Source organism: Streptomyces sp. NPDC058000 (assembly GCF_042886435.1).
Taxonomy (GTDB): domain Bacteria; phylum Actinomycetota; class Actinomycetes; order Streptomycetales; family Streptomycetaceae; genus Streptomyces.
The window spans coordinates 47,416-102,121 of sequence record NZ_JBHVQS010000011.1; the positions used below are offsets into that span (position 1 = coordinate 47,416).

Consider the following 54,706-nt stretch of genomic DNA (forward strand, 5'->3'; position numbering starts at 1 on the left):
GGCCCGGCGGCCGCCGGGCCCCGCCACGGACCGGGTCAGTCGGGCAACGGGACGCACCACACGATGCGGGTGCCGCCGTCCTCAGGTGTCTCGACGGCCAGTTGACCGCCGTGCATCTCCGCCCGGGCCCGCATGTTCGCCAGGCCCCCGGTGTGCGGTGCGGCCCCGACACCCACCCCGTCGTCCGTCACCGCCAGCGTCACCGCGACCGCGGTCACCGACAGTGCCACGTCCAGATGGCGGGCGCGGGCGTGCCGGGCGGCGTTGCTGAGGGCCTCGGCGGTCACCGCCACGAGGTGCTGCGCCAGATCGTCGGGCACCGCCGCGTCCACCGGGCCGTCGATCCGCAGCGCCGGGGTGAAGCCGAGGGGACCGCCCGCCCGCCGCACGGTCTCGGTGAGGTCCCGGCGCAGACCGCGGCCGTCCTTGCCGTCCCCGGTGGTGCGCAGGCCGAAGATGGTGGACCGGATGATCTTGATGGTGGTGTCCAGGTCGTTGACCGCGCGGCCGACCCGTTCGGCGGCCTCCGGCCGTTCGATCAACCGGGTCGCGCTCTGCAACGTGATGCCGGTGGCGAACAGCCGCTGGATGGCGAGGTCGTGCAGGTCGCGGGCGATCCGGTCGCGGTCGTGGAGGACCGTCAGCTCCTCCGACTCGGCCCGCCGGCGGGCGAGTTCCAGGGCGATCACGGCCTGGTCGGCGAAGCCCGATATCAGCCTGACCTCGGCGTCGTCGAAGGCGGGCCGCCCGGCCAGGCGGCTCAGCCGCAGCGCACCGCAGCCGGTGTCCACCTGGAGCGGGACGGCGACCGCCGGCCCGTACACCTCACCGGGCTCCCCGGGCTCCCCGGACTCCCCGTGCAGAGCCGCCCCGTTCAACGCTTCCGCGGTCCCGGACCCGGTCCCGCTGCCCGGCCCGAGCGGGTACGCCCGCGGGTCGGCCCGCAGATCGGCGCTGACCACCGGACGGCCGCTGCGGACGGCCATCCCGGGCAGCGAACCGTCGGCCGGCACCCGCAACCCGGTGATCCGGCTCGCGCCCGTACCGCACGCCACCGCCACCGTCAGCTGGTCCGCGGACGGGGCCGCCGGCAGCAGGACCGCCGCACAGTCCGCGCCGGCGACCTCCCGCGCCCGCTCGGCGATCAGCCGCAGCACCTCGTCCGCGTCCGTACCGGACAACAGACTGCGGGTGATCTCGCCCAGCGCCTCCAGCCACCGCTCCCGGCGGCGGCTCTCGTGGTACATGCGGGCGTTGTCGATCGCCACTCCCGCCGCGATGGACAGCGTGGTCAGCACCGCCTCGTCGTCCGCGTCGAACGAGCCGCCGCCCCGTTTCTCGGTGAGGTAGAGATTGCCGAACACCTCGTCGCGGACCCGGACCGGCACCCCGAGGAAGGTCCGCATCGGGGGGTGGTTGGCCGGAAAGCCGTGGCTGTGCGGATGGCTCGTCAGGTCGGTGAGCCGCAGCGGTGCGGGGTTGCGGATCAGTTCCCCGAGGATGCCGTGGCCGCACGGCGTCCGGCCGATCAGCCCGATGAGCTCGTCGGACATCCCGACGGGCAGGAACTGCGACAACTGCCCGTCGCCGACCACGCCCAGCGCCCCGTATTCCGCGTCGGTGAGGGTGACCGCCGCCTCCACGATGCCCCTGAGCACCTGCGGGAGTTCGAGCCCCCGCCCCAGGCTCATCACCGCGTCGAGCAGGCCGCGCACCCGGTCCGGCTCATGGAGCTGGGGCCCGTGCGGACCGCTCGCGGCCGGTACGTACTGCTGCGATTCGGACATGACCGTGCTGCTCCCAAAGATCCCGTACGTCTGCTCGGCAGCGTACGTGATCATCACGGGGGCGCCGACGGACACCGGTGCCGACCGGCCATCCGGAGGGGCGTGCCACGGGGCCGGCCGTCCCCGTACGGAAGGCCGGTCGCGGTCGGGGGGAGGGCTGTTCGGCCCTGGGGGCCGTGGTTGCCGCCGGCTGACGATGTGTCTGCCGGGAAGGGCCGGTCTCCCCCGTGCCGATGGCTCTTCCCGGTCCTGGCCGCTTCCCGGCCCGATTCACGTTTCCGAGGTGGAGGACACAGCACCGTGGATGGTTGGGAAGTACGGACAACGGCGGTCAGGGAACCGGTGCGCGGCCGGGCCACGGCCCGGCCGCCACGCCGGCACAAGGTGGTGCAGTGGCTGACGACCACCGACCACAAGCAGATCGGGACGCTCTACCTCGTCTCGGCGTTCGTCTTCTTCCTCATCGGCGGCCTGATGGCCCTGCTGATGCGCGCCGAACTGGCCCGCCCGGGCACCCAGATCCTCTCCAACGAGCAGTTCAACCAGGCGTTCACCATGCACGGCTCGGTGATGCTGCTGCTCTTCGCCATGCCGCTGTTCACCGGCTTCGCCAACTGGCTGATGCCGCTTCAGATCGGCGCCCCCGACGTGGCCTTCCCCCGCCTGAACATGCTCGCCTTCTGGCTGTTCCTGTTCGGCTCGCTGATCGCCGCGGCCGGCTTCCTCACCCCACAGGGCGCCGCGGACTTCGGATACGCAGCGAATCGCCCGCCTTCGACCTCCACCACCCCACCGTCGACGCCCTCGTCGCGGCCCGCCCCACGGCCGACCGCTGAGGGAGGAAGGAGCGGTCATGCCGTCTCCCGCCGTACTCGCCCTCGGGGCCGCTGCCCTCAGCGCCTCCGGCTGCGTCTGGTACCTGCCGGCAGCGGCCGACCTACGGGCCGGGGCCGACCGCCCCACGTCCCGACGGCTCGCGGCCGCCGCCTGCCTGACCGCTTGGGCAACGATCGCGCTCTCGGCCCCGCTGCTGCTGGCGGCCGCCCCCTGGACCTCGCTCGGCGCCGTCACCGCCTTCGGCACCGGCGCCGCCCTGCTGCTCGCCGCCCTCGCCCGCGCCCGCCGCGGACATGAGTTGTCCGCGACCCGCCGGGCCTGGGCCGCACTGCGCCTGCGGCCTCCCGCCCGAGGGCGGTCCCCGTGGCGCCGCCCGACACGGGCCTTCCTCTGGTGGTTCCTGCCCGGTTACGCCGTGTTCGCCGGGGCGGTGGCGGTGGCAGTGGCGGTGGTGCTGATCGGGGGGACGGTGGGCAGGTGAGGCGGGCGAGCCCCACCGATGTCAGTGGGCGCCCGTACGGTGGGGGACATGACCGGTCTCCCCGTTCCCGTGCCCGACGTGGCTGTCCGCGTGCGGCTGAATGTCGGTGCCTGCGGTCCCTACGCGCATATCGTGGCGTGCTTCGAACCACCCGGGGCCGACGGTGGGTTGGAGCTGCTCAGCGCGGTGCCGCAGGCGCGCCTGCCCCGGGAGTATCTGCCGGCGTTGCGGGCCGGGCTGCTTGAGGGGCTCGCCGGGGTCGACGCGGCGGTGCTGATCACCGACGGCACGTTCCACGAGGTGGATTCGTGCGAGCTCGGATACCGGATAGCCGGCGCGCAGGCGGGGCGGGCGGCGCTGATCGGTGCGGGTCTGCTGCCGTCCGAGGAGGCCGGGGCACTGCGCTGGGCGACCTGGCCGGGCCGCCCGAACGGCCCGGCCGTCAAGCGCCGCGCCGCGGGGGGCCGGTAGCGGCCCGCGGCGCCGTGCGGGCCGCGGTCAGCGCAGCCGCAAGTCGATCCAGGGGATCGTGTCGCCCGGCAGGAGGTAGCGCTCGATCTCGATGAACCCGTGCTGCTGGGCGAACCGCAGGCCGTCCTCGTTCGACGCCAGCACGACGGTCTCGATGACCTGGGCACCCAGCTCCCGCGCCCGGTCCAGGCCCCGCGCGTAGAGCTCCGTTCCGAATCCGCGTCCGCGGTGGGCGGCGAGCACGCGGGCGATCACGGTGGCCGTCCGGGTGTCGTCGGCCGGCGGGCGCACGGTGCTGCAACCCACCAGTGTGTCGCCGAGGTAGGCGACCTCCAGGTGGTGTCGCCGGGACCGATCCCGCACGTCGTCCAGGGACAGGACGTGGGTGGGGATGATCGTGTTGTGGACGTGCTGCCAGTCGGTGAGTTCGGCCTCGGTGACCGGCTGCATGAGGCGAAGGTCGGACATTGCCGAAGGAAATCCTGGATGCCTTCGTTCGTCAACTGCGTTTGCCGGGAGGGCCGGGAGGGCCGGGAGGGCCGGGAGGGCCGGGAGAACGGGGCCAACGTGTCGGGGGCCGGCAACGATCCTCGCATCCCTCGGGAGGCCCGCCGACGAGGGGGCGGCCCCCGACTCAGGCCCGTGCGCCGCCGTCCACCCGCAGGACCGTACCGGTCACGTAGGAGGCGCGGTCGCTGAGCAGCCAGGCGGCGGCCTGGGCGACTTCGTCGGGATCGGCCGCGCGGCGCAGCGGGGTGTGCGCCGTGAGGTGCTCGGAGACACCGGGCGAGTCCGCTTCCCAGGCACGGACCATCTCGGTCAGCGTGAGGCCCGGGGCGATCGCGTGACCGCAACCTCGTGCGGCGCGCTTTCCTCGGGCCGCACCCCGAGGGGCGGCGGCTGTACGGGGTGTCCGACGCGGACGCGTTCGCCCGCACCTCCGCCCAGAACCTGCGCGCCACCGCCGCCCGCTACCCCGAGGACCCCGAGGTGGCCGAGCTGGTGGGGGAACTCCTCGCCGGAAGCGACGACTTCGCCCGGCTGTGGGCCTCGCATGACGTGTGTGCCGAGACCGCCCTGTGCAAGACCTTCCAGCACCCGCTGGTCGGCTTGGTCACCGTCAACTGTGACGTCCTCGACATCAGCGACCGGGACCAACAGGTCGTGATCTACACCGCCACCCCCGGCTCACCGTCCGAGGAGGCGCTGCGGCTGCTGTCGGTCATCGGCACACAGCGCATGGACGTGTCCCCCTGAGCCACCGCAGTACGACGAGCGGTGGCCCGAAAGGTGGCCCGAGGCCGAGCCACCGCGCTGCCCCTGAGGCGTCGGCCTACTGATGTGGCGTCGGCCTACCGCTATGGCGTCGGCCTACTGCCGTGCGAGCCAGAGGTCGGGGCCGAACACCTCGTAGTGGATCGTCTGCGGCGGGATCCCGCGGTGGAGCAGGGCGCCGCGGAGGGCGCGCATGAACGGCAGGGGGCCGCAGAGGTAGCTGGTGAGGTCCTGGGGGAGCGGGAGCCGGCCGATGTCCACCCGGCCCGATGACACCGTCGCCGGTGCTTGAAGGGAGGGCAGGGAAGGGAGGGAAGAGAGGGCAGGGAGGGAAGACGGGGCCGGCAGGGCCGACGCGGGGGCGGCCGTCCGGTGGCCCGGCTCCTCGTACCACAGGTGGAGCGTGGCGCGGGGCAGTCTGCCGACCAGGTGGTGCAGCTCGTCGCGGTGGGCGTGGTCGGTCGGGGTGCGGTCGGCGTGGACGACGGTGACCGGTCGGGACGATCCGGTGGCGGCCAGGTGGTGGAGCATGGCGAGCATGGGGGTGCTGCCGATGCCGGCGGAGGCCAGCAGCAGCGGTCCGCCGCCGGCCGGCAGCGTCAGGTCGCCGAACGGGGCGGAGACGGCGAGCACGTCGCCGATGCGGGCCTGGTCGTGGAGCCAGGAGGACACCTCGCCAGCCGGCCCGGTGTCGGCACACAGGCGCTTGACGGTGATCCGCCACTCCGGCCGGCCGGGAGCGCCGGAGAGGCTGTACTGGCGGATCTGCCGTGCGCCATCCGGGAGTTCGACCTGCACGCTGACGTACTGGCCGGGGTGGAAGGCGCGGGCCGGGGTGCCGTCCGCCGGGAGCAGGGTGAGCGCGAGCGCGTCGGGGGTCTCCTGGTGCCGGCCGACGACCGTCATCCGCTGCCACGTTCCGCCCTCGGGGGTGCCGTGCTGCTCGTAGAGACGGGCTTCGACGGAGATCAGCGCGTTGGCCATCAGCCAGTAGACCTCGTCCCAGGCGTCTGCGACCTGGGGGGTGACGGCCGTGCCGAGGACGTCGGCTATCGCCGCGAGCAGGTGCTCGTTGACGGTCTTGTACTGGTCCGCGGTGACGCCGAGCGAGGCGTGCTTGTGCGCGATACGGGCGAGCATCGCGTCGGGGCGGGTGTCGGGGTGCGCCAGCAGCATGCCGGCGAAGGCCGCGATCGAGCCTGCCAGGGCCTGCTGCTGCTCGCCGTTGGCCTGGTTGCCGGGGTTGAAGAGGTCGCGCAGCAGTTCCGGATGGGCGTCGAACAACTTCCGGTAGAAGAGCGTGGTGATCTCTTCGATGGCGGCGCCCACGACGGGCAGGGTTGCACGGATGACGGGTGTGGACTGCTCGGAGAGCACCAGTCACCTCCAATAACTTGTAGATGATCTACCAATTTACGAGCGCGATGGATCTGTGGGCGGCGCTCCAGGGTGGAGTGCCCGCGCAGGGTGGTGCGTGGGGTCAGTCGGGACGCCGGCCGGTCGGGCCGGTGAGGCTGAGCAATACCGGACCGGTGGGTGAGGCCACCACATCGGACACCGTGAGCGGATCGAGCGTGGCGTAGAACGCCTCCTGCGCCTCGCGCAGTGCCCGGCGGAGTCGACAGGCCGCCCGCAGCGGGCACGGCGGGTCGCCCTCGCAGGCGACGACCTCGTCCTCGCCCTCCAGCTCGCGCACCAGCCAGCCCACCGACGCCCGGTGTCCCAGTCCGGTCAGTTCGAGTCCGCCGCCGCGTCCCCGCCGGGCCTCGACCACGCCGAGGTGCTGGAGCCGGCTGATCGCCTTCGCCATATGCGTGTACGGCACGTCCATCACCTCGGCCACCTCGCGGGTGGTCAGGGTGGCACCCCGCTCCGCGACGGCCAGGCGCATGACGGCGCGCAGCGCCAGGTCAGTGAACTTCGTCAACCGCACGCCACGACGGTATCAAATGCGCATGTTAGGTTCCTATTCGAGGGTGGTTCCGTATTCAAGGGTCGTGGTCAAGGGCCGTATCCCCGGGAGGGCGCGGTGCCTGTGTCGACCGCGTCGGCGGCGTCGGCTGCGTCCTCATGCCCGTCGTCGCGTAGGACCAGGACGCGGAGGAGTAGCAGCGGAGGAGTAGTAATGGACGCGCAAGAACCGCATGGACACGCATCGGATGGTGACCATTGATGGCTGACACCCCGCACACCGGCGGCGCCGATTCCCCCGGCGGCTCCGACGCCACCGCAGAGCCGGTGCCGCGGCTGCTCTGCGATGCCCGGGAGCTCGCCGCGGTCGAGCCGGCGCCGGCCGGAGCGCTGTGGCGCCTGGCCGAGACGGGCCGCCAACTCGACGCCAACCTCGTCCGGCTGCCGCCCGAAGGACGCATCGACACGCACGTCGAGCCGGACCTCGACGTGATCCTCTACGTCGTGTCCGGCGACGGCGTCGTGGACACGGCTCAGGACCGGCAGTCGCTCACCGAGGGCAGCGTGGTGTGGCTGCCCCACGGGTCTCGCCGCAGTCTGGCCGCGGGCCGGAACGGCCTGGCGTACCTCACGGTCCACCGTCGCCGCCCCGGCCTACAGGTCAAGAGCCGCGCCGGCTCCTGACCCGCCTACCGCTGACCCGCCTACCGCGCGGCCGTCGCCGTCGCCGCGGGGAGTGCGGGCCGCAGCGGCCGGAACGTGCGGGCGGTGACGTCCCAGCCCAGGGTCCGCCCGGTGCGGTCGTCGTACTGCCAGGTGTGGACGCGGAGCCGACGGGTGGCGAGGCGGCGGGTGACGCACGGGTAGGTCCGCAGGTGGTGGAGCTGGGCCAGCAGGTGGCGCTGTTCCGGCGTGCGGCTGCCGGCGGCCCGCTGATCGCGGTCGGGCCCGGGGCGGTGGGCGGGGCGGGTGAACCAGTTGCGCGCGAGCGGCAGTTCCGAGGACGGCGGCTCGTCCTGGAGGGCCCGGAGGGCGGTGCAGTCGGTGTGGCCGCACAGGATGATGTCCGGGACCTGAAGTGCACCGAGGGCGAATTCGAGGGTGGCCGCGATCCCGCAGTGGGCGTCGGAGCGGTAGCGCGGGACGATATGGCCCGTGGTGCGGAGTTCGTGGAGCTCACCCGGTGCGGTGCCGGTGAGCAGGGTGGGCACGACCCGGGAGTCGGAGCAGGCGATGAACAGCGCCCGGGGGGCCGGGCCGTGCGACGGCTCGTCGGCGGCCGGGCCGGTTTCGGCCGGCGAGTGGGGGAGGGGGTGGGGGTGGGCGGAGCTGACGAAAGTACGCATGACTGACCTCCGGTGGGATGGGTGTGAGGTAGTTGACGTGAGAGGGCGCGGGGTGCATGTCTCCCGGGCGGGAGGATGACGGGGGGTGTGACGGACGGACCTAGGTCGCGGCCGGGACGCGATCGTTGGGGCGGGCCGCGCCGGGCAGGGTGACCGTGAAGCGTGCGCCGCCCCCGTCGGCGTCGCCGACCTCGATGCGGCCGCCGTGCCGGTGGATGACGTCGCGGACGATGGCCAGCCCCAGGCCGGCCCCGCCCTCGTCCCGGGTGCGGGCGTCGTCGAGGCGGATGAAGCGGGTGAAGATGCGTTCCCGGTCGGCCGGGGGGATTCCGGGGCCGTCGTCGGTGACGTGCAGGGCGACCGTGCCGGCCGCGCCGCGGTGTACGGCGACGCGGACGACCGAGCCGGCATGGCGCTGGGCGTTGTCGAGCAGGTTGCCCAGCACCCGGGCGAGTTGGGTGTGGCTGGCACTGACCGGGAGGGGCTCGTCGGGCAGGTCGGCGGTGACCGGGAGGCGGTCGCCGGACCGGTGCGCCAATTCGTCCCGGACGAGTTCGGCCAGGTCCAGGCGCCCGGCGCGGGGCCGTTCACCGGCGTCCAGACGGGCCAGGAGCAGCAGATCGGACGCGACGCGTTCCAGGCGGACGGTGTCCTCGATCAGGCCGTCCAGTTCCAGCAGGTGCGGATGGGCCCGGGCGACCTCCAACTGGGTGCGGAGACTGGCGATCGGGCTGCGCAGTTCGTGCGAGGCGTCGGCGACGAACTGCCGCTGGCGTTCCACCGACTTCTCCAGGGCGGCGAGCGTGGCGTTGGTGGTCTGCGCGAGCCGGGCGACCTCGTCGCGCGAAGCGGGCTGGGGAACCCGCCGGGACAGGTCGCCGCCCATGATCTCGGCGAGTTCGGCCCGGATGCCCTCGACCGGGCGCAGGGCGCGGCGGGTCACCAACCACGTCACCGCGGCGACGACGAGCAGCAGCGCCGGCAGGCCGATCAGCATCGCGTCGCGTACTCCGTCCACCGCCTGCCGTTCGGTGTTGAGGGAGGAGCCGGCGTAGATGGTGACGGTCTGCCCGGTCGGGGTGGTGGCGAGCAGCCCGGCGAACCGGAAGTCCTGACCGGCGAGGTGGTCGTCGTGCAGCGTCAGGGTGACCGTGCGGAACGCGGCGTGGTCGGCGGCGGAGCCGCGCACCGGGGTGTCGTTGTCATCGTCGTCGTGGTCATCGAGGGCGTCCGACGACGCCGTACGGTGCGGCGCGGGGGCGAAGTCGGCCAGCGGCGGGGCGTGGTGGAGGTTGTCGCCGGCGGCCAGCACCGTGCGGTCGGGGGTTACCACCTGGACGGGCCGGTCGTCCTCGTCGGGCAGGTTGAGGTGGTCGAAGGGCGTACCGACCGCGACCTGGGTGGCGACCCCGCGGGCGGCCACCTCCGCCTGGAGACCGGCGCTGTCGACGAGGTTGCGCTGTAGTTCGGCGAGGACCGCGGCCCCGGCGGCGACCAGTGCCAGGGCCACCACCAGGGTGGATGCCAAGGTGGTGCGGGCCCGGACGGATCCCCACCAGCGGGGTGCGCGCGGCTGCGACGGCGCGGCGGTGGTCCGCTCAGCCACGGTCGGCCGCCAGCCGGTAACCGGCACCGCGCACGGTGGTGATCGAGCGGCGACCGAACGGGGCGTCGATCTTCCGCCGCAGCGCGCTGATGTAGACCTCGATGATGTTCGGGTCGCCGTCGTAGGCGAAGTCCCAGACGTGCTCCAATATGTCCGCCTTGGAGACCACCTGGTCGGCGCGCGACGCCAGGTATTCCAGCACCGCGAACTCCTTGGCGGTGAGCGGGATCTCCTCCTCGCCGCGGGCGCAACGGCGACCGTTCGGGTCCAGGACCAGGTCGCCGAGCCGGAGCACGGGACTGCCACCGCGGGTCCGGCGGCGCAGCAGTGCGCGGACCCGGGCCAACAGGACCACGTAGGAGAACGGTTTGGTGAGGTAGTCGTCGGCGCCGGTGTCCAGCCCCTCCGCCTCGTCGTACTCGCCGTCCTTGGCGGTCAGCATCAGGATCGGGGTCTCGTCGCCGGTCGCACGCAGGGTCGCGCAGACCCGGTAGCCGTTCATCCCGGGCAGCATGATGTCGAGGATGAGCAGGTCGTAGCCCTGGGTGGTGGCCAGGTGCAGACCTTCCCGGCCGTCGTGTACCACGTCCACGGCGAAGCCCTCCGCCGCCAACCCCTTGGCCAGGGTGGTGGCGAGGCGTTTTTCGTCCTCCACGATCAGCAGGCGCATGACGTCAGACTGCCAGACCGTTCCTGAAGGGCTCTTCAGGAAGCTTCAGGCCGGCTTCAGCTTCGGGACGGCACGGTGGTGACCGTTCTGACACACCGTCGGCCGGACCGGGTCCGGCCGTCACCAGCAGGAGGTTCCCATGGCAGCATCCCGCATCCGCCGCGCACTGACCGGCCGACGCCGCTGGATCGCGGTCGGCGCCGCCGCGGCCGTGCTCGCCGCGGGCGGCACCGCGGTCGCCGTCGCAGCCACCGGCGACACCGTCGGGCCGTTGGACACCGGCCGGCAGCGGGCCGTCGACGCCGCGCGCAAGGTGGTGCCGGACAGCCGGATCGTCTCGGTGGAGCCGGACCACGAGCACGGCGTCCGGGTGTGGGAGGTCGAACTCCGCACCAGCAACGGCGCCGAGCACGAGGTGGACGTCAGCGTGGCGAACGGAAAGGTGGTCAGCCACGGCATCGACCACGACCACGACGACGACGTCCCCGGCGACCGGAACGACGACTGACCATCGGTACGGCCCGTCACGGGCTCCCCGGTGCCGTCCCGTTCCCCTCCCCGCCGTCGTGCCCGGCGGTGGGTGCGCCGCCCATCATGCGGAGCATCTCCCGGCCACCGGTGCGGAAGAACCGCACCAGGAGGGCGGCGGCCAGGACGAGGAAGGCGATGTTGAGCCAGGTGGTGTAGTTCAGGGCGACGCCTTCCTGCGGGATCCTCGCCCGGGCCTGGTCCGGGACGAGGCCGAGGCCGCCGAAGACGAACTCGACGACGTAGCCGGCGACGACGATCGCGACGTAGAAGGTGCCGAGCAGGAACAGCGCCATCCTGACGCCGTAGTACTTCCGGTAGATGGTGAGGATCGGCAGGATCAGCAGATCGGCGAAGATGAACGCCACCACACCGCCGAAGCTGATCCCGCCCTTCCACAGCACCACGGCGAGCGGCACATTGCCGATGGAGCAGACGAACGACGCCATCGCGACCAGGGGACCGATGAGCGGACCCCACAGTTTGGCGGCGAGCGGATGGCCTTCGAAGAAGAAGGACCGCCAGAAGGCGTCCGGCACCCACGCGGCGATGGCACCGGCGATCAACAGGCCGATCACCAGGTCCCGCAGGATCGCCGCCCACTCCATGACGAAGACGTGCGCGGTGGCCGTGACGCCCTCGGGGGAGAACAGCCGGCGGAGGAAGGAGCCCGGACGCCGGACGGACATGTCCATCGCGGCGTGCCCTTCCATCGAACCGGCCAGGCCGCGCTCGGCCTGCGCCCGGGCCTCGCGCAGCAGCGCCTCGCGCAGGAACAGCCGCAGCAGCACCGCCAGCACCACGATCATGATCGGTCCGCCCACGAACTCGGCGACCGTGAACTGCCACCCCATCAGCAACGCCAGGATGACCCCGAGTTCCACGACGAGATTGGTGGAGGCGATCTCGAACGCCATCGCCGCGGTGAAGTCCGCCCCCTTCCGGAACAGCGAACGGGCCAGCGCGACCGCGGCGTACGAACACGAGGACGAGGCCGCACCCAGGCCGGCGGCGAGCGCGAGGGTGCGGGGGCGGTCGTCACCGAGGAGCGCGACCACGGTGGACTTGCGGACCACCGCCTGCACGACGGCGGACAGCCCGAAGCCCAGGATCAGCGCCCAGGCGATCTCCCAGGTCATCGAGCCGGTGATCGACAGCGCATGCAGGACGGGGTGCATGCCCGCATCCTTTCCCGGGCAGCCCGCCCGGCCGCTGACGGACACGCACGGGCGCCGGGGACGCGGTACCCACTGCCGGGCCGCGGGGCCGGCCTCCGGCACCGGGAAAACCCGTTGCGGCGCCCGCACTCCGCCGGCACAGAATCAGCGGGTGCAGATCCTCGCGTTCCCCGAAGCCGCCACGCCCGTCGAACTCCGCACCCAGGTGCGGGAGATCCAGGAGCAGGCGTGGCCCTCGGAGCCCGGCGTGACCCCCCGGCCCGATACGCCGGTTCACGACCCCGCGCTGCGACCGCGGTCGATGCTGCTGACGACCGGCGGGACCGTCCTCGCCGCCCTGGACGTCCTCACCAAGGAGATCCACCACGCCGGCCGCAGCTACGTCGCCGGTGGCCTGAGCACGGTGGTGACGCGCGAGGAGGCACGCGGCCGCGGGTACGGCCGGCACCTGGTGACCGCGGCCCGGGACGCCCTGGCCGGCGACGGGTACGACCTGGGGTTGTTCACCTGCGACCGACCGCTGCGCGCGTTCTACGAGAGCGCGGGCTGGCACCACCTCCCGGACACCGTCCTCGTCGGCGGTACACCGCAGGCCCCCTTCCCCAGCGACCGGCCCGGATTCGACAAGGTCACCATGGCCGACTTCTTCTCGCCCCGCGCCCGGCGGGCCCGCGCGTCGTTCCGGGGCAGCCGCATCGCGCTCCACTCGGGAGACATCGACAAACTCTGGTGATTCCCGGCATGTCCGCCCAAGGAAGGGAACCTCGGGCTCCGGATATCTCTCTTTCCTCCTCGGACGAAAGAACGGACGAACGGACGAACCGCCGCAGCGCGCGGCGCGGGAAGGAGCGGACATGGGACGCCGGACGGGGAACGGCACACGGGCGTTGCTGACGCTGGCCCTGGCGGCCGCGGTGACCGGCTGCACGGCCGGCCAGGACGCGGCCGACCCGGCGGACGCCGCCTCCCGCCGGCCCCACGGCAAGGGCAGCTCGGGCGGCTTCGTCGTCCAGTACCGCACCGGCGGCAAGGCGGCGTCCGCCACCGCGTATCTGCGCACGCGCCGCATCCTGGACAAGGCGGCCGAGCGACTCAACGACACCGTCCAGGTGCCGCACCGCATACCGTTCGTGGTCCGCTCGTGCGGCGCGGCCGAACCCGCCTACGACCCGGAGACCGGCACCATCGACTTCTGCGCGGAGCACGTCGACGAGATACGCGACCGCTTCGCACACGCCGGCCAGGGCGCCGGCCGGCAGGGCGACCCGGATGCCGGCGACGCACACGTGGCCGCCGTACTGGAGGAGACCGCCTACCACGAGAGCGCCCACGCCCTGATCGACCGCCTCGGTCTGCGCTTCACCGGCCGGGAGGAGGACGTGGCCGACCAGCTCGCCGCGGTGCTGCTGATCGGCCAGGGCCGCGCCGGCGAGACCAAGGCCCTGGCCGCCGCCACGGATTACGCCCTGGCCGCCAAGGAGACCCCGTTCGACGCGACCGATCTGCTCGACGAGCACAGCCTGGACGGCCAACGCGCGGCGAACTACGCCTGCTACGTCTACGGTGCGCAGCCGGCCCGGCACGAGGACCTCGTCGGTGCCGGCGGCCGGGTCACCGAGGACCGCGCCGAAGCCTGCCCCGACGAGTGGGAGCAGGCCAGGAGCGGCTGGCAGCAACTCCTCGCCGGCCACCTCAAGCGCAACGCGTCACGGCGGCGATGACCGTCGTCACGACCTTGCGGACGGCCGCGGCCTCCGGCGGCGCGCCCTCCCGATCGGCGAACAGCAGGTGGCCGGCCCCGATCAGGGTCGGCGCCAGGGTGTCGACGTCGGCGTCCGCCGCGACCCGACCCAGCTCGCGCTCGGCGTCCAGGTAGACGCTGATCATCGCGGTGGCCTCGGTGAGGAGCGGGATGCCGACCGAGCCGCCCTGCCGCAGCAGGGCGCGCAGACCGTCGCGGGAGATGACGAGGCCGACGATCGCCACGGCGACCGATCCGAACACGTCCAGCACTGCGGTGGTGAGGTTGTCGGCCACGGTGCTGGTCCCGGCGGACTTGCGCAGGGCGGCGGACTGCTCGTCGATCCGGCCGATTCGGTCCCGTACGAGCTCGGCCAGGAAGGCGTCGAAATCGGCGAAGTGCCGGTGCAGGACCCCTTTGGCGCAGCCCGCCTCCGTGGTGACCGCCCGGCTGGTCAGTGCGTTCTGCCCGTCCCGCAGCAGGATGCGCTCGGCGGCGTCGAACAGCTGCTCCCGGACGTCGCGGATGGCCACCCCTGTCGGCACGGTGCACCTCTTCTTCGTTGGCCGGCCCCCGGTTGTCGCCCACCCGGTTGACGAGTGGGCATGCGCCCACCATAGTGGGCGCATGCCCACTATACCGCCCTCCGGGCGCCCCGAACCTCATCAACGCCGCCCGTTAGCAGTGTCGTTCGGCACGGACGCCGCACGCTATGACCGGGCCCGACCCCGCTACCCCGACGCCCTGGTGCAGCGGATCGTCGCTGGTCGACCCGACCTCGACGTCCTCGACGTCGGTTGCGGAACGGGCATCGCCGCCCGTCAGTTCCAGGCGGCCGGCTGCCGGGTGCTCGGGGTGGAGCCCGACGCACGGATGGCCGACGTGGCACGGGACTTCGGCACCGAGGTCGACGTCGCGGCGTTCGAGGACTGGGAGCCCGCCGGCCGGAACTACGACGCGGTGGTCGCCGGCACGGCCTGGCACTGGATCGACCCGGTCGCGGGCGCGGACAAGGCCGCCCGGGCGCTGCGCCCCGGCGGCCTGCTGGCGCCGTTCTGGAACGTCTTCCGCTTCCCCTCCGACATGGCGGACGCCGTCGCCGAGGTCTGCCGGCGGGTACTGCCCGACGCCCCGTTCGACCTCACGGCGATGGCGAAGGGGGCCCTGGACGCCTACCGGCCGGTGTTCGCCAGGACCGCCGACGGGATCCGGAATGCGGGCCGGTTCGAGGAACCGGAGCAGTGGCGCTACGACTGGGAGTGGACCTACACCCGGGATGCCTGGTTGGACCAGATGCCCACCCTCGGCGCCTTCACCAGGCTCCCACCGGGCGTGCTGGCGGAGGTGCTGGCGGGCGTCGGAGCCGCCATCGACGCACAGGGCGGCAGCTTCACGATGGGCTACGCGACGATGGCGGTCGCCGCGGTGCGCACGGAAGCCGCCTGAACCACGGGCCGGAGTCCGACAGTTGCCGACCCCGACCCCGACCCCGACCCCGGCCCCGGCCCCGGCCCCGACCCCGACCCCGACCCCGACCCCGACCCCGGCTCTAGTTGTTCACCGTCCCCGGCACGCCTCGCATACCTGCCCTGGACGCGGTGGCAGGGGGAGAGACGGGGTGTGGTGGAGCGTCAGGACGGCACCCGCGGAGCTACCTGGGCGGCGAAACCGGCGGCGGAGTTGCACAGGTCCGGTTGGGCTCCGCTGTCCGACTTGGCGTGCACCATCGCCTTCCCGAACGAGGTGGGCCACAGGACCACGCACCCCAGGTCGTTCCCGGTGACCGACGCGGAGGGAATGCCGGAGACGCTGGTCGGTGTGGGCTCCGGTGACACCGGGAGGTCCTTGGAGTAGATCAGCGTGTAGGTGACGGACGCGCCGCCGCCCGAGGACCCGGTCCCGCTCCAGCTGCACGCCTTCAGCCCGGCCTGCGGGTTGGCGGGATTGTCGGAGCGGCCCGGGGACAGGCCCAAGGTCGCGGCCGTGTTCGCGTCGAGCGCCGAGCAGGGGTCGGCGGCCGTGCCGAGGTCGCCCGGCCCCGACGAGGGCGCGGGCTCGCCGGGGGTGCTCGACCAGCTGCCGCCGGGCGCGGAGGGCGGGATGCCACTCCATCCCGGGGAGCCCTGACTGTCGTCGCGCGCCAGCTGCCACAGGCCGACGACGGCCGCCGCGACCAGCACGAGCACCGTGACCGTCACGATCAACATGCGACGCGACCTGCCGTCCGGTAGCGCGTTGGTCGGACGCGACGGCTCCACCCACTCCTGTGTGTCCTCGTTCCACTGGTCCATGCCGGCCCCCTCCTAGCCCTGGCCGCCGAGGAGTTGGATGATCTGCTGGACCACGGCGGTCGCCGAGGCGAGCCCCGCCACGGCCGTCGTACCGAGGTCGAGGCGGTCGCGCAGCCATTGCAGGCGGTCCCGTCGTACCTGACCGGTGGTGTCGATCTCCGCCTCGGCATCGGCCAGTTGGGCGTCGATCTCCGCCGTCTCGTCCGTCGCCGTGAGCAGGGGCAGTTGTTGGCGCAGGGTGCCCAGGGCCGCGCGGAGCTCCGGCGGTGCGTCGATCGCCGGTTGGGTCGAGGCGTCGAGGGCCCGGGCATCCGTGCCCGCGGCGGCTGCGCCGCCGGCCATGACGCCGATGCTGATCCCGCCGGTGGTGCTCGGCGGTACGACGGGCGCCGCGGCCCCGTCCACGAGTCCGAGCGGCGGTGCCGGGCGGCCGTCCCGCAGTGAACGGTCCTCGGCACTGGCCCGCTCCCCGGCCGCGACCGCGCCGCCGGTCAGTACGCCGATGCTGATGCCGCCGCCGTTGTTGCCGCCCGGTGCCTCGTCGCGGGGCGGGGGAGACCCGCCCGTTTCGGCGGCGGAAGCCTCCCGGCCCTCCGCCGGTTCCCGGTCCTCGACCGTCATCCTCGACCGCCCCCCGTCTCTGTCGATGTGTCCGTGTGCTTCGCCGAGGCCCGCTCGCCGGAGGCGACCGCGCCGCCGCTCATCCCGCCGATGAATACCCCGCCCTCACCCACGTTGATGATGTACTGATCGAACACGCCCGTTTCGTAGCTCTTGTTCCGCAGGGCCTCCTGCACCCCGTTGGCGATCCGGTCCTGAAGGGTCTTCACGTACCGGCTGATGTCCATCTCCTGGAACAGCGAGAGCTCCGCCACGCTCCCCAACTCCCGCACGGACGCGGCCGGCGCGTCCGGCAGTGCGTACTGCGGCATCGCCAGCCAGGTGCGGAAGACGGACACCGCCGTCTGACACAGCGCGACCCCGGCGGCGCACCCCGCCGAGGGGCTGGTCAGCACACCGCGGACGGCATCGCGCAGCGGGCTGTCCCCGCCGTGCGCCGCGAGCACGTCCACCGACTTGAACTCCGGGCGCACCGGCGTCAGGACGTGCGGGGCGACCTCCAGCACCAACATCCCGCCCTGGGTGTGGATGCGGACCAGCAGACAGATCGCGACCTGCTCGTCCCAGGCCCCGACCCGCACCCGCAGGAAGTGGCGGCGGGCCTCGGCGCCCTCGCCGACCGCCCGGTCGAGGTGGTCGCGGATGACGTCGGGAGCGTAGTCCACCTCCTCCCGCGGCAGCCCGACCGGCAGATAGACCAGTTCCTCGACTTCGAGGGAGCGCAACCGGTCCCGGCTGGTGGCCGCGGCCGAGGTACGCAGCGCCTCCAGACGAGGCTTGATCAGATCGACGACCTCGCGGCCGGTGAGCGGTGCGATGTCGGTCTCGGGCCGCGACTTGGTGAACGAGAGGGGTTGCGGCCGTGGCGGTGAGTCCGCCTCCTCGCGCTCCTCGGACCCCGCCCAGGTCTTCTGCTTCAGCTCCATGGCGACCGACCACGGCTTGTACGGCGTGCCGGCGCCGACGAAGGGGCGGAACGGGTCGTAGATGGCCAGCCGGGCGTGCTGTTCCCGCGCGATGGCCGCACCGATGCGTCGGAACTGGACGGTGGCCGGCAGCACCGGAGGCCGTCCCTTGGTGAAGGCGTCGCGGCTCAGCTGATGGCGCATGACGGAGACGACGTGCGTCCGGTACGCCCAGACGGGCGGCACCAGCAGGATCGGGAACACCACGGCGATCCAGGCATCACCGCCGCGGAACAGCGTCAGGAGCACGGCCGCCCAGTACGCCACGGCGATCACGAACGGCAGTACCGGCAGCACCGCCTTGAGCCGGCCGCGGGTGGCCTCCTTGATCACCGAGCGCCCGAGGGTGAAGAGGGAACTGCGGGTCCCGCGTGCGAGCCAGGACACGACGCAGACCGCCATGTACGCCAGGAACCAGGGGATGGGCAGCAACGTCTGCGCGCCGACACCGGCCAGATCGAGCCCGACGAATACGCCCCAGACGGCCAACAGCAGCAGCCCGGTCTGCGCCTCCCGGCGACGAGCCTGCAACGCGTGGGCGAGGACCGGCAGCGCGTCGTAGCCCAGCGAGGGCGCGATCGGCCGTTCCTCGTGTTCGACGAGTTCCTGGATGACGCGGCGACGGAACTGTCCGTCGAAGTAGACCCCCGCGCAGAGCAGCCGAGTGGCCTCGCTCCGGCCGTGCTCAGGTGGCGGGGTGTCCGATGAGGAGAAAGGATCCGCCGACGGTGAGGTGTTCGACGGTGAGGTGGCCGGGTGTTCGGGAACGGGCATGGTCATGCACCCCCGTGATCGAACTCGTTCTCTGTTGTGAGGAGTTGACGGAGTTGCTATGGAGGCAGTATGACGCTCGGCTGCCGGGCCCGGAAGGGATTCCGAGGGATTGGTAACTCCTGTGCAGACCTGGAGAGTTGCGCAGTATTGCGGCCGGCGTTCCCGCGCTCACGCCCGCGCATACGCCCACCATCACGCCCGCGAGCGTGGCGGCGCACGGTCGCCACCATGCGGAACCGGCCATTATGTGAATCATGGGAATGATGCGAATAGTGGCGTTATTGGGGTATGGGCAGGGAATTTATTCCTGTGGGGCGATTCGGGCCCGTATTTCTGCGCCTCCGCGCACCACCCGTTCCGTCCGCCGTCCGCCGTCCGCCGTTCGCCCGTTCACGCGGCCGTAACCGGGAAAGTAAGTGGCCGTTAACCCGTCCATGAGCGAAATGAACGCCCGCCTTCTCAGCCTCGTCGACGGCGTGGTGGATCTGGACGAGGAACGACTGCCGCTGCTGACCTTGCGGGAAGCGCGGGCCGCGATCGAACTCTTGCGACTGTTGGCGGCGGGCAACGGTGAAGGATCGCACGCCGCCCGGCACTTGGCGCGGAACCTGGTGCGCCGGCTGCCGTCCGGGCAATGACCGGCGGCGGTGGCGGCGGCGCCGTTGGATGAGGGGGCGGACCAGGACCGAAAATCCGGTATCGGTAGGATTTTCGGCATGGCGAAACACCTGCTATTCGTGGCCCTTCTCGGTCACGGTCACATCAATCCCACGCTGCCGCTGGTCGAGGAACTCGTGCGTCGCGGCCATCGCGTGGACTACGCCACCAGCGCGGAACACGCCGATGCGGTCACCAAGTCCGGCGCCCGCTGGGTGGAGTTGCCGCCACTCCCACCGATCGAACCCCCCACCGAGTTCGGGCCGGCGACCTTCGGCCGCTTCATGCGCCACTTGTTCACCGGAATGCGGTCGGCCTATCCGGTGCTGCGGGAACACTGCACCGCCGAGTCCGTGGACGCGATCTGCTACGACGCGATGAACTGGTGCGCCCGGGTCCTCGCCGAGGATCTGGGCCTGCCGGCCGTCCGTCTCATCCCCAACTTCGCATCGAACGAGACATATTCACTGTTCGCCCGGTTCATGCAGGAGACCGACGGGGTGAATCCGGTCACCGCCGCGATCGGCGCCGACTGCGAGGAATTCGCCGCGGAACACGGCGTCACGCTCGACCCGACGAACCTGTTGGACGTGATCGAAAAGCTCAACCTGGTATTCATACCCAGGGAGTTCCAACCGGCCGGCGAATCCTTCGACGAACGGTTCCACTTCATCGGTCCCTCGCTGGGCAGTCGGGAGGACGAACCGTGGTCACCGCCGGACCCCGAGGCTCCGGTGCTGTTCATTTCGCTGGGCACGGTCTTCAACGACCGCCCGGAGTTCTACCGCACCTGCATCGAAGCCTTCGCCGACGAGCCGTATCACGTGGCGATGTCGGTGGGTGGGTTGGACCCCGCCGCGTTGGGGCCGATTCCGGCGTCGTTCGACGTCCGGGCGCGGTTCCCGCAGCCGGCCGTGCTCCAGCGGGCCACCGCCTTCGTCTCGCACACCGGCATGAACTCCACGATGGAGGCCCTGTATTACGGCGTCGGCCTGATCGCCGTCCCGCAGATGCCCGAACAGGCCGCCAACGCCGGCCGGGTACAGGAACTCGGGCTCGGTGAACAGCTCGACGCGCGCACGGTGACCGCGGAGACGCTGCGCGCCGCGGTGACCAGGGTCGCGTCCGACGCCACGGTCCGCACCAACCTCGACCGGATGCGGAAGGTCGTACGGGAGGGCGGCGGTGCCGCACGCGGTGCCGAGGTGATCGAGGAGTACCTGCGCTGAGCAGTGAGCCGGTCCGCCCCACGGTCGTGAGGGCGGGCCGGCCCCCTCCATCACGGACCCGGAGTCGGGTCGGGCTGGGGGTCGGTGAGCATGCCCGTGCGCAGCTGGCTCAACGTCCGGTTCAGCAGGCGGGAGACGTGCATCTGCGACACGCCGAGCTCGGCCCCGATCTGCGACTGGGTCATCTCCTGACCGAAGCGGAGCTCGATGATGCGGCGTTCGCGGGCGTCGAGTTGCCGCAGCAGTGGCGCGAGGGTGTGGAGGTCCTCGACGGTCTCCAACGCGGGGTCGTCCGCACCGAGGACCTCGGTCAACGCGCGTCGTTGGTCGAGCGGATCGGGGTCGACCGGGGTGTCCAAGGAGTCCGCGGAATAGCCGTTGGCCGCGACGAGACCCTCGATCACGTCCTCTTCCGGCAGCCTGAGGTGCGCCGCGAGTTCCGCAACGGTGGGGTCGCGGTCCAAAGTCGTGTGCAACTGCTCCTTGGCCCTGGCGAGTTCGGTGCGCAGCTCCTGTAACCTGCGCGGCACGTGCACGGCCCAACCGGTGTCCCGGAAGAACCGCTTGATCTCACCGAGGATGTAGGGGACGGCGAAGGTGGAGAACTCCACCTCGCGGGAGAGGTCGAAGCGGTCGATGGCCTTGATCAGCCCGATGGTGCCGACCTGGACGATGTCCTCCATGTCGTCGCCACGGTGGCGGTACCGGCGGGCGACGTAGCGCACCATCGACATGTTCATCTCGATCAGCGTGTTCCGCGCGTACTGGTACGCGCGGGTGCCCTCTTCGAGCTGGCGCAGCCGGACGAAGAACTGCTTGGACAGTTCGCGGGCGTCCCGGGGTGCCACCGCGCTCGGACGCCTTACCTCCGGGAGACCGCCGTCGCGTTCCGTGGTGTGCGCCGGGGTCGCGGTGCCGTGCACGACGATGGCCATCACGCCTCCCTCCGTGCCCGACCCCCGCGGGCACCTGTGCCGGCGCATACCCGGCTCGGGCTGAGACATGCACACCGGAGGTGATTCCCGCCCCCGCGGGGGACCTGGCACTCCGGACACCGACGGTCACCGGCCAGGGGAAGCCAGAAGGGCGAAGCCGGGGCCACCACCCGGGCCAGGCACCCCCACGACACTCCTCACCCGAGGCGCAGTGCGACGTGGATGCCCTTGCCGAGTGGCGTCGGCGTGATGGCGACGGACGTGGCGAGCCGGCGGACCAGCGACCAGCCGTAGCCACCGATCCGGCCGTCCCGGTCGTCGGACGGGACGAACGGGTGGACCGGACTGGCGTCCTCGACGGTCAGCTCCAGCCGACCCCCACTGATGCGGGCGGCGAAGCCGGTGACCCCGCCGGCGTGCCGCAGGGCGTTGGTGACCAGTTCCGAGGTGATCAACAGGGCGTCGGCCACCACCAGGTCGTCGGCCTGCCGGTGACAGGCGTGCAGCAGGGCGAGCACGCGGTCGCGCGCTTCGCCTGAGGTAGCGGGCAGTTCCGCTGTGAGAGCCACCGTTCACCTCCCTGATGGTGCAGGATCCGGCCTCGGGTGTGCGTCTACCCGCCGTGCTGAGAATCGTGCATCAGGGGGTCACTCTGCCATACCGCCGGGTCGCGCCCGGGGCGTTCCCGGCTTCATTTCAGTGCCGGGGGAGCCGGGGCGGCGCAGGGGGAGCGGTGAGATGCTCCGGCGTGCCGGTCACGGTCAGCGGCCGGTCGAGGGCGGGCGGACGCTCCTCCAAGTGCAACCGCACCCCCAGTGTGCTGGTGCGGCGGTGGACCATCAACAGCGCGGACAGGCCCATGGAGTCGCACAACACCAGCCCACCACAGTCCACATGCAGGGCCCGCCGGCCCGCGTGGGCGGTGCGTCGGTCATGCGGGCTTTCCGGGATCGTGCCGTTCGACGTCGGGCGCTCCGGGAGCGTCCAGGGCGACACGGGCATTGGTCCCGGCGGCGTGTTCGTCGCCGCTGCGGACTGCATCTGCATCCCACAACCGGCCGGCGTGATAGGTGACTTCGTGTTCGGTCGCCGCCGGGGACGGGACTGTCGAGGGCGTCGTCATGCACCGTGCCCGTCCGCCGAGGGAACGTCGGCCGTGGGGGACGGAGCGCGCCGGGGCGCGGTGACGGTGACCACGGCCATGTCATCGTGCTTGTTCGGGCCGACCCACTCGGCGGCGAGCATCTGGACGTGCTCGGCCACTGCCTCGGCGGGCATCCCCGCGCAGTGAGCGAGGGCCCGCCGCAGCCGCGCGTCGCCGAAGAGTTCGTCGCCCAGCGGGCCGCCCCTGGACTCGGTGATGCCGTCGGTGAACAGCACCACGGACTCGCCCGGGGCGAGGGTGAGCGGTGCGGTCACCGCATTGATCTCCGGCAGGACGCCGACGAGGTTGCCGAGGGTCTCGACCTCCGCCACACGGCCGTCCGCACGGACCACCAACGGAGCGGGGTGCCCGGCGCAGGTCACCCGCAGCTCCACCCGGTCCGCGCGGCGGCGTGCCGAGGCGACGACGAGGGTTGCGAACCGGGTGTGATGGGAGCTGAGCAGTGCGCCGTTGAGCAGCCGCAGCATCCGGACGTGGTCCCCGGCCAGCGGCAGCAACGCGTGCAGGGTGTTGCGGATCTTGCCGGTGAGAACCGCGGCAGCCAGCCCCTTGCCGCACACGTCCCCCAGCACCACCAGGGATTCATCCCCGGACACCGCGGCCGGATGGATGTCGTAGAAGTCGCCGCCGACCCGCTCGCCGTCCTTGGCCGCACGGTAGCGGGCCGCGAACTCGATCCCGTCGACCTGGCCGACACGCGGAGGCAGCAGGTCGCGCATCAACGTCTCGGTGATGTGGGCCTGTTCCGCGTAGAGCCGGGCAGCGGACATCGCCGCCCCGGCCCGAGCCGCGAAGAGCCGGGCGAAGACCTCCTCGCTCTCGCTGAACGCGACGTGGTGGGCGCTCCTGAGCAGGACCAGCGCGCCGGCCGGGACCCCATGGCCGGGCAGTGGCGTGACCACCATCGCCCCCACCGGCCCGAAGCCTTGCGGTACCAGCCACTCCGGCGCCGCCGCCGGATCGATCCACCGGGAGGGCACCGGCGGGAATCCCCGCAGGGCCTCCACGAGGCCGGGGACCATCTCCGGTTCGGCACCGGCCAGTTGACGGGAGCACGTCCCGGTGGCGTCGGCGGACACCATCGGCAGCATCCGCCCGAGCGGGGGCGCGATGACGACGGCGGCATCCGCGAGGTGGGCGGCCGCCAGCCGGCCGGCCACCTCCATACAGCGGTCCAGGCTCAGCGAGGACAGCAGTTCGTCGGAGGCCCTGGCCAGGAACGCGGTCCGATGGCGCTCCTGGAGCAGCTGCCGTTCGGCCAGCCGGACCTCGGTGTCGTCGGTCAGCCACCACACGACCTCGCCGTCGGGCAGGCGGGTCGCGTGGGCTTCGAAGCTGCGACCGGCGACCTCGCCCCGGGGCGGCGGGGCGTGCGGCGTGGGTGTGGAGGTGAGCCGGTCGTGGGCCAGGAGGAGCCAGTCGGGCAGCACCTCGCGCAGCGCGCTGCCCTCGACGGCGCCGGGCACCAGCCGGCCGAACGCCTCGTTGGCCCGGCGCACCGTTCCCACGGGGTCGGCCACGAGGACCGGGTAGGGCGCCGCGTACAGCGCTGCGTCACTCCAGGTACTGGCGGCGGAGCGGTTGGCGGAGTTCACCAGATGTCGGGCTCCGGGCCTTCGGGAGCCGCTCACCTTCCGTGGTCGTGCGTGCGAGGGGGCTGCCGCCCACCATTCCACTGCCCGGCTCACGCGCGCAATGCGCCCCCGGCCAAATCTTCCGCAGGACGCGCCGCCCGACCGCCCGTCACTCGGGCAACGCCCAACCCTGGCCGGTAAGTTGCGTCAACTGCATGCTCATTCCGGCCGTAACTCCCCGCCCATTCCAGCCGTACCCGTGATCTCCGGGAGTCCGGCGACCACCACCCGTGACATCCTGTCACTCATGCACGCACCCACACCGGCCGTGGTCACCCACGCAGTTGAGGATCAGGTGTTCGTCATCCGCGTCACCGGCTCCCTCGACCACGAGAGTGCCGCTCTCCTGGAAGAGGCGTGTGCGTTGGCGGAGTCGCACGATGCCCGAAGGACCGTGGTCGACCTTTCGCTCACCGACTTCGCGGACTCCACCGTCCTCCACGTCCTGCTCGGCACGCAGCGTGCCCACCACCGCCGGCGGCACACGCTTGTGGTGGCGGGCCCGTTCCAGCCGGTGGTCCGACGGCTCTTCGAGGTCACCGGGACCGCCGACTACTTCACCCTCGTCGACCACGTGCCGAGCGCCGCACAGGAGTGACCCGGCCGGGCCGCCCACGCGCGAGACCCATGGAGCCGGCGTCGGGGAGTACTGGCCGCTACGGCGACGCTGCCGTGCCGGGCCGGGGCCACGTCAGAGATCGCCGTACGCGGCAAGCCGGCGGGCCAGCGCGTGCACGAGGACGCGCAGTTCCGCGGGGTGTTCAATGACGAACGGGCGGTCCAGCGCGGCTAGTACGGGGGGAATCCAGTCGAGCCGCTCGGCTCGTATCCGGACCTGGACCCATCCGGTGTGTGCGTCGGCCGTGGTGGGGCCGGCGGAGCCGTCGGAGGGGTCGGTGTCGCCGAGGGCGGCGGTGGCCGGGATCGTGGTCAGTGTCGCGAGGTCGGCCGGGAGACGGCTGCGGATGTGTTCGATGCTGCCGCGGATGCGCAGCGACACCTCGTGGGTCCAGGGCGTCTGCGCGAGGCCGTCCAGCACTCTTGTCACCGGGTCGAACGCTGCCGGGACGACGAAAGAGCCGGACTGCACGGTCATGGCGGTGATCCGGTCCAGCCGGAAGGTCCGTATGTTCCCGTCGGCAGCGGCCGGGTCCGCGCCGGTGAGGTACCAGCGTCCGGAATGCGCCACGAGGCCGTAGGGCAGGACGGTGCGGTCGCTGCTGCGGCCCGTTCGGTCGGTGTAGGTGAGCGCCACCGGCCGCTGATGGAGCGTGGCCTCCGCAAGTCCGAGCAGTACCTCCGTTTCCGGAGCGGCGGCGGGGCGGGGCCGGGCGGTGAAGCCGGCCGTGTCCAGCAGCGCCTCCAGCCGTCGTCCCAGGGCCTTGGGCAGGACGCGCCGCAGTTTCGCCGCGGCGCTCTCGCTCGCGGCGGCGGATGTGGTCACCAGCCCGGCCCGCTGCGCGGCCAGGAGACCGAGCACCACGGCCAGGGCCTCCTCGTCGGTGAGCATCAGCGGCGGCATCCGGTAGCCGGGGGCGAGCCGGTATCCGCCGTAGCGGCCACGCACCGAGTCGACGGGCACGCCGAGATCCAGCAAGTGGCCGACGTAGCGACGGACGGTGCGTTCGTCGACGCCGAGGCGAGCGGCCAGGTCGGGGACGGTGCGGATGCCGCCGCCCTGAAGGATCTCCAGCAGGGCGAGCACCCGAGTGGTCGATGTGGTCACTCGGGCAAGTCTGCCTCCGATACCGGGCGGATTCTGTCCGGTATCGGCCCTAGCGTTCGAGGCGTCCCTTCATCCGGCGTCCCTTCCCCGGCGGCGTCTCCCACAGGAAGCAGGCCCTTCGTGAACTTCGTCTCGATCCGCGTGATCACCCACGACGTCGCTCGCCTCGTCGCCTTCTACGAGCAGGTCACCGCCGTCTCCGCGGCGTGGTCGACCCCTGACTTCGCCGAACTCGTGACCGCCTCATGCACGTTGGCGATCGCGAGCGACCGCACGGTGCCGCTGTTCGGCGTCGACTCTGCGCAGCCCGCCGCCAACCGCACGGTGATCACCGAGTTCCGCGTCGCCGACGTCGACGCCGAATACCAGCGATTGACACCACTCGGCTGCGAGTTCGTCCAGCAGCCGACGACGATGCCGTGGGGCAACCGCTCCCTGCTGTTCCGGGACCCCGACGGGAACCTGATCAACTTCTTCACACCCGTCACCGCCGACGCCGTACAGCGGCACAACCGCTAGTGTCCTGCGCCAGTAGTTGATCGTTAGTTGTTGTGTGACTTCTTCTTCTGCTGGTGCGTCAGTTCCTCGTCGGGGCCCGAAGCTGGAGCCGTTGCTGCTCTGTGATGAGGAGCGGGCGGTGTTGGAGCGGTGGATGCGGCGGGCGACGTCGGCTCAGGCGTTGGCTTTGCGGGCACGGATTGTGTTGGCGTGTGCGGGGCCGGAGGTGCCACCGATCGTCGCAGTTGCTCGGGATCTGCGGGTGACTGCGGACACGGTTCGTAAGTGGCGGCGGCGGTTCCTGGTCGACCGACTGGATGGCTTGGCTGACGAGCCTCGGCCGGGGAGGCCGCCGACGGTCGATGTCGATCGGGTGGAGGCAGTCGTGGTCGCGACGTTGGAGGAGATCCCGAAGAACGCGACTCACTGGTCTCGGAAGTCGATGGCGGACCATAGTGGCCTGTCGAAGTCCACCGTCGGCCGGATCTGGCGGAAGTTCCAGCTCAAGCCTCATCTCACAGACACGTTCAAGTTGTCGACAGACCCGTTGTTCGTGGAGAAGATCTACGACGTCGTCGGCCTGTACTTCAATCCGCCCGAAGGCGCGGTCGTGCTCTCGGTGGATGAGAAGTCCCAGATCCAGGCGCTGGACCGGTCGCAGCCGGTTTTGCCGATGATGCCGGGCATGCCCGAGCGCCGGACCCACGACTACGTCCGCAACGGCCTGACCACCTTGTTTGCGGCCTTTGATGTTGCCACCGGCGAGGTCATCAGTGCCCTGCACCGCAGGCATCGGGCAGCGGAGTTCAAGAAGTTCCTGATCAGGATCGACAAGGAAGTGCCCGCGCACCTCCAGGTCCATCTGATCGTGGACAACTACGGCACCCACAAGACTCCCGCGATCAAGGCATGGCTGGGTAAGCACCCGCGGTTTCAGCTGCACTTCACCCCGACCGGCTCCTCGTGGATCAACCAAGTGGAGCGGTGGTTCGGCTTCCTGGCCGACCAGATGATCCGCCGCGGCGCACACAAGAACGTGCAGGCCCTCGAAGCCGACATCCGCACGTGGGTCAAGAACTGGAACGAGGACCCCAAGCCGTTCATCTGGACCAAGACGGCCGAGGAGATTCTCGACTCCCTCGCCCGTTTCTGCCGACGAATCTCCGGCGCAGGACACTAGCAGCCAGTCACGTTGACGGTGCCTGCCTGTCGTTGAGCAGCCACCTGCCCGAGGGGCTGTTCGGCGGTGGGGAACTGGACGCCTTCCTGCGTGCGTGGATTGACCGGTCATCGGCCCGATGGCGTGCCGTGTGAGATCGCCGCGATCATCGACCGGCATTCCCGAACTCCGGTGGTGCTGGGCGCATTCCACCGTCGTCTGCTCACCGAGAGCAAAAGGACGCCCTTTCCGGCCGCCGAGATCGGGCGGGCCTGGGGCACGGTGGCCGCCGCGCCGCACTGAGGCCCGGAGGGGGCCCAGACGGGTTTCCCAATTCGGCCCGGTGTCTTGTACGCATGGCCGATGAGTGAGAGGGGTTTGCGTCAGGGGGAGCGTTCCGCCAGGTCCAGGGCGATGTCCACGATCAGGTCCTCCTGGCCGCCCACCAGGCCCCGGTGGCCGGCCTCGACGAGGATTTCGCGGGTGTCCAGGCCGTAGCGCTCGGCGGCGTCCTCGGCGTGTCGGAGGAAACTGGAGTAGACGCCGGCGTAACCGAGGGAGAGGGTTTCCCGGTCGACCCGGACCGGCCGGTCCTGGAGCGGGCGGACCAGGTCGTCGGCGGCGTCCATCAGGCGGAACGTGTCGCAGCCGTGCCGCCAGCCCATGAGGTCGGCGACGGCGACGAACGCCTCCAGGGGGCAGTTGCCCGCGCCCGCCCCCATGCCCGCGAGGGAGGCGTCCACCCGGCGGACGCCGTGCTCCACCGCCACCACGGAGTTGGCGACGCCCAGCGCGAGGTTGTGGTGGGCGTGGATGCCGATCTCGGTGTCGGCGTCCAGGACGTCGCGGTAGGCGCGGATCCGGTCGCGCACCCCGTCCATGGTGAGGCGGCCGCCGGAGTCGGTGACGTAGACGCAGTGGGCGCCGTAGGACTCCATCAGCTTGGCCTGCGCGGCGAGGGTCGCCGGATCGGCCAGGTGGGCCATCATCAGGAACCCCGCGACGTCCATGCCCAGTTCGCGGGCGGTGCTGATGTGCTGGGCGGCGACGTCGGCTTCCGTGCAGTGGGTGGCGACGCGCACGGAGCGCACGCCCAGGGCGTGCGCGCGCTTGAGTTCGGCGACGGTGCCGATGCCGGGCAGCAGCAGGGTGGTGAGGGTGGCGCGCTGCACCACCTCGGCGGCGGCCGCGATCCACTCCTCGTCGGTGTGCGCGCCGGGGCCGTAGTTGACGCTGGAGCCGGCCAGGCCGTCGCCGTGGGAGACCTCGATGGCGGCGACCCCCGCGGCGTCCAGGGCCCGGGCGATGGCGCGGACGTGGTCGAGGCCGTACTGGTGCCGGATGGCGTGCATCCCGTCCCGGAGGGTGACGTCCTGCACGTAGAGGTCGTGGGTCATCGGGTGGCCAGCCTTTCCGCGACGCGCAGTGCTGCGGACGTCATGATGTCGAGGTTGCCGGCGTAGGCGGGCAAGTAGTGGGCGGCGCCCTCGACTTCGAGGAAGGTCGAGACCAGTTGTCCGCTGCCGCCGGCGAGTGCGGTGAGTGGGTCGTCCGGGCCGATCGGGCGGATCTGGACCTGTTGTTTGAGCCGGTATCCGGGCACGTAGGCGGCGACTTCGGCGACCATGGCGTCGATGGCCTTGGTGAGGGCCACGCCGTCGGCGTCGTCGTCGACCACGCAGTGGACGGTGTCGCGCATCAGTGGTGGTGGGTCGGCGGGGTTGAGGATGATCACCGCCTTGCCGCGGGCCGCGCCGCCGACCACCTCCAGGGCGCGGGCGGTGGTTTCGGTGAACTCGTCGATGTTGGCGCGGGTGCCGGGTCCGGCGGACCGGGCGGAGATCGAGGCGATGATCTCGGCGTAGCGGACGGGTGCGATCCGGGAGACCGCGGCGACGATCGGTACGGTGGCCTGGCCGCCGCAGGTGACCATGTTGAGGTCGGGTGCCTGGAGGTGCTCGTCGAGGTTGACCGGCGGGACGACGTACGGGCCGAGGGCGGCCGGGGTGAGATCGATCAGCTGCTTGCCGTAGGGCTCCAGCACCGTGGCGTTGTGCTGGTGGGCTGCGGCGGAGGTGGCGTCCAGGATGATGTCGATCGCGTCGAAGTCGGGCCGGGCCAGGAGGCCGTTGACGCCGTCGTGGGTGGTGGGGACGCCCAGGCGACGGGCCCGGGCCAGACCGTCGGAGGTCGGGTCGATGCCGGCCAGGGCGGCGACGGTCAGCACGTCGGAGGTCCTGAGCACCTTGATCATCAGGTCGGTGCCGATGTTGCCGGACCCGATGATCGCGACCTTGGTGCGGGGCGGAGCGGGGCTCATCGCGCGTCCGCCGCGGGCGCCGACGGGCCGAAGAAGCGGTGGGCGTTGCCGCCGAGCAGCGCCGCACGGTCCGCGTCGGTCAGGCCGGCGCAGGCGCGGATGGCCGCGCCGGGTTCCTGCTCGCCGAGCGGGAAGGGGAAGTCGGTGCCGAGCATGACCCGTTCGGTACCCATCACGTCCAGCAGCAGGCGCAGCGCCCTGGGGTCGAAGACGGCCGAGTCGACGAAGAAGCGGTCGGTGTAGAAGGAGGGCGGGTGCGGGGAGTCCTCGCGGACGATGTCGCGTTGGTGCCAGGCGTTGTCGGCCCGGCCGAGGAGGTAGGCGAAGCTGCCGCCGCCGTGGCAGAAGCACATCCGCAGCGAGCGCGGGAGCCGTTCGAATCCGCCGGACAGGATCAGTGAGAGGAGCGAGAGCTGGGTTTCGGCCGCCATGCCCACCAGCCACGGCAGCATGTACCCGCGGGCCATCCGGTCGGCGCCGAGCATGTCCCACGGGTGGACGAGGACCGGCATGTCCTCGTCGGCGCAGTGGGCGAGGAACGCGACGAGGTCCGCGTCGTCGAGGTAGCGCTGCCCGACGTGGTTGCCGATGTGCACGCCGCGGTGGCCCGCGGCCTTGGCCCTGGTGACCGCCGCGGCGGCCGACGCGGCGTCCTGCAACGGGACTTGGCACAGCGGCAGCAGCCGGTCCGGGGCCTGTCCGCAGAAGTCCAGGATCCGCTGGTTGACCAGCTCGCACCAGTCGGCGGCGCGGGCCGGGTCGGCGGCGTAGCCGAACAGCAGGGGAGTGGAGGAGACCGCCTGGACGCCGACACCGGAGCGGTCCATGGCGGCGAGCCGGCTGCCGGGCTCCCACAGTTCCGCGCGGACCGGCCGGTAGTCGTCGGCGCCGCTCATCATCATGCCGGTGCCGTCGCCCACCTCGCGCAGCCAGGGCTCCCCGGCACCGACCAGGATACGGCTCTCGGCGCGGGAGATCCTCGGGAAGAGGTGGGTGTGGACGTCGATGACGGCGGCGCGGTCGTGATGGTCGGTGGGGTTGCGGGGGTGGTCGTCGGTGACGCTCACGGGACTCCGTTTCGAAGGTCCGTGGGCGGGCCGGCCGGGGGTGCCTGGCCCGCCCACGGGGCATGGTGGGCCCCGTACAGGGGCGGGACGGGGGATGACCCCGGGTTCAACCGCGGGCGCGGGGGAGTGTCTGCGGGCGCTGGTGCTCGGGCCATTCCTCGCCCGGGTGGCGGGCCCCGCAGCGCGGGCAGGTGCGTTCGCCGGCGTAGAAGCCGCGGAAGATCGGCGGCAGGTCGTTGACGATCGAGTGGAGTTGGAGTTCGGCGCGGTAGACGAGGTGGAAGCACTCGGTGCAGTACCACTCGAAGGCGTCCTTGCTGCCCCTGGGGCGGGCGAACTCCACCACCAGGCCGATCGAGCCGGGCTCCGGGCGCTGCGGTGAGTGGCGCACGTGCGGCGGCAGCAGGAAGACGTCGCCCTCGTTGATCTGCACATCGACGGGGGGTTTGCCCTCCTCCTCCATCACCCGGAGGACCATGTTGCCCTTGAGCTGGTAGAAGAACTCCTCGGTCGGGTCGTCGTGGAAGTCGGTGCGCTGGTTGGGGCCGCCGACGATGGTGACCATCAGGTCGCTGTCCTGCCAGACCTGCACGTTGCCGACCGGCGGGCGGAGCAGATCGCGGTGTTCCTCGATCCACCGCTCGAAGTTGAACGGCACTCCGCACGACAGCTTGGGCAGGGTCATCCTTTGCCCTCCTCAGGACTCGTTGGCCGGTGACACACGGGACGCGGTTCCGTCGGGCCGGGGGTCGGCCCGGTGCGGGAGATACGCGGTGCACGCGATCTCGATGAGCAGGTGCGGATGGGGCAACTGGTGGACCGCGACGGTGGTGCGGGCCGGCCCCGTCTCGTCGAAGTACTCGGCGTAGACCTCGTTGTAGCCGCCGAAGTCGTGCATGTTGACCAGGTAGGTGGTGAGGTTGACCGCGTCGCCGAGGTCCCCGCCGGCCGCCCGCAGCAGTTCGCGGAGGTTCTCGATGACGGCCCGGGTCTGCGTGCGGATGTCGACGCGGGTGACGCCCAGGTCGTCGGCGGTGGCGCCGGCGAAGCTGCCGTCGGGCCGGCGGGAGCTGGTGCCGGAGACGAAGACGAAGTCGCCGGCCCGCCGCACGTGCGGGAACCGTCCGCGCGGTGCGGCCCTGCCCTCGACCAGGATCGCGTCGCTCATACCGTGGTCACCGCCACGCTGCCCAGGCCCGCCCCGGTGACCTTGACGTGGGCGTTCCGGGGGAGTGGTACGGCGGCGGTGGCGGCGCCGGCCAGTACCACCCAGCCCGGTTCCAACGGGGTGCCGGCCTGTTCGGCGAGCCGGGCCGCGGCGCGCAGCGAGCGCATCGGGTCGCCGAGGATCGCGGCCGACGAACCGGTCTGGGTGAGCCGCCCCTCGATCTCCATCACCAGGCCGATGTTGTCGATGCCGCCCAGGTCGCGGGGGTCGTGCCAGGCACCGACGCCGAAGGCCGCGGCGGACGCGTTGTCGGCGATCACGTCGGGCAGGGTGAACGCGAAGTCGCGGTAGCGGGAGTCGAGCACCTCGTAGCCGACCGCGACGCCCGCGACCGCGGCGTCCGCCTCGGCGGCCGAGCGGATCCGGCGGCCGATCAGGAACGCGATCTCGGGCTCGATCCGCGGCTGGATCAGGCCGCTCAGGTCCAGCGTCGACTCGACCAGCATGCTGTCGGTCAACAGCCCCCAGATGACGTCGTCGACGCCCATCTGCACCATCTTGGCCCGGCTGGTGAAGCCCATCTTCACGCCGATCAGCCGCTCGCCGCGGGACGTGCGGCGGGCGAGGACGGCCCGCTGGACCCGGTAGGCGTCCGCGACGCCGAGCGGCCCGGTCTCGGTGAGCGGGGCGATCGCCCGGACGCCCCGTTCGGCGTCGTCGAGCGTGGCGGCCAGCTCCTGGATGTCGGTCATGTCGTGTTGCCTTCCTCGCTCGTGGCCCCGTCGTCGGCCGGGTCGTCCTGGGCGAACGCGACCCGGACGTCCCCCAGGCCCTCGATCCGGGCCTCCAGCACGTCGCCGGGTGCGGTGCGGACCATCGGGCCCAGCGCCCCGGTCAGCACGGTGTCCCCGGCGCGCAGCGGTTGACCGCACCGCACCAGGGTGTCGGCCAGCCAGATCGCGGCGTTCAGCGGATGGCCCAGGCAGGCCGCGCCGGCCCCGGTGGACACCTGCTCCCCGCGGCGTTCGAGGACCATGCCGCACAGCCGCAGGTCCAGGTCGGTCAGTCGGGCCGGGCGGTTGCCGAGCACGTACATCCCGCACGAGGCGTTGTCCGCGATGGTGTCGGTCAGCGAGATGTCCCAGTCACGGATGCGGCTGCCGACCACCTCGATCGCCGGCAGCGCGAACGCGGTGGCGCGCAACAGGTCGGCGACGGTGTGCCGTTCGTGGGTCAGGTCCCGCTCCAGGACGAGGGCCACCTCGGCCTCCGCCCGGGGCTGCAACACCGCGCCGTCCGGCACCTCGGCACCGTCCGGCACCGCCATATCGCTGAAGAGCACCCCGAAGTCCGGGCTGTTGACGCCGAGTTGACGTTGGACGCTGCGGGAGGTCAGCCCGATCTTGCGGCCCACCGGTCGCCGGCCGGCGGCCAGCCAGGAGCGGGCCAGGATCTCCTGCACGGCGTACGCCTCGTCCACCCCGTCGATCAGGTCGCGCACCGGGTCACAGGGCGTGCGGGTGGCGTGGGCGGCCAGCAGCTGCCGGGCGGCGGCGCTGACACCGACCTCGCGGGTGGTGGTCGTCGGGGTCACCGTCACCGCGCTCACCCGCCGATCCGGACGCAGATGTTGGTGGGCTCGGAGAAGAAGTCCAGCGAGTGCTCGCCGCCCTCCCGGCCGATCCCGGAAGCCTTCCGTCCGCCGAACGGGGTGCGCAGATCGCGCAGGTTCCAGCAGTTCACCCAGACGATGCCGGCTTCGATGCGCGGCGCCACCCGGTGCGCCCGGGACAGGTCGCTGGTCCACACGGTGGCCGCCAGGCCGTAGGGGCTGTCGTTGGCGAGCCGGACCGCCTCCTCCTCGGTGTCGAACGGGGCGATGTGACAGACCGGCCCGAAGACCTCCTCGCGGACCGCGCGGGCGGTCGGCGGCAGCCCGGTGAGCACGGTCGGCTCCGCGTAGAAGCCGTGGTCCCGTTCGTCGCCGAAGTACGGGGTGCTGCCGCCGGCGACGACGGTGGCGCCCTCCTCGACGGCGAGCCGGAAGTACGACAGCACCTTGTCGCGGTGGCGCGCGGAGATCAGCGGCCCGTAGCCGGAGAGCTTGCGGGCCCGGGCGCCCAGTGCGGTGACGAACGCGTCGAAGACCGGGCGCTCGACGTAGACCCGCTCGGTGCACAGGCAGATCTGCCCGGAGTGGGTGAACGCCGACCGGACCGTGCCGGCCACCGCCGCGTCGAGGTCGGCGTCGGCGAAGACCACCGCGGGGTTCTTGCCGCCGAGTTCGAAGGAGACCGGGGTGACGTGGTCGGCGGCCGCCCGCATGATGGCGGTGCCGGTCGCCGACTCGCCGGTGAACGCGATCGCGTCCACCTCCGGGTGGGCGGTGAGGAACTCGCCGGCGGCGCCCGGCCCGTGGCCGTGGACGACGTTGAACGCACCGTCCGGCAGTCCCGCCTCGTCGATCACGTCGGCCAGCAGCGTCGCGGTGGAGGGGGTCTCCTCCGAGGGCTTGGCGACCACCGCGTTGCCGGCCGCCAGCGCGGGGACGACCTTCCAGGTGAGCAGCAGCAGCGGGAGGTTCCACGGCGCGATGACCGCGACCACGCCGAGCGGGCGCCGGACGGTGTAGTTCAGTGCCTGTCCGGCGCCGCCGCTCCAATCGGGAACGTCGGTGAGGTAGGCCCGCTCCGCCTGTGCGGAGAGCAGATCGGCGTAGGAACGGAAGTTGCCGATGGCCCGCGGGATGTCGACGGTGGCGGCCAACTCGCGGGGCTTGCCGGTGTCGGCGGACTCGGCCGCCACGAACGCCTCGAAGCGCTGCTCGATGCCGTCGGCGATCATCCGCAGCGCGGCCGCCCGCTCCGGCACCCCGGTCGCGCCCCACGGACCCCGCAGTGCCTGGCGCGCCGCGTGCACCGCCGCGTCGACCGTCTCGCGCGACGCCTCCGGAACCCGTCCGACGACCGCCCCGGTCGCCGGGTCGACCAACGGGAAACCGCCGCCGGACGCCTCGGGCTCCGGGGGCAGGAACGCCCCGCCGATGTAGTGAGCCGGCTGCATACCGATACCGCTCCTCTCGGTGGATCCCGGGCCGGTTGGGGTTCCGGCCCGTGGAGCCATCATTGGGGGCGCAAGATATGCTCGTCCAATACCAATTCGTGAGGCTGATATAGCCGTTTGGGTATATCGGGGAAGGGGCGGGCCCGGTGGGGGTGAGTGCGGGATGGATCTGCTGAACGGACGGTTGAAGCTACGGCACCTGGTGCTGGTGGTGGCCATCGAGGCGCACGGCAGCGTGCTGCGCGCCGCCGAACACCTGCGACTGGCGCAGCCCGCGGTCACCCGGAGCCTGCGCGAGCTCGAAGGGATCCTGGGCGTGGAACTGTTCGTCCGCGGACCTCGCGGGGCGACGCCGACGCTGTTCGGCGCGGCGTTCATCGAGCACGCCCGGTCGGTCCTCGCCGAGCTGCGGCGGGCCGGCGACCGGATCAGCGGCCTGGCCGACGGCGAGGTCGGCACGGTGACCGTCGGCACCCTGGTCGCCGGTTCCAACGTCCTGCTGCCCAGAGCCATCGCGGCACTGAAGGCGGCCCGGCCCGGCATCACCGTGGTCGTCCAGGAAGCCACCTTCGACGCCCAGGTGCCACGGTTGCTGGACGGCGAGGTCGACCTGGTCCTGGGCCGGCTCAACCCCATCGACGACCAGCCGGCGCTCCGTCAGATCACCCTCTACAGAGAGCCGGTGCTCCTGGTCGCCCGCCCCGGCCACCCGGCCCGCTCCCGCCCCGGGCTGACCCTCGCGGACCTGCTCGACCACCCGTGGGTCGTCCCGCTCCGACAGACCGCTTTACGACAGGAGTTGGAGCAGGTGTTCCACGGCGCGGGCCTGCCGCTGCCCACCAACCTGGTGGAGTGCAGTTCGGCGCTCGCCGTCCGCACCCTCGTCCGCGACACCGACATGATCGCGGTGCTACCGGAGTTGGTGGCGCGCACCGACGGGGAGATCGCGCCGCTGCCCGTGGCGCTGGAGCCGGTGCGGCGCACGGTGGGCGTCACCCTGCCCGACCGGCGGCCGCTCACCCCCTCCGCCCGCCTGATGCTGGATCACCTACGGGAACAGGCCGCCGAGCTGACCGCGCCGCAGGACGACACGCCGGCGTGACCGAGGCCGCCGCGGACCGCCCCGTGACCGGCCGGCGGCCCGGCGGCCGCTGGCCCGGATCGCCACACCCGGGATAGAACGTCCGGAGCAGGTGAGCGGAGCACGCGATCCACGAAAGGTGAGCACGATGACGCAGGACAGCGACCAGGTCGTGGCCACGAACCAGGGCCGGGTCCGGGGGCGGAGCGAAGGAGGGGCGGTGGCCTACCGGGGGATCCCCTACGCCGCGTCCCCCGTCGGCGCGTTGCGGTTCGCCCCGCCGCGGCCCGGCCCGCAGTGGTCGGGGATCCGGGACGCGGAGCAGGCCGGACCCGCCGCGCCCCAGGGCCCGTCCCGGCTGGAAGCGGTCATGGGGCGCCGTACCCCGGACTGGAACGAGGACGGCTGTCTCACCCTGAACGTCTGGCGCCCCAACGGGTCCGGCGAGGACGGAACGGCCCGGCCGGTCCTGCTGTGGCTCCACGGCGGCGGGTTCAGCAGCGGCTCGGGCGGCTGGGACTGGTACGACGGCGCCCGGCTCGCCGCCCGCGGCGACCTGGTCGTCGTCACCGCCAACTACCGCCTGGGGCCGCTCGGTTACCTCCACCTCCCGGAGATCGGCGCGGACAACCTCGGCGCGCAGGACCAGGCCGCGGCGCTCCGCTGGGTACGGGACAACATCGCCGCGTTCGGCGGCGACCCGGACGCCGTGACGGTCGGCGGCCAGTCCGCCGGCGCGTTCTCGGCACTGTCGCTGGCGACCGAGCCGCCGACCGCCGGACTCGTCCGCCGCGTCCTGCTGCAGAGCGGCCCCTGGGGCCTGGCACCACAGGACCCGGCCCTGGCCGCCGAGCACGCCCAGGCATACCTGCGCCTCCTGGACGTGACCGGCCAGGCCGACCCCGGCAAGGCCCTGCGCGCCCTGCCCGTCGAACAACTCATCACCACCTACGGCACGTTGGCGGTCCAGGTCGCCCAGGCAGGCGGCGTCGCCCCGGCGATGTACCCGGTGCTCGGTGGCGTCGGCGCCGCCCGTGCCTGGCGCGACGCACTCACCGCGGGCGCCCTGGACGGCAAGGACGTGCTGATCGGCAGCGTCCGCGACGAGATGACCGCCTTCATGGGACTCGACCCGAACATCCAGTCCCTCAGCCGCGCCGGCGCCCTGGCCCTCCTGGCCCAACAGGCCCCCGGCGAAGGGGAAGCGGAGCAGCTCTACCAGCGCTACGCCAGGCAGCTCCCGCACGCCACACCGGGCCAGATCGCCATCGCCGCCAAGACCGATGCCGAGTTCCGCAACGGCGCACTGGAGATCGCCGACCACCACGCCGCCGCCGGCAACCGCACCTACGTCTACCAGTTCGACTACGCCGCCCCCGGCGCCGGCAACGTCCTCGGCGCCTGCCACTGCAGTGAACTTCCCTTCCTCTTCCGCACGTTCGACAACTACCCCGACAGCCCCATGCTGGGTCGCCCGGACGCCGCCGCCCGGGCGCTCGGCGACGCCTTCGCCGGCGCCGTCGCCACCTTCGTCACCACCGGCACCCCGCAGGGCATCCCCGCCTACGAACCCGCCACTCCCGCCCGGATCCGCCACTTCGCCCAGGCAGCGGCGGACGGGGACGACGCCGGGCACTGAGCGCGCCCCACAGTCACCGCCGGCGGGCGTCCTCGGTCAGCGACCGGAGAGGCCCGCCGTGGCGGCCCGCCCCACCAGCACCCGCTGCTGCGCCAGCAGCACCACACCGAAGTAGAACAGGACACTGACCGCGCCGAGCCCGGCCGCGACCGCGGCGTTGATCAGGAAGTGCTGGCCCAGACCGGCGACCCACAGCACCGCGGTGAGCGGCGTACCCTGCCGCACGACCCGGTCCCCACGCACGGACAACCGCACGGTGAACGCCCGCACCGCCGCCAGCGCCACCCCGACGCCCAGGCTCACGACGACCAGCACACCGTCCCGCCAGGACAGCGGATGAGCCGTGACGTACCAGCCGGTCTCCACCGCGCCGATGATGATCAGCACCAGACCGACCGGGGACTTCTCCCGCAGCGGGCGCTCCATGAGCTGACGGGACAGCAGCCACAGCAGCACGACGGCGGTGACGGCGAGGTTGGTGACGGTGGAATTGTCCATGACCCCCAGAACCTTCTGTGCGAGGACGAGCATGGGCGGCGGTGTGCCGCCGTCTCCCACCCTGCGGGCCGGGCCACCCTCCGCGGATCGACCACCGGGTTGGAGAAAAGGGTGGAGATCACGACGGCCCGATGCGGCACGCCGGGCCGTCACCGGCAAGATGGAGCCGTGCGGAACGACAACGACATACCCGGGCGGCCGGCCGGCGGGTTCCGGGACGGCCTCGACACGGCCAGGCTCCGCCGGCTGGCCCTGCACGCCTTGGCCATCGCCCTCGCCGTGGCCCTGCACACCTCCACCGCCCACCCGCCGTGGAACACCGCACTGCTCTGTGCGCTGCTCGCACTGTGGACGGTGACCACGACCGTCCGGCACGTCCTCGCACGGCCCTGGCCGGACCTGGCGTGGAGCGCGCTGCTGGTCGGTGGCGCGGTCTGCGCCGGGCTCAGTCCCACGGACCCGTCCGCCCCGGCCTTCGTGGGCGCGGCCGGCCTGTTCCTGCTGATCTCGGCCGTCGAAACGCCCGCACTGTGGATCAGCGGCGCCCTCACGGCCGGCGTCGCCGGTTTCGTCGTCGCCCACGACGCGGCCGGCGGCGGCCCCCGGGTGGCCGTCTCGGTGCTGATCTCCGCCGTGACCGCAGGCGGCTTCGGTTTCCTCAGCCGCCTGAACGCCCTCGACCGCCGTACCGAACGCGGCACGGCCGAGCGCCGGGCCGAGCACGCCGTGCAGGAGGAACGCGCCAGGATCGCCCGGGACATCCACGACGTCCTGGCCCACTCGCTCGGCGGCCTGGTGATCCAACTGGACGCGTTGGAGGCGGTCTCGGTGGCCCGTGGCGCGGACCGGGACGTGGTGGCCCGGGTCCGCGGCGCACGCGCCATGGCGGCCGACGGCCTGGTGGCCGCCAAGCACGCCGTGGACGCCCTGCGCCGGCTCCCCACCGGCATCGACGCGGCGCTCGGCGAGATCGTCACCGGCGTCCGCGCACTGGGGATGGCGGTGGACGTCGACGTACGCGGCGAGTCGGCTCGGGTGCCGGTCCCGGTGGGGGAGGTGATCGCCTCCCTGACCGTCGAGGCCCTCACCAACGCCCGTAAGCACGCGCCCGGCGCCCCCGTCACCGTCACCGTCGCGGCGGGCCGGGACGCCGTGCTGCTACGCGTCACCAACCAACTGGCACCGCCGACCGAGCAGTCAGAGCCAGGCATCTCCGGCGGCCACGGCGTGCCCGGCATGCGGGAGCGTGCGGAGATCGTCGGTGGCAGACTGACCGCCGGCCCAGTGGAGGGGAAGTGGATCGTGGAATGCCGGGTGCCCTATGAGTGACCGACCGGTCCGGGTGATCGTCGCCGACGACCAGGCCGCGGTCCGCGACGGCCTGGTGACCATCCTCGACCACGAACCCGACGTCGACGTGGTCGGCTCCGCGGCCGACGGCGCCACCGCCGTCGACCTGGCGCGACGTCTGGCCCCGGCCGTGGTGCTGATGGACCTGCGGATGCCGGGGGTCGACGGCATCGCCGCCACCCGCACCCTCGCCGCATTGGACCCGGCGCCGGCGGTGCTGGTCCTGACCACCTACGCCGACGACGCCTCCATCGTCGGCGCGCTCAAGGCGGGCGCCGCCGGCTACCTCACCAAGAGCGCCGGCCGGGCCCAGATCGTCTCCGCGATCACCGCGACCGCCGACGGGCACCGCACCTTCGCCCCGGAGATCGCCTCGGCCATGGTGCGCGGCCTGACGCACCGCACGGCCCTGGAACGGATCGCGGCGGCCTACGCGCTGACGGTGCAGGAGACCCGGGTCCTGGAACTGCTCAGCGAGCGCCGCACCAACCGCGCCATCGCCGAGGCCCTCTACGTCTCCGTCGCCACCGTCAAGACCCACGTCAACAACCTCTTCGCCAAGCTCCGCGTCGGCAACCGGACGGAGGCCGCGGCCCTGGTCGAGCGGGTACGCGAGCACGGCCTCTGACCACCCCCGTCATCCACCGGCCGGGCAACCGCCCACACCGGGCCTGACAAGCTCACCCCATCGACACCGACACCGACACCGACCCCGGCCCCGACCCTGAAGCCGATGCTGACACCGACACCGGCAACCGCCGGAGCGCATGCGACCGGAACGACTGCCGCCACTCCAACTCCCCGTCCGCAACGGCCAGTTGGAGATCGGGAAACCGATCGAGCAGCGTGCCCAACGCCGTACTGATCTCCATCCGGGCCAGCGCCGCCCCCAGGCAGTAGTGCAGGCCGTACCCGAGGGCGAGATGGGACGGGTCCGCCCGGTGGATGTCGAAGCGGTCCGGCTCGGAATAGCGGGCCGGGTCGCGGTGCGCCGAGGCGAGCGACAGGAGCACGGTGTCACCGGGCGGGATCCGCGTACCGGCGATCTCGACGGCTTCGGTGGGGAACCGGCGGACGGCCATCTGGTTGGGGTGGGCGTAGCGCAGCAGTTCCTCGACGGCGTTCGGCATGAGTTCCGGTCGGCGGCGGAGCGCGGCGAGTTGCTCGGGGTGGCGCAGCAGGGCGAGCAGTCCGCCGCTGATGAGGTGCTGGACGTTCTCGGTGCCGGCCATCAGGAGCAGGAAGGCCAGCGAGACCAGCTCGTCCTCGTTCAGCCGGTCGTCGGCGTCCCGCGCGGCGATCAGCGAGGACAGCAGGTCGTCCCCGGGAGCCGCCCGGCGCGCGCCGATCAGGCCCAGCAGATAGCGGTGGATGTGACCGATCGCCTCGGCGGTGTGACCGGGGTGCGAAGGCGCGAACATGGCGCCGACCCAACCGGAGAACGCCCTGCCGTCCGCCTCGGGAACGTCCAGGAGGTGACCGATGACGACCAGTGGCAGCGGATTCGCGAACTCCGCGACGAGATCGGCCGCTCCGTACTCCGCGAGGCGGTCGGCCAGTCGGTCGGCGTAGTGTGCGGCCGCCGCGACGACGCGGCCCCGGAGCCGCTCGACGTGCCGTGGCGTGAACCCCTTGGAGACCAGTCGACGCAGGCGGAGGTGGTCGTCCGGGTCGATGTTGAGGAGGTTGGCGTCCAGGGCGGGCGGCAGGGAGAAGCCCTGATAACCGTTGCGGGAGCGTGCCTTGTTCACCGACAGTCGCGGATCGGTGAAGGCCGCCCGGACGTGTTCCTCGCGGGTGACGAGCCAGGCTCGGGACCCGTCGGGAAGGGCGACCTTGAGGACGGGGCCTAACTTCCGGAGTCGGGCGTAGACGGGATGGGGATCGCGGAAGAACTCCGCGTCGAAGGGGTGGTGGACGTCCGTGGCGTCGTTCGGCGTGGGCCGGTTGGCGTGCTGGGACTGTGGGGATCGCTCGGACGGTTGCGCTGCGGGTCGGGTCACGGTGTCTGTCTCCGGATGGGGCGCGCGGACCCGTGGCGTACCGACCAAGGTGGCCGCGCTGCTCGGCAGGTTGTGGACGACGGTGATGATCGCAGAAGGCAACCCACCGGCCGTCACCGGCGTCTCGTTTCGGGGGAGTTTGGTTGCATCGAGCGAGTTAAGGGTGGCAGCCAAGCTGATGTCACGTCAGAAATACGGAATTCCGCAACGCGACGAGAGTGAGCGAACCGTCGTGGTGAACGCAGACGAAGGAGAGTTCGTGACCGACAAGGAGCCCGACACCCAGGACCGGATGCCGGTCGACGACGACCCTTGGTGGGCGGGGCTGGGCCCGGTCGGTGGTGGGGTGCTCGTCCTGCTCGGCCTCGCCATCGGGGCGTTCGTCCTCCTCCGCGATTCCGACTCGGCGGACGACCTGCCGCACCTTTACGGATCCGCCAAGGTGGTGGCCATCGGCCTCGTGGTCGGCGGGACGGCCCTGTTCGCGCGCCGGCGCGACAGAAACCGGCCCAAGTAGGCGCCACCGCGGCAGGGAGGCTTTGACATCGTTCGGAGCCTCCTGCTATCCAGTAAACGGAATCGGATTCCGATTCCGTATCGTGCCGATGTCGACCCAGAACGGTTCCAGAAAGGAACTCCGGATGTCCAAGGACCGCTTCTTCCTGCTGGATGCGAACGCCTCGCGTGCCGCCCACGCCCCCCTGCCCCCGGGGGCGACCATCAAGGCCGGCTCCGGGGACACCCAGGGCCGCTTCTCCCTGACGGAGGTCCGAGGGAAGGGCGGCAACGGCATCCCCACCCAAGTGGCCCCGGCCGCAGACGAGTTCACCACCCACGACCCCACCCACCCCTCCGACACGTTCATCTACGTGCTCGACGGCGACCTCGGGATCGACGTCGACGGCCGGACCCACCACCTCACCAGCGGCATGTGCGCCCTGCTGCCCAGCGGCGTCGACCACGCGCTGCGCAACCTCGGCGGAGCCGACTCCCTCGTGCACACCCTCCAGTTGACGGCCCCGGGCGACCGGAGCGACGACCCGGGCGACCCGCGGCGCTGCTACGTCCTGGACCGCGGTGCGGTGCGCCCCGGCCGGATCGCGGTGCCGCCCGCCTTCGGCATCAAGGCGCGCACCACGGACACCGCCGGCCGCTTCTCGTTCCTGGAGGTCACGGTGGCGCAGCCGATCCCGCGGCACACCCACCACGAGGCCGACGAGTGCATCTACGTGCTCGACGGAGAACTGCACATCGAGTTCGACGGGCGCGTCCACACCGCCGGTCGGGGGCAGTTCGTCCTGCTGCCGCACGGCGTCCCGCACGCGATCCGTCCCGGTTCCACCCCGCCGCCCCGCGTGCTCCAGATTTCCTCTCCCGGCGGTTGGGAGTGTGTGGTGGAGACCCTGATCGAGCACCGGGCCGAGGTCGGCAAGGCAGGACGTTTTGACCCGGCCGCACTGAACCGGTACACGCGGCAGTACCACGTCACCTACGAGGAGGAGGTCCGAGAGGAGGGTTAGGGCGCGTCCGACGGGTCGTGCTGCCGTCCCGACTTCGCCGCCCTGACCCGGAGGAGGCCACCGTCGGCTCCGCTTGTCGAGGCATGGTGAAACCGCGCGGTGCCCGTTCTCCCCGCTGCTAGACAGTGCGTCGGTGTCCGTCTCATCCGACGGCGCTGGAAACGAGAAACGGGGAACACGCAATGTCATCCTCCAAGTTGAAGCTCCTCACGATCGCGGCGGCCACCGTGCTCGCAGCGGGGCTGACCACCGGTAGCGCCACGGCCGTCGAACACGGGCGCATCGCGTGCGGTGGCCAGCCGGCCATCCAGGTCTGGAACAACGACGGCGAACACTGCTTCCAGTCGGAGCAGGACGTCTACATCACCGACGTAGTCACCGTCTGTCGCGTCAACGGAGTGGGAAACGGCGTCTACCAGTGGAAGGAGAACCCCGACGTCCAGACCCCGCACACCAAGTACATCGACGACTACAACGGTTGCGACAACTACTCGGGAACGCCCGGCAACACCACCGTGGTGTGGGTGGGTGTCCAAGTGTGAGACAGACCGGCGATAGCGCCGGGTCGATACCCCGCAGCCGGTTGTTCCCGGCACAGTGGTGATCTCTGGAGCCTGTGCCCATACGCCGGTGCCCCGCCCGCGCGGGCGGCGGAACACCGGTCGAGCGGATCCGTCAGCGCAGCGCGTCCTCAGCCTCGTCGAGGAACGCCGCCACCAGGGTGCTGGCCAGCGGCCGGCAGGTGACGAAGTAGGCGTGGCGGGCCCCGGGGAAGAGGTGCGTACGGGACCGGGGGATGCGCGCGGCCAGGAGCGGGACGTTGTCCGGAGGCGTCAGCCGGTCCTGGTCGCCGTGCAGGACGAGGGTGGGACAGGCGATCCCGGGCAGCGCCTCCCAGGCATCGTGCTCATTGCTGGCCACCAGATGGCCCCGCCGGGCGTGCGCCGGCATCCGGGGGTCGCCGAGGGTGGTGTACGGGCCGGGGTGTGCGGCCCGCCACTCTGGCGCGTACATCAGGTCGAGCAGGGCGGTCCGGGCCGCCTCCGGATCGGCCTGGGCGAGCGTCCGTCGCACCGTCATGTCGCGCTCGACGGCCCGGGTGCCGCCGGGGGAGGTGCACCCGAGGACGAGTCGCCGCACCCGGTCCGGGTGGCGGGCGGCGACCCACTGGGCGACCCGGCCGCCCATCGACGTGCCGTAGACGTCGGCGCACTCGATGCCGAGGTCGTCCAACACCGACACCACGTCATCGGCGAACTGCCGTGTGGAGTACGGCCCGTCGGGCGCGCCGCTCTGCCCGGTGCCGCGGTAGTCCATGGTGATCGTGGCATGCCCGGGGTGGAAGTCCTCCCGGACGCCGTCCCACCAGTGGTGGTTGTTCGCCTGGCCGGCCAGGAGCACCAACGGGCGCCCGGCGCCGTGGTGTTGGTAGGCCAGCACGGTCCCGTCCTGGGCGCGGGTACGTGCGTGGAGCAGGTGATCGGTGTCCGGTGGGGATGGCTTCTGCATGCCCCGGACACCCACCGAACGGCCCCACGCGTACCCCGCTGCCCGGTCCGCGCCATCCGCAACGGGCATGGGGACACCACCTCTCGCTCTTCACACCCACACGGTCATGAGCGTCGATGATGGTACTCCGGGAAGCGATTCCCCGACCCTTCGCAGACAAAGCCCGTCCCACTCCCGGAACCACCGCCAGAGCCCACGACCGTTGAAGGATCCAGGCACTCCCCACCCACCCAAGGAGCGTCACCGTATGAGCACCCTCGACACCCTCTCCGCGGACGAGCGGCTGATCGTCGGCACCGTGCGCGACTTCGTCGACGAGCACGTCAGGCCGGTCGTCCGGGAACTGGAACACACCAACACCTACCCCGCTGCGCTGATCGACCGGATGAAGCAGCTCGGCGTCTTCGGACTGGCGGTCCCGGAGGAATACGGCGGCACGCCGGTCTCCACCCCGTGCTACGTCCTCCTCACCGAGGAGCTCGCCCGCGGGTGGATGAGCCTGGCCGGCGCGATGGGCGGCCACACCGTGGTCGCCAAGCTGCTCGTGCACTACGGCACCGAAGAGCAGAAGCGGCGATACCTGCCGCGGATGGCCACCGGCGAGGTCCGGGCGACCATGGCCCTGACCGAACCGAACGGCGGCTCCGACCTCCAGGCCCTGCGCACCGTCGCCCGCAAGGACCGGACCGGCGACGCCGACGCGTACGTCGTCAACGGCACCAAGACCTGGATCACCAACTCCCGCCGCTCACAACTGATCGCCCTGCTCTGCAAGACCGACCCGGCCGCCACCCCCGCCCACCGGGGAATCTCCCTCCTCCTCGTCGAGCACGGCCCCGGTCTGACGGTCTCCCGCGATCTGCCCAAGCTCGGTTACAAGGGCGTCGAGAGCTGCGAGCTGACCTTCGAGGAGTACCGGGCGCCGGCCGACGCCGTGCTCGGCGGCGTCGAGGGCAAGGGGTTCGCGCAGATGATGAGGGGCCTGGAGACCGGCCGGCTCCAGGTCGCCGCCCGGGCACTCGGCGTCGGGCGCGCGGCACTGGCGGACGCACTCGCCTACGCCCAGCAGCGCGAAGCGTTCGACAAGCCGATCTGGCAACACCAGTCGATCGCCAACTACCTTGCCGATATGGCGACTTCACTGACCGCAGCCCGGCAACTCACGCTCTACGCGGCCCGCGAGGCGGACGCCGGACGCCGGGTGGACATGGAAGCCGGCATGGCCAAGCTCTTCGCCTCCGAGACCGCCCTGCAGATCGCCATCAACGCCGTCCGCATCCATGGCGGTTACGGCTACTCCACCGAATTCGACGTCGAACGCTACTTCCGCGACGCACCCCTGATGATCGTCGGCGAGGGGACCAACGAAATCCAGCGCAACGTCATCGCCCGCGAGCTCGTCCGGCGCGGTGGGCTCGAAGCCTGAGCGCGACCGGGGCGCTGCGGGCGACCGTGCTGCGGGTCCGGTGCGTGTCGTCCGTCGCGGCGAGGTGGCTTGCATGTCACATCGGGATTCTGCGATAGTTCGATGCGTACTTGATCGACGGCGGGGTGCCGGCGACGTGCACGAGGGGATGCGCCATGGGTGGCATTGACGGGCTGGATCTCGGAACGTTCGGGATCTACACCTTCGACTTCGAGAGCCAACCGGCGTCGCAGCTGCGCGAGTCGATCCAGGAAGTGGAGGAGCAGGGATGGCGGACGTTCTGGATCCCTGAGGTCGGCGGGCGCGAGGCGCTCACGCACGCCGGCTTCCTGCTGTCCAGCACCGAGCGGATGCACGTCATCAACGGCATCGCCCGGATCTGGTCCCGCGGCGCCCGCTCGGCGTACGGCGCGAGCCTCCTCCTGGCCGATGCCTACCCCGACCGGCATGTGCTCGGCCTGGGATTCGGCGGCGAGCCGCGGCCCGGGGTCAAGCCCGTGGCGGCGATGATCGACTACCTCGACGAGATGGACGCCCTCGTGTCCACCAACCCCGCGCCGCGGGCCCCGATGCGCCGGGTCCTGGCCGCGTACGGGCCCAGGATGCTGGAGTTGGCGCGCGACCGCTCGGCCGGTGCCCACACCTACCACGTCAATGTGGCGCACACTGCGCAGGCGCGGGAGATCCTGGGCCCGGACGCGTTCCTCGGGGTGGAGCACCCGGCGCTGTTCGAGTCCGACCCGGCCACGGCCCGCGCCGTCGCACGTGAGCACCTCCACGGCTACTTGGCGACCCCGTACAACGTCGCGAAGTTCCGTCGCCTCGGCTACTCGGAGGAGGAGATCGGCCACGGCGGAAGCGACCGGCTCGTCGACGACTTCGTGTTCTGGGGGGACCTGGACACCATCGTCGAGAAGCTGCACGGTCACGTCGAGGCGGGCGCCGACCACGTCGGCGTGCAGGTGATCGGGATCGAGCCGGGCCGGTCCGCGCTGCCGCACTGGCGCCGGCTGGGCGAGGCGCTGCTGCCGCGCGGCGGGGCTGCTTGATCGTCCGCGGGGCGCTGCGCACCTGCGCTCGGTCGCCCCGTCCACCTGCGCCCGGTCGCTCGGCGTACCTGTGCCCAGCCGCTCGGCCCACCTGTGCTTCAGTCGCCCAGCGCACCAGGCGGCGCACCGCCCGATGATCATCGCATCGAGATTCTTCGAAACGTCGGTGGCGGCCTGTATCCTGGTCACATGACGGACACGGCGACGGCAAGTGCGACCTCACCGGATCCCGACCTGGTCGATGCATTGCGGGCGTTGTCGAATCCGATGCGGTTGCAGATGCTGCTGTGGTTGCGGGATCCCGCGCGCCACTTCGCAGACATGCAGGCGATCGCGGACCCGGTCGAAGTGGGCGTCTGCGTCAGCCACATCCAGGCCAAGGCGGGGCTTGCCCAGTCAACGGTGTCGGCATACATGGCCGAACTACAGCGAGCCGGGCTGGTGCGGGCGACGCGCGTGGGCAAGTGGACCCACTACAAGCGCGACGAACAGCGCATCGCCCAGTTCGTCGCCCTGCTCGGACAGACACTGTAGGGGGCGCAGGAGCCCGGCCTGCGGGCCTGCGGGCCGCTGGCGCCGCGCGTACGTCACGTCCGCAGCAGCTGCCGGCGCGGTGTCCGCCGCGCTGCCTCTGCACGGGGGAGCGGCACACAGATCCGGTACACCCCGAGCTGACTGGTGGTGGCGCTCCGGGCCCGCCAGGCACGGGGAATGGGGAATAGCGTTGGGCTGGACGGTGGTTGGCACCGAACGAACGGCCTGATCAACGGTCGGTTCACGGGTGTTCCAGGGCGCTCCGTAGCGCCCGTCGTGCTGGACGGTGTCGAGGGAGGAAATCGTCGATGACTGCGTTGGTGACCACGCCGCTCGGGGCGGTGGGCCGGTATGTGACCGAGGCGCTGCGTGACCGGAGCGATGTGCGGTTCCTGGTGCGTTCGGCGGCGAGTGCCGAGGCGTTGGACGGGACGGTGTGTGGGGAGGTCTTCCGAGGGGACGCCGCGAACGCCGCGGATGTGCGCCGCGCGGTCGTGGGCGTGGACCGCCTCTTCCTCGCGCACCCCTTCGCCGAGGACCAGATCGCCGCGGAGACCACGCTCGGCGTGGCCGCTGTCGAAGCTGGTGCGCGGCGGATCGTCAAGCTCGGCGCCCGGCGGTTCGGCGGTGGCCTCGTTCCTGACGCGGTCACCGGCAACCACGACGTCATCACCGACCGCCTGCGGGCCGCCGGCGTCGAGGAGCTGACGGTCCTACAGCCCGACCGCTTCCTGCAGAACTTCCTGGCGTCGGCACCCGCCCTCGTACGGGGCACGCTGGCCGATCCCGCCGGGCCCGGTGCGCGCGGCTATGTGGACGTTCGGGACATCGCCGAGGTCGCGGTCGCCGAACTCCTCGCGGACCGTCCGACGGGTGGCGAGATCGAGATCAGCGGCCCCGCGGCACTGACCCTCGCAGAGCTCGCCGCGTCCTTCGAGGCCGCGATCGGCTCGCCGGTGCGGTATGTCGACGTACCACTGGACGATGCCTGGCGGGCCGGGATGGTGGAGCAAAGGGTCGCGCCACGGATCGTCGAAGGACTGCACGACCTGTACGCGAACTACCGCCGCGAGGGCGTGTCCGGCCTGGGCGACGGAGTCCAGCGCATCCTGGGCCGGGCGCCGCGCACGGTCGAGGAGTTCGCCGCCGAGTTGCTGCGACCGGCCGCAGCAGGAACGGCCTGACCGCAGCCGCGGTCGCGGATGCGCTGTGGGGGGAGGGGAACGGCGGCTGCGTGGAGGGGAGTCGGGCGCAGCAGGTGGGCCAGGTGGGCCAGGTGGGCTAGGCGGACCAGTCGGGCCGGCGCCGACAAATCCGTATCACGTCGACCGGCGCCCGAAAGGATCTCGCTGCGCTGAACTGACCACGGCCGGCGGGCAAGGGCGTTCCGCCGACCCAGGGGAAGCCTTTGCCGTAGCTCGGTGTCTCCTTGACGCAGGGTTCACTACTTTTCCATAAAGCCACCACTCACCGGGGTGGCATCAGTGAGTGCACGTGCGCAACTCATCACCGGCGGATTGACACACCCCTGACGGGGTGTCATGGCTGCATCTGCTGCAACATGTCATGCCCTTGACATTTCGTGTGAAGGGCGCGGCACGGCAGGTGTCTCCGGAGCGTCGACCGTCGGCCCCTTCCCCCACGGAGGTCGTTCCCTTGCGTTCTCTACGAAAGGGCAGATCCGATCGCACGAGTGGACTGGCGCACCGCGCCGTCCCGACCCTGCTGTCGGCGGCAACCCTCGTCATCGGCGGCATGATCGCCGCCAGCCCGTCCCACGCCGCACCGGCGGCACCCGCACCCCACTCGTCCCCCATCACATCCGCGGCCCACGCCAAGGTCCCCACCCACCGCTTGTGTGCGGAGCCGGCCAAGCCCGGCTACATGGCCTGCAACGCGGTGGCCCGCACCGACGTCAAACAGCACCTGTCCCTGCGGCCGAACGTCGCCCCCTCCGGCTTCGGCCCCAGCGACCTGCAGAGCGCCTACAACCTGCCCCAGTCGGGCGGCTCCGGCCAGACCGTGGCGATCATCGACGCCAACGACGACCCCAACGCCGAACAGGACCTGGCGACCTACCGCGCCCAGTACGGCCTGCCGGAATGCACCACCGCCAACGGCTGCTTCCAGAAGGTCGACCAGAACGGCGGCACCAACTACCCTGCGGCGGACTCCGGTTGGGCCGGTGAGATATCCCTCGACGTCGACATGGTGAGTGCCTCCTGCCCGCAGTGCCACATCCTGCTGGTCGAGGCGAACAGTGCCAGCATGGACGACCTGGGCACGGCGGTGAACCGCGCGGTCACCATGGGGGCCAAGTTCGTCTCCAACAGCTACGGCGGCTCGGAGGACTCGACCGACACCACCTCCGACGAGCAGTACTTCAACCACCCGGGCGTGGCGATCACCGTCAGCTCCGGTGACAGCGGCTACGGCGTCGAGTACCCGGCGGCCTCGCAGTACGTCACCGCGGTCGGCGGCACCTCACTCCAGCAGGACGGCAGCGCCCGCGGCTGGAGCGAGTCGGTCTGGGGTTCCAGCGCGGGCGGCAACGGCGCCGGCTCCGGTTGCTCCCAGTACGACGCCAAGCCGTCCTGGCAGCAGGACACCGGTTGCGCCAACCGCACCGTCGCGGACGTCGCCTCGGTCGCCGACCCGGCCACCGGTCTCGCGGTCTACGACAGCTACCAAGCCAGTGGTTGGAACGTGTACGGCGGCACCAGCGCCTCCGCCCCGTTCATCGCCGGCGTCTACGCCCTCGCGGGCACTCCGGGCGCGTCCGACACCCCGGCCTCCTACCCCTACTCCCACGCCTCGGCGCTCAACGACGTCACCAGCGGCGCCAACGGCTCCTGCTCGCCGTCGTACCTCTGCACCGCGGGCAGCGGCTACGACGGCCCGACCGGCCTCGGCACCCCGAACGGCACCGCGGCCTTCACACCGTGAGGTGAGGTGAACAGCGCAGGACACCGTGAGCACGCGGTGACGCGGAAGGCCGTCAGGTAGCCGACTGCCACCGCCGACCGTCACAGTCCGGCAGCCTTCGAGCTGCCGGACTGTGACGCGGACTTGGCGGCCCGGGCATAGGACCGGCCGGGCGCGGGGTGCGGCGGTCGCACGCCAGGGGGCCGAGGGCGAACGCCTGGGTAGGGTCACTGACGGGGGCGACGGGCCACCCGCGTACTCTCATGGGCCGGGTGGGAGACGGACGGGGGAGAACACGTGGGGTACCACCGCAACAACTGGCGCCAGGTCGCCGATGTCGCCGCACCATACATTCCCGGCGGCCGCGCGCTGATGGACGCCGTGGACGTGGTGCAGGGATTCAGTGACAGTGTCGGACTCGACCGGCTCCAGTATGTCCGGGGCGACCACCCGGTGGTCGAACTGCCCTGGCAACCGCCCGGTCCACCGCCGAACCCACAGCGGGCCGAAGCGGTCGGCCGCCAGGCATGGGACGTGCTGTTCGCCGACGAGCAGCAGTACGGCGCCCGGTCACTGCTCGACCAGGTCGGCAACCTGTTGATGCCGCTGCCGCCCACCGAACTCGACATGGTGATCCGCAGGTTCGGGACGCAGGGCCTGGACCGCTGGGACTCCCTCGCCCACGTCGAGGACGCGCAGGGTGCGCCCGCCTACGACTGGCGGCGACAGCAGGAGCTCTTCAGCTGGCTGCTCCGCACGGTCAGCCCGTACGGCGCGATGCTGGTCGGCACCGGGATGCCGTGCAGTCAGCCTGCCTACGATGCCGGATGCGACTGCGGCGACCACGGCTGGGTACTGCCCGAGGGGCCGTTCGCCCAGGTGGACGGCGCGTACGTCACCGAGAACTGGCAGTGGGTCTCGGCCTCGTCCGAGGCGATGTCCTGGCAGGACATGGACCAGGGCCGGTTCGGCACCTGCTGGTTGCTGACCAGCATGCAGGCGGTGCTCCAGGCCAACCCGCAGCACGCCCCGCGACATCTCCGGCTGGAGGCCAACGGCACGGTCACCGTCACCCTCTACGACCAGGGCAGCCCGATCGCCATCACGCTGGTGCCCGACCTGCCGTACGGCCACGGCGGTCTGTGGGGCGCCAAGGGCCACACCGCGGATGCCCGCTACGCGGAGACCTGGCCGGGCTACTTCGAGAAGGCCGCCGCCCAGTTGCTCGGCAACTACCATGACGTCGCCGACGGCGGCAGCGTCAGTGTCGCACTGGCCCTGATCACCGGCCGCGAGGGACAGCGGCTCGACCTCAACTCACCCTGGCTCATCCAGGAGATCGCCGACCGCAGGGCGCGCGGCCAGGCACTCGTCGCCACCACCCCCGGCACCAGCGACCGCGACACGATCGCGGACGGCCGACTGGCCGCCAACCACGCCTACTTCATCAAGGACGTGGACCCGGCCGGCGGCCGGATCTGCCTGGGCAATCCGTGGGGCGACGGCGCCACCCGGCAGATGTGGGAGTGCTGGCTGACGCTGCGGGAGGTGGGCTACCACCTGGTGCTCATCGACGCCGTCGACACCTGGTGATGCCCGCCAGTCACCGTCACGGCTGAGCCTGGACCGGGAGGTGCGGCCCGTCGTTTCCACCGAGGTGGCCGGGGCGGGCCAGGCCCTGTTCGCCTCGGACCGCGCCGCAGCAGCGGCCCGACGCCGTCCCCCCCCAACTTCCGCACTTTACCGTCCCATTGCTTCCGCGAGCGGACCGGGCCCCGCCCTTCCGGCGAAGATCACCGCGTGCAGAATGACCCGTATGTCGATAACGAACATGCCGAAGACGACAACGGTCGACGATGCCCCGTTGATCAGCCGCACGCTGGCCCGCGCCTTCGACGACGACCCGATGATGCGTTGGTTCTTCCCCGATGACGCCTCGCGCGAGGCGACGCTGGGCCGCTACTTCGCCACGACCTTCACCCGGCAGTACGTCCACCACGGCGTGTGCGAGCGCACCGAGTCGGCGGCCGCGTTCTGGGTGGCACCGGAGGCGCAGGCCAAGGCCGTACCCGACGCGGACGCCATCGGGGAACTCCAGAACATCCTCGGCGACCGGGCTCCGCTGTTCAGGGACGCCGTCGAGACGGCCGCCGAGCACACGCCCCGGGAACCGCACTGGTACCTGGCGATGATCGGCGCCGACCCGGCCGCCCAGGGCCAGGGACACGGGGCCGCCCTGCTGCGCTCGGGGCTGGCCAAGGCCGACGCGGCGGGTCTGCCCGCCTGTCTGGAGTCCTCCAAGCCGTCCAACCTGCCCTTCTACGAGCACTTCGGCTTCACCGTGCGTCAGGAGGTTCGGCTGCCCGGGGGCGGACCGGTGCTGTGGGGGATGTGGCGCGAGCCGAGCCACCCGGCCGACGCGTAGGGACTGTTCGGCGCGTCCTGAACGGAGCCGGCGACGTCGGCTCGGACGCCGACGAGAAGGTCTGCCACGTGCTGGGCGAGGATCGTGGTGGGGTGCTGGGGACGGTCTTCATCGGCCCTGGGCGGGTGCGCCGCGCGGGTATCGGGCCTCGGCGGCCGGTGACGAGGTGGTGTCCTCGGCAACCGAGTTGCCCAGGCCGGTGGCCGCCGGCTCCGTTCCGCCGACCGTGAGGGGGCGGGAGGCCGGGACGCGGGGCGGCATGCGGAGCTTGCCCGTCAGGGCCAGGAAGGCGACCAGCGCACCCATCACGAGCCAGCCGGGCCAGCCGGTGAGTCCCATGCGCAGCGGGTCCAGCGCGGCATCGGGGTCGGCGAACCGCTTGACCATACCGACGCTCGCCGTGCTGACGAAGGCGTGCGCGAGCACGGCCGGCAGGACCGAGCCGGAGCGCAGCCGCAGCCAGGTGAAGATCGGCAGGATGAGTGTGCAACTCACCAGCATCGCGGGCACGGAGACGTACCACGGCCGGCCCGGATACTGACCGCCCATCAACAGCGTGGGCAGATGCCAGAGCGCGAAGGCACAACCGGTGAGGAGATACGCCGAGACCAGGCGCTTCCCGCCGCCGTCCCGGGCCAGTCGTGGGAACAAGTAACCCTGCCAGCCCAGTTCCTCGCCGAAGAACTGCGGCAACGACACCACGATCTGCACCACCATGCCGCCCAACCATCCGACCACCGCGCTCCATCGCAGCTCACCCACCGGATAGGCTCCTGCGGCGGCGCCGACGGTGAGCGCGGCGACGGTCAGGCCGGCGGGGACGGCGAGCCCCATCAGACAGTGCCGCACGCCGCGCCCCCATGGCCGCGGCCAGCGCAGCGCGAGGGCGTCCCGCACCCGACGGCCCGGCTCGACCAGGCGGATCACGAGGAGCGCGGCGAGCGCCGGCGCGCACATCGCCGCCGTGATGCACACCTCCGCCAGCACACCGGTCTCCTCCCGCGCGTCACCACGCTGGAAGCCGCCGATCAGAAGCGGCGACATCGCCACCCACATGCCCAGACAGGCGATCGCCAGGTACACCACGGGCCCGCGACGCTACGGAGACCCGCCGCGCGACAGAATCCAGCTGGCCCCCCATCACCCCTGCGAGGCTGCTCCACCGGACGCGGTGGAGTGCGCTCCACCACGTCCGGTCGGGCGCGGACGTCAGGAGGCTCCCGAGGTGACTGGGGGCCGCCGCGGCAGCCGAGGCCCCGCGACTGCTGCAACTTGCCCTTGTCTCAAAGGAGTTGGAGTAGCTCTTCGGTGAAGTCCTCGGTGCTGGCCGTGCCACCCAGGTCCGGTGTGCGGACGTCCGTCGTGGCCAGGACGGACGCGATGGCGGCGGTGATGTCGTCGGCCGCCTCCCGGTGGCCCAGGTGGTCGAGCATCAGGGCCGCCGACCAGATGGCCCCCAGGGGGTTGGCGATGCCCTGACCGGCGATGTCGGGCGCGGAGCCGTGCACCGGCTCGAACATCGAGGGGAACTCGCGCTCGGGGTTGAGGTTGGCGGCCGGGGCGATACCGATCGAGCCGGCCACGGCGGCGGCCAGGTCACTGAGGATGTCCCCGAACAGGTTGGAGGCGACGATCACGTCGTAA

57 protein-coding genes and 3 pseudogenes (1 of these 60 cut by a window edge) are annotated in these 54,706 nt (G+C 71.7%); 29 read left to right on the forward strand and 31 right to left on the reverse strand.

Features of this window, described 5'->3' with window-relative positions; translation table 11 throughout:
• Window positions 1-35: 35 nt before the first annotated feature.
• Window positions 36-1,787, reverse strand: a complete 1,752-nt coding sequence (locus ACFVT2_RS14220; protein ID WP_390016639.1) for a GAF domain-containing protein — start codon at window positions 1,785-1,787, stop codon at window positions 36-38.
• Window positions 1,788-2,129: 342 nt separating this feature from the next.
• On the opposite strand from ACFVT2_RS14220, the pseudogene ACFVT2_RS14225 reads away from it, so the two are divergent.
• The 3 genes and pseudogenes from ACFVT2_RS14225 to ACFVT2_RS14235 all read left to right on the forward strand — a co-directional run.
• Window positions 2,130-2,582, forward strand: a pseudogene (locus ACFVT2_RS14225) (cbb3-type cytochrome c oxidase subunit I); the annotation flags it as partial.
• A gap of 58 nt (window positions 2,583-2,640) precedes the next feature.
• Entirely contained in the window at window positions 2,641-3,105 is a 465-nt protein-coding gene (locus ACFVT2_RS14230) for a hypothetical protein (protein ID WP_390016642.1), read from the forward strand.
• Between the two features lie 48 nt (window positions 3,106-3,153).
• On the forward strand, window positions 3,154-3,576 hold the full coding sequence (locus ACFVT2_RS14235; RefSeq protein WP_390016644.1) for a hypothetical protein: 423 nt from the start codon (window positions 3,154-3,156) through the stop codon (window positions 3,574-3,576).
• A 27-nt stretch (window positions 3,577-3,603) separates the two neighbouring features.
• Here the strand turns inward: ACFVT2_RS14235 and ACFVT2_RS14240 are convergent, their stop codons facing one another.
• Both ACFVT2_RS14240 and ACFVT2_RS14245 read right to left on the reverse strand, forming a co-directional pair.
• Entirely contained in the window at window positions 3,604-4,044 is a 441-nt protein-coding gene (locus ACFVT2_RS14240; RefSeq protein WP_390016646.1) for a GNAT family N-acetyltransferase, read from the reverse strand.
• 166 nt (window positions 4,045-4,210) lie between these two features.
• Window positions 4,211-4,423, reverse strand: a pseudogene (locus tag ACFVT2_RS14245) (SDR family oxidoreductase); the annotation flags it as partial.
• Between ACFVT2_RS14245 and ACFVT2_RS14250 the strand changes: the two are divergent.
• A pseudogene (locus ACFVT2_RS14250) lies at window positions 4,420-4,833 on the forward strand (transcriptional regulator); the annotation flags it as partial. The pseudogenes ACFVT2_RS14245 and ACFVT2_RS14250 overlap by 4 nt on opposite strands.
• Window positions 4,834-4,947: 114 nt before the next feature.
• On the opposite strand, the gene ACFVT2_RS14255 reads toward ACFVT2_RS14250, so the two are convergent.
• Window positions 4,948-6,228 (reverse strand): globin domain-containing protein, encoded by a 1,281-nt coding sequence (locus tag ACFVT2_RS14255; protein ID WP_390016649.1) that lies wholly within the window; start codon window positions 6,226-6,228, stop codon window positions 4,948-4,950.
• 103 nt (window positions 6,229-6,331) lie between these two features.
• Window positions 6,332-6,784, reverse strand: coding sequence for an RrF2 family transcriptional regulator (locus tag ACFVT2_RS14260; protein WP_390016652.1), 453 nt, complete (start codon window positions 6,782-6,784; stop codon window positions 6,332-6,334).
• Between the two features lie 239 nt (window positions 6,785-7,023).
• On the opposite strand from ACFVT2_RS14260, the gene ACFVT2_RS14265 reads away from it, so the two are divergent.
• Window positions 7,024-7,446: a cupin domain-containing protein gene (locus ACFVT2_RS14265; RefSeq protein ID WP_390016655.1), complete on the forward strand. Its 423-nt coding sequence runs from the start codon at window positions 7,024-7,026 to the stop codon at window positions 7,444-7,446.
• 20 nt (window positions 7,447-7,466) lie between these two features.
• Here ACFVT2_RS14265 and ACFVT2_RS14270 read toward each other — a convergent pair whose 3' ends face one another.
• From ACFVT2_RS14270 to ACFVT2_RS14280, 3 genes are all read right to left on the reverse strand, one after another.
• Complete coding sequence (locus tag ACFVT2_RS14270) at window positions 7,467-8,108, reverse strand: carbonic anhydrase (protein WP_390016658.1); 642 nt, start codon at window positions 8,106-8,108, stop codon at window positions 7,467-7,469.
• 100 nt (window positions 8,109-8,208) lie between these two features.
• Complete coding sequence (locus ACFVT2_RS14275; RefSeq protein ID WP_390016661.1) at window positions 8,209-9,714, reverse strand: sensor histidine kinase; 1,506 nt, start codon at window positions 9,712-9,714, stop codon at window positions 8,209-8,211.
• The gene (locus ACFVT2_RS14280) at window positions 9,707-10,384 is read right to left on the reverse strand and encodes a response regulator transcription factor (protein ID WP_390016664.1); all 678 of its coding nucleotides are present in this window, start codon (window positions 10,382-10,384) and stop codon (window positions 9,707-9,709) included. The genes ACFVT2_RS14275 and ACFVT2_RS14280 overlap by 8 nt, the downstream gene beginning before the upstream one ends.
• A gap of 139 nt (window positions 10,385-10,523) precedes the next feature.
• On the opposite strand from ACFVT2_RS14280, the gene ACFVT2_RS14285 reads away from it, so the two are divergent.
• Complete coding sequence (locus ACFVT2_RS14285) at window positions 10,524-10,892, forward strand: PepSY domain-containing protein (protein ID WP_390016666.1); 369 nt, start codon at window positions 10,524-10,526, stop codon at window positions 10,890-10,892.
• 16 nt (window positions 10,893-10,908) lie between these two features.
• Here ACFVT2_RS14285 and ACFVT2_RS14290 read toward each other — a convergent pair whose 3' ends face one another.
• Window positions 10,909-12,090 (reverse strand): permease, encoded by a 1,182-nt coding sequence (locus ACFVT2_RS14290; protein WP_390016669.1) that lies wholly within the window; start codon window positions 12,088-12,090, stop codon window positions 10,909-10,911.
• Window positions 12,091-12,241: 151 nt separating this feature from the next.
• Between ACFVT2_RS14290 and ACFVT2_RS14295 the strand changes: the two genes are divergently transcribed.
• Both ACFVT2_RS14295 and ACFVT2_RS14300 read left to right on the forward strand, forming a co-directional pair.
• Window positions 12,242-12,823, forward strand: coding sequence for a GNAT family N-acetyltransferase (locus tag ACFVT2_RS14295; RefSeq protein ID WP_390016672.1), 582 nt, complete (start codon window positions 12,242-12,244; stop codon window positions 12,821-12,823).
• 121 nt (window positions 12,824-12,944) lie between these two features.
• The gene (locus tag ACFVT2_RS14300; protein WP_390016675.1) at window positions 12,945-13,811 is read left to right on the forward strand and encodes a DUF4344 domain-containing metallopeptidase; all 867 of its coding nucleotides are present in this window, start codon (window positions 12,945-12,947) and stop codon (window positions 13,809-13,811) included.
• Here ACFVT2_RS14300 and ACFVT2_RS14305 read toward each other — a convergent pair.
• Window positions 13,783-14,376, reverse strand: coding sequence for a TetR/AcrR family transcriptional regulator (locus ACFVT2_RS14305; protein WP_390016678.1), 594 nt, complete (start codon window positions 14,374-14,376; stop codon window positions 13,783-13,785). The two genes, ACFVT2_RS14300 and ACFVT2_RS14305, sit on opposite strands and share 29 nt — an antisense overlap.
• A gap of 82 nt (window positions 14,377-14,458) precedes the next feature.
• Here ACFVT2_RS14305 and ACFVT2_RS14310 point away from each other — a divergent pair, with 82 nt between their 5' ends.
• The gene (locus tag ACFVT2_RS14310) at window positions 14,459-15,277 is read left to right on the forward strand and encodes a class I SAM-dependent methyltransferase (protein WP_390016681.1); all 819 of its coding nucleotides are present in this window, start codon (window positions 14,459-14,461) and stop codon (window positions 15,275-15,277) included.
• A gap of 185 nt (window positions 15,278-15,462) precedes the next feature.
• Here the strand turns inward: ACFVT2_RS14310 and ACFVT2_RS14315 are convergent, their stop codons facing one another.
• The 3 genes from ACFVT2_RS14315 to ACFVT2_RS14325 are packed head-to-tail and all read right to left on the reverse strand — an operon-like array spanning window position 15,463 to window position 18,482.
• A complete protein-coding gene (locus ACFVT2_RS14315; protein WP_390016683.1) occupies window positions 15,463-16,122 on the reverse strand; it encodes a DUF3558 family protein in 660 nt (219 codons plus the stop codon).
• A 12-nt stretch (window positions 16,123-16,134) separates the two neighbouring features.
• Window positions 16,135-16,743 carry a hypothetical protein gene (locus tag ACFVT2_RS14320; protein ID WP_390016686.1) on the reverse strand — a complete coding sequence of 203 codons (609 nt, stop codon included), beginning with the start codon at window positions 16,741-16,743 and terminating at the stop codon, window positions 16,135-16,137.
• Window positions 16,740-18,482: a hypothetical protein gene (locus ACFVT2_RS14325; RefSeq protein ID WP_390016688.1), complete on the reverse strand. Its 1,743-nt coding sequence runs from the start codon at window positions 18,480-18,482 to the stop codon at window positions 16,740-16,742. Before ACFVT2_RS14325 ends, ACFVT2_RS14320 begins: the two co-directional genes overlap by 4 nt.
• Before the next feature lie 443 nt (window positions 18,483-18,925).
• Here ACFVT2_RS14325 and ACFVT2_RS14330 point away from each other — a divergent pair, with 443 nt between their 5' ends.
• The gene (locus tag ACFVT2_RS14330; protein WP_390016690.1) at window positions 18,926-19,120 is read left to right on the forward strand and encodes a hypothetical protein; all 195 of its coding nucleotides are present in this window, start codon (window positions 18,926-18,928) and stop codon (window positions 19,118-19,120) included.
• A 78-nt stretch (window positions 19,121-19,198) separates the two neighbouring features.
• On the forward strand, window positions 19,199-20,368 hold the full coding sequence (locus ACFVT2_RS14335) for a macrolide family glycosyltransferase (RefSeq protein WP_390016692.1): 1,170 nt from the start codon (window positions 19,199-19,201) through the stop codon (window positions 20,366-20,368).
• Between the two features lie 50 nt (window positions 20,369-20,418).
• Here ACFVT2_RS14335 and ACFVT2_RS14340 read toward each other — a convergent pair whose 3' ends face one another.
• From ACFVT2_RS14340 to ACFVT2_RS14355, 4 genes are all read right to left on the reverse strand, one after another.
• A complete protein-coding gene (locus ACFVT2_RS14340; RefSeq protein WP_390016694.1) occupies window positions 20,419-21,303 on the reverse strand; it encodes an RNA polymerase sigma factor SigF in 885 nt (294 codons plus the stop codon).
• Between the two features lie 197 nt (window positions 21,304-21,500).
• Window positions 21,501-21,872 carry an ATP-binding protein gene (locus ACFVT2_RS14345; protein WP_390016696.1) on the reverse strand — a complete coding sequence of 124 codons (372 nt, stop codon included), beginning with the start codon at window positions 21,870-21,872 and terminating at the stop codon, window positions 21,501-21,503.
• 127 nt (window positions 21,873-21,999) lie between these two features.
• The gene (locus tag ACFVT2_RS14350; RefSeq protein WP_390016698.1) at window positions 22,000-22,299 is read right to left on the reverse strand and encodes an STAS domain-containing protein; all 300 of its coding nucleotides are present in this window, start codon (window positions 22,297-22,299) and stop codon (window positions 22,000-22,002) included.
• 123 nt (window positions 22,300-22,422) lie between these two features.
• Window positions 22,423-24,066 carry a SpoIIE family protein phosphatase gene (locus ACFVT2_RS14355; protein WP_390017074.1) on the reverse strand — a complete coding sequence of 548 codons (1,644 nt, stop codon included), beginning with the start codon at window positions 24,064-24,066 and terminating at the stop codon, window positions 22,423-22,425.
• 283 nt (window positions 24,067-24,349) lie between these two features.
• On the opposite strand from ACFVT2_RS14355, the gene ACFVT2_RS14360 reads away from it, so the two are divergent.
• Entirely contained in the window at window positions 24,350-24,700 is a 351-nt protein-coding gene (locus tag ACFVT2_RS14360) for an STAS domain-containing protein (RefSeq protein WP_390016701.1), read from the forward strand.
• A 93-nt stretch (window positions 24,701-24,793) separates the two neighbouring features.
• Here the strand turns inward: ACFVT2_RS14360 and ACFVT2_RS14365 are convergent, their stop codons facing one another.
• Window positions 24,794-25,828: a helix-turn-helix transcriptional regulator gene (locus ACFVT2_RS14365; RefSeq protein WP_390016702.1), complete on the reverse strand. Its 1,035-nt coding sequence runs from the start codon at window positions 25,826-25,828 to the stop codon at window positions 24,794-24,796.
• A 120-nt stretch (window positions 25,829-25,948) separates the two neighbouring features.
• Between ACFVT2_RS14365 and ACFVT2_RS14370 the strand changes: the two genes are divergently transcribed.
• The 3 genes from ACFVT2_RS14370 to ACFVT2_RS14380 all read left to right on the forward strand — a co-directional run bounded on the left by ACFVT2_RS14370 (window position 25,949) and on the right by ACFVT2_RS14380 (window position 27,788).
• Window positions 25,949-26,347, forward strand: coding sequence for a VOC family protein (locus tag ACFVT2_RS14370; protein WP_390016705.1), 399 nt, complete (start codon window positions 25,949-25,951; stop codon window positions 26,345-26,347).
• Between the two features lie 34 nt (window positions 26,348-26,381).
• Complete coding sequence (locus tag ACFVT2_RS14375) at window positions 26,382-27,506, forward strand: IS630 family transposase (RefSeq protein WP_390016707.1); 1,125 nt, start codon at window positions 26,382-26,384, stop codon at window positions 27,504-27,506.
• Between the two features lie 123 nt (window positions 27,507-27,629).
• Window positions 27,630-27,788 (forward strand): hypothetical protein, encoded by a 159-nt coding sequence (locus ACFVT2_RS14380; protein ID WP_390016709.1) that lies wholly within the window; start codon window positions 27,630-27,632, stop codon window positions 27,786-27,788.
• A gap of 80 nt (window positions 27,789-27,868) precedes the next feature.
• Here the strand turns inward: ACFVT2_RS14380 and dmpG are convergent, their stop codons facing one another.
• The 8 genes from dmpG to ACFVT2_RS14420 all read right to left on the reverse strand — a co-directional run bounded on the left by dmpG (window position 27,869) and on the right by ACFVT2_RS14420 (window position 35,103).
• Window positions 27,869-28,882 (reverse strand): 4-hydroxy-2-oxovalerate aldolase, encoded by a 1,014-nt coding sequence (gene dmpG, locus ACFVT2_RS14385; protein ID WP_390016711.1) that lies wholly within the window; start codon window positions 28,880-28,882, stop codon window positions 27,869-27,871.
• Complete coding sequence (locus tag ACFVT2_RS14390) at window positions 28,879-29,805, reverse strand: acetaldehyde dehydrogenase (acetylating) (protein ID WP_390016712.1); 927 nt, start codon at window positions 29,803-29,805, stop codon at window positions 28,879-28,881. The genes dmpG and ACFVT2_RS14390 overlap by 4 nt, the downstream gene beginning before the upstream one ends.
• Window positions 29,802-30,872 carry an amidohydrolase family protein gene (locus tag ACFVT2_RS14395; protein ID WP_390016714.1) on the reverse strand — a complete coding sequence of 357 codons (1,071 nt, stop codon included), beginning with the start codon at window positions 30,870-30,872 and terminating at the stop codon, window positions 29,802-29,804. Before ACFVT2_RS14395 ends, ACFVT2_RS14390 begins: the two co-directional genes overlap by 4 nt.
• Window positions 30,873-30,978: 106 nt before the next feature.
• Window positions 30,979-31,557, reverse strand: a complete 579-nt coding sequence (locus ACFVT2_RS14400; protein WP_390016716.1) for a 3-hydroxyanthranilate 3,4-dioxygenase — start codon at window positions 31,555-31,557, stop codon at window positions 30,979-30,981.
• A 12-nt stretch (window positions 31,558-31,569) separates the two neighbouring features.
• Window positions 31,570-32,040, reverse strand: a complete 471-nt coding sequence (locus tag ACFVT2_RS14405; RefSeq protein WP_390016718.1) for a RidA family protein — start codon at window positions 32,038-32,040, stop codon at window positions 31,570-31,572.
• On the reverse strand, window positions 32,037-32,792 hold the full coding sequence (locus ACFVT2_RS14410) for a 2-keto-4-pentenoate hydratase (protein ID WP_390016721.1): 756 nt from the start codon (window positions 32,790-32,792) through the stop codon (window positions 32,037-32,039). Before ACFVT2_RS14410 ends, ACFVT2_RS14405 begins: the two co-directional genes overlap by 4 nt.
• Window positions 32,789-33,634: a 2-keto-4-pentenoate hydratase gene (locus ACFVT2_RS14415; RefSeq protein ID WP_390017077.1), complete on the reverse strand. Its 846-nt coding sequence runs from the start codon at window positions 33,632-33,634 to the stop codon at window positions 32,789-32,791. Before ACFVT2_RS14415 ends, ACFVT2_RS14410 begins: the two co-directional genes overlap by 4 nt.
• Before the next feature lie 11 nt (window positions 33,635-33,645).
• Entirely contained in the window at window positions 33,646-35,103 is a 1,458-nt protein-coding gene (locus ACFVT2_RS14420) for a 2-hydroxymuconic semialdehyde dehydrogenase (protein ID WP_390016724.1), read from the reverse strand.
• Window positions 35,104-35,266: 163 nt separating this feature from the next.
• Between ACFVT2_RS14420 and ACFVT2_RS14425 the strand changes: the two genes are divergently transcribed.
• A complete protein-coding gene (locus ACFVT2_RS14425; RefSeq protein ID WP_390016726.1) occupies window positions 35,267-36,205 on the forward strand; it encodes a LysR substrate-binding domain-containing protein in 939 nt (312 codons plus the stop codon).
• 127 nt (window positions 36,206-36,332) lie between these two features.
• Complete coding sequence (locus tag ACFVT2_RS14430) at window positions 36,333-37,823, forward strand: carboxylesterase/lipase family protein (protein ID WP_390016729.1); 1,491 nt, start codon at window positions 36,333-36,335, stop codon at window positions 37,821-37,823.
• A 36-nt stretch (window positions 37,824-37,859) separates the two neighbouring features.
• Here ACFVT2_RS14430 and ACFVT2_RS14435 read toward each other — a convergent pair whose 3' ends face one another.
• The gene (locus tag ACFVT2_RS14435; protein ID WP_390016731.1) at window positions 37,860-38,321 is read right to left on the reverse strand and encodes a hypothetical protein; all 462 of its coding nucleotides are present in this window, start codon (window positions 38,319-38,321) and stop codon (window positions 37,860-37,862) included.
• Between the two features lie 168 nt (window positions 38,322-38,489).
• On the opposite strand from ACFVT2_RS14435, the gene ACFVT2_RS14440 reads away from it, so the two are divergent.
• Window positions 38,490-39,650: a sensor histidine kinase gene (locus ACFVT2_RS14440; protein WP_390016734.1), complete on the forward strand. Its 1,161-nt coding sequence runs from the start codon at window positions 38,490-38,492 to the stop codon at window positions 39,648-39,650.
• Window positions 39,643-40,299 (forward strand): response regulator, encoded by a 657-nt coding sequence (locus ACFVT2_RS14445; RefSeq protein ID WP_390016736.1) that lies wholly within the window; start codon window positions 39,643-39,645, stop codon window positions 40,297-40,299. The genes ACFVT2_RS14440 and ACFVT2_RS14445 overlap by 8 nt, the downstream gene beginning before the upstream one ends.
• A gap of 52 nt (window positions 40,300-40,351) precedes the next feature.
• Here the strand turns inward: ACFVT2_RS14445 and ACFVT2_RS14450 are convergent, their stop codons facing one another.
• Window positions 40,352-41,674: a cytochrome P450 gene (locus ACFVT2_RS14450; RefSeq protein ID WP_390016738.1), complete on the reverse strand. Its 1,323-nt coding sequence runs from the start codon at window positions 41,672-41,674 to the stop codon at window positions 40,352-40,354.
• 49 nt (window positions 41,675-41,723) lie between these two features.
• Here ACFVT2_RS14450 and ACFVT2_RS14455 point away from each other — a divergent pair, with 49 nt between their 5' ends.
• The 3 genes from ACFVT2_RS14455 (at window position 41,724) to ACFVT2_RS14465 (ending at window position 43,736) form a co-directional block, all read left to right on the forward strand.
• Window positions 41,724-42,191, forward strand: coding sequence for a hypothetical protein (locus tag ACFVT2_RS14455; protein ID WP_390016740.1), 468 nt, complete (start codon window positions 41,724-41,726; stop codon window positions 42,189-42,191).
• Between the two features lie 124 nt (window positions 42,192-42,315).
• Complete coding sequence (locus tag ACFVT2_RS14460) at window positions 42,316-43,194, forward strand: cupin domain-containing protein (RefSeq protein ID WP_390016742.1); 879 nt, start codon at window positions 42,316-42,318, stop codon at window positions 43,192-43,194.
• A 182-nt stretch (window positions 43,195-43,376) separates the two neighbouring features.
• Window positions 43,377-43,736 (forward strand): hypothetical protein, encoded by a 360-nt coding sequence (locus ACFVT2_RS14465; protein ID WP_390016745.1) that lies wholly within the window; start codon window positions 43,377-43,379, stop codon window positions 43,734-43,736.
• Window positions 43,737-43,869: 133 nt separating this feature from the next.
• Here the strand turns inward: ACFVT2_RS14465 and ACFVT2_RS14470 are convergent, their stop codons facing one another.
• Window positions 43,870-44,703 (reverse strand): alpha/beta fold hydrolase, encoded by an 834-nt coding sequence (locus ACFVT2_RS14470; RefSeq protein ID WP_390016747.1) that lies wholly within the window; start codon window positions 44,701-44,703, stop codon window positions 43,870-43,872.
• A 247-nt stretch (window positions 44,704-44,950) separates the two neighbouring features.
• Here ACFVT2_RS14470 and ACFVT2_RS14475 point away from each other — a divergent pair, with 247 nt between their 5' ends.
• From ACFVT2_RS14475 to ACFVT2_RS14505, 7 genes are all read left to right on the forward strand, one after another.
• Window positions 44,951-46,129 carry an acyl-CoA dehydrogenase family protein gene (locus tag ACFVT2_RS14475; RefSeq protein ID WP_390016749.1) on the forward strand — a complete coding sequence of 393 codons (1,179 nt, stop codon included), beginning with the start codon at window positions 44,951-44,953 and terminating at the stop codon, window positions 46,127-46,129.
• A 155-nt stretch (window positions 46,130-46,284) separates the two neighbouring features.
• Window positions 46,285-47,178 (forward strand): TIGR03620 family F420-dependent LLM class oxidoreductase, encoded by an 894-nt coding sequence (locus ACFVT2_RS14480; protein WP_390016752.1) that lies wholly within the window; start codon window positions 46,285-46,287, stop codon window positions 47,176-47,178.
• A 189-nt stretch (window positions 47,179-47,367) separates the two neighbouring features.
• The gene (locus ACFVT2_RS14485; protein WP_390016754.1) at window positions 47,368-47,712 is read left to right on the forward strand and encodes an ArsR/SmtB family transcription factor; all 345 of its coding nucleotides are present in this window, start codon (window positions 47,368-47,370) and stop codon (window positions 47,710-47,712) included.
• A gap of 308 nt (window positions 47,713-48,020) precedes the next feature.
• Window positions 48,021-48,896: an NmrA family NAD(P)-binding protein gene (locus ACFVT2_RS14490; protein WP_390016758.1), complete on the forward strand. Its 876-nt coding sequence runs from the start codon at window positions 48,021-48,023 to the stop codon at window positions 48,894-48,896.
• A gap of 571 nt (window positions 48,897-49,467) precedes the next feature.
• A complete protein-coding gene (locus ACFVT2_RS14495) occupies window positions 49,468-50,658 on the forward strand; it encodes a S8 family serine peptidase (protein WP_390017080.1) in 1,191 nt (396 codons plus the stop codon).
• Window positions 50,659-50,934: 276 nt separating this feature from the next.
• Window positions 50,935-52,230: a C2 family cysteine protease gene (locus ACFVT2_RS14500; protein ID WP_390016760.1), complete on the forward strand. Its 1,296-nt coding sequence runs from the start codon at window positions 50,935-50,937 to the stop codon at window positions 52,228-52,230.
• A 214-nt stretch (window positions 52,231-52,444) separates the two neighbouring features.
• Window positions 52,445-53,062 (forward strand): GNAT family N-acetyltransferase, encoded by a 618-nt coding sequence (locus ACFVT2_RS14505; protein ID WP_390016763.1) that lies wholly within the window; start codon window positions 52,445-52,447, stop codon window positions 53,060-53,062.
• A 108-nt stretch (window positions 53,063-53,170) separates the two neighbouring features.
• Here the strand turns inward: ACFVT2_RS14505 and ACFVT2_RS14510 are convergent, their stop codons facing one another.
• Both ACFVT2_RS14510 and ACFVT2_RS14515 read right to left on the reverse strand, forming a co-directional pair.
• A complete protein-coding gene (locus ACFVT2_RS14510; protein ID WP_390016765.1) occupies window positions 53,171-54,148 on the reverse strand; it encodes a CPBP family intramembrane glutamic endopeptidase in 978 nt (325 codons plus the stop codon).
• Window positions 54,149-54,345: 197 nt separating this feature from the next.
• A protein-coding gene (locus tag ACFVT2_RS14515) for a tartrate dehydrogenase (protein ID WP_390016767.1) crosses the window boundary here: on the reverse strand, window positions 54,346-54,706 show its final stretch. The gene runs 698 nt beyond the window's last position; 361 of the gene's 1,059 nt are visible here — the last part of the coding sequence; its start codon lies beyond the right edge, outside the window; it ends in the stop codon at window positions 54,346-54,348.

Coding starts and splice junctions, on each gene's coding strand:
- ACFVT2_RS14230 (WP_390016642.1), top strand. CDS start 2,641: ATGCCGTCTCCCGCCGTACTCGCCCTCGGGGCCGCTGCCCTCAGCGCC.
- dmpG (WP_390016711.1), bottom strand. CDS start 28,882: ATGACCCACGACCTCTACGTGCAGGACGTCACCCTCCGGGACGGGATG.
- ACFVT2_RS14320 (WP_390016686.1), bottom strand. CDS start 16,743: ATGACGGTCGAGGACCGGGAACCGGCGGAGGGCCGGGAGGCTTCCGCC.
- ACFVT2_RS14270 (WP_390016658.1), bottom strand. CDS start 8,108: ATGCGTACTTTCGTCAGCTCCGCCCACCCCCACCCCCTCCCCCACTCG.
- ACFVT2_RS14425 (WP_390016726.1), top strand. CDS start 35,267: ATGGATCTGCTGAACGGACGGTTGAAGCTACGGCACCTGGTGCTGGTG.
- ACFVT2_RS14430 (WP_390016729.1), top strand. CDS start 36,333: ATGACGCAGGACAGCGACCAGGTCGTGGCCACGAACCAGGGCCGGGTC.
- ACFVT2_RS14335 (WP_390016692.1), top strand. CDS start 19,199: ATGGCGAAACACCTGCTATTCGTGGCCCTTCTCGGTCACGGTCACATC.
- ACFVT2_RS14340 (WP_390016694.1), bottom strand. CDS start 21,303: ATGGCCATCGTCGTGCACGGCACCGCGACCCCGGCGCACACCACGGAA.
- ACFVT2_RS14400 (WP_390016716.1), bottom strand. CDS start 31,557: ATGACCCTGCCCAAGCTGTCGTGCGGAGTGCCGTTCAACTTCGAGCGG.
- ACFVT2_RS14490 (WP_390016758.1), top strand. CDS start 48,021: ATGACTGCGTTGGTGACCACGCCGCTCGGGGCGGTGGGCCGGTATGTG.
- ACFVT2_RS14285 (WP_390016666.1), top strand. CDS start 10,524: ATGGCAGCATCCCGCATCCGCCGCGCACTGACCGGCCGACGCCGCTGG.
- ACFVT2_RS14445 (WP_390016736.1), top strand. CDS start 39,643: ATGAGTGACCGACCGGTCCGGGTGATCGTCGCCGACGACCAGGCCGCG.
- ACFVT2_RS14505 (WP_390016763.1), top strand. CDS start 52,445: ATGACCCGTATGTCGATAACGAACATGCCGAAGACGACAACGGTCGAC.
- ACFVT2_RS14235 (WP_390016644.1), top strand. CDS start 3,154: ATGACCGGTCTCCCCGTTCCCGTGCCCGACGTGGCTGTCCGCGTGCGG.
- ACFVT2_RS14325 (WP_390016688.1), bottom strand. CDS start 18,482: ATGCCCGTTCCCGAACACCCGGCCACCTCACCGTCGAACACCTCACCG.
- ACFVT2_RS14495 (WP_390017080.1), top strand. CDS start 49,468: ATGATCGCCGCCAGCCCGTCCCACGCCGCACCGGCGGCACCCGCACCC.
- ACFVT2_RS14315 (WP_390016683.1), bottom strand. CDS start 16,122: ATGGACCAGTGGAACGAGGACACACAGGAGTGGGTGGAGCCGTCGCGT.
- ACFVT2_RS14480 (WP_390016752.1), top strand. CDS start 46,285: ATGGGTGGCATTGACGGGCTGGATCTCGGAACGTTCGGGATCTACACC.
- ACFVT2_RS14485 (WP_390016754.1), top strand. CDS start 47,368: ATGACGGACACGGCGACGGCAAGTGCGACCTCACCGGATCCCGACCTG.
- ACFVT2_RS14435 (WP_390016731.1), bottom strand. CDS start 38,321: ATGGACAATTCCACCGTCACCAACCTCGCCGTCACCGCCGTCGTGCTG.
- ACFVT2_RS14420 (WP_390016724.1), bottom strand. CDS start 35,103: ATGCAGCCGGCTCACTACATCGGCGGGGCGTTCCTGCCCCCGGAGCCC.
- ACFVT2_RS14220 (WP_390016639.1), bottom strand. CDS start 1,787: ATGTCCGAATCGCAGCAGTACGTACCGGCCGCGAGCGGTCCGCACGGG.
- ACFVT2_RS14300 (WP_390016675.1), top strand. CDS start 12,945: ATGGGACGCCGGACGGGGAACGGCACACGGGCGTTGCTGACGCTGGCC.
- ACFVT2_RS14240 (WP_390016646.1), bottom strand. CDS start 4,044: ATGTCCGACCTTCGCCTCATGCAGCCGGTCACCGAGGCCGAACTCACC.
- ACFVT2_RS14405 (WP_390016718.1), bottom strand. CDS start 32,040: ATGAGCGACGCGATCCTGGTCGAGGGCAGGGCCGCACCGCGCGGACGG.
- ACFVT2_RS14310 (WP_390016681.1), top strand. CDS start 14,459: ATGCCCACTATACCGCCCTCCGGGCGCCCCGAACCTCATCAACGCCGC.
- ACFVT2_RS14290 (WP_390016669.1), bottom strand. CDS start 12,090: ATGCACCCCGTCCTGCATGCGCTGTCGATCACCGGCTCGATGACCTGG.
- ACFVT2_RS14470 (WP_390016747.1), bottom strand. CDS start 44,703: ATGCAGAAGCCATCCCCACCGGACACCGATCACCTGCTCCACGCACGT.
- ACFVT2_RS14265 (WP_390016655.1), top strand. CDS start 7,024: ATGGCTGACACCCCGCACACCGGCGGCGCCGATTCCCCCGGCGGCTCC.
- ACFVT2_RS14360 (WP_390016701.1), top strand. CDS start 24,350: ATGCACGCACCCACACCGGCCGTGGTCACCCACGCAGTTGAGGATCAG.
- ACFVT2_RS14280 (WP_390016664.1), bottom strand. CDS start 10,384: ATGCGCCTGCTGATCGTGGAGGACGAAAAACGCCTCGCCACCACCCTG.
- ACFVT2_RS14390 (WP_390016712.1), bottom strand. CDS start 29,805: ATGAGCCCCGCTCCGCCCCGCACCAAGGTCGCGATCATCGGGTCCGGC.
- ACFVT2_RS14330 (WP_390016690.1), top strand. CDS start 18,926: ATGAACGCCCGCCTTCTCAGCCTCGTCGACGGCGTGGTGGATCTGGAC.
- ACFVT2_RS14410 (WP_390016721.1), bottom strand. CDS start 32,792: ATGACCGACATCCAGGAGCTGGCCGCCACGCTCGACGACGCCGAACGG.
- ACFVT2_RS14465 (WP_390016745.1), top strand. CDS start 43,377: ATGTCATCCTCCAAGTTGAAGCTCCTCACGATCGCGGCGGCCACCGTG.
- ACFVT2_RS14460 (WP_390016742.1), top strand. CDS start 42,316: ATGTCCAAGGACCGCTTCTTCCTGCTGGATGCGAACGCCTCGCGTGCC.
- ACFVT2_RS14475 (WP_390016749.1), top strand. CDS start 44,951: ATGAGCACCCTCGACACCCTCTCCGCGGACGAGCGGCTGATCGTCGGC.